Source organism: Kitasatospora sp. NPDC054795 (assembly GCF_053611565.1).
The window spans coordinates 1-56919 of sequence record NZ_JBSHAP010000004.1 but is presented as its reverse complement, the minus strand read 5'-3'; the positions used below and the strand labels follow the sequence as shown (position 1 = coordinate 56919).

The 56919-nt window shown below is 72.5% G+C and carries 50 protein-coding genes, 1 tRNA gene and 1 pseudogene (1 of these 52 only partly in view); 7 read left to right on the top strand and 45 right to left on the bottom strand.

The window, feature by feature from the left end:
* Positions 1–642, top strand: the 3' portion of a protein-coding gene (locus tag ACWGJO_RS02505) for an LLM class flavin-dependent oxidoreductase (protein WP_359900024.1). 507 nt of this gene lie to the left of the window's left edge; 642 of the gene's 1149 nt are visible here — the last part of the coding sequence; its start codon lies beyond the left edge, outside the window; its stop codon occupies positions 640–642.
* Positions 643–780: 138 nt separating this feature from the next.
* On the opposite strand, the gene ACWGJO_RS02500 is transcribed toward ACWGJO_RS02505, so the two are convergent.
* Positions 781–1173 carry an SCO5389 family protein gene (locus ACWGJO_RS02500; RefSeq protein ID WP_359828614.1) on the bottom strand — a complete coding sequence of 131 codons (393 nt, stop codon included), beginning with the start codon at positions 1171–1173 and terminating at the stop codon, positions 781–783.
* A gap of 481 nt (positions 1174–1654) precedes the next feature.
* On the opposite strand from ACWGJO_RS02500, the gene nucS reads away from it, so the two are divergent.
* Complete coding sequence (gene nucS, locus ACWGJO_RS02495) at positions 1655–2314, top strand: endonuclease NucS (RefSeq protein WP_452181773.1); 660 nt, start codon at positions 1655–1657, stop codon at positions 2312–2314.
* A gap of 4 nt (positions 2315–2318) precedes the next feature.
* Here nucS and ACWGJO_RS02490 read toward each other — a convergent pair whose 3' ends face one another.
* The 5 genes from ACWGJO_RS02490 to ACWGJO_RS02470 form a co-directional block, all read right to left on the bottom strand.
* Positions 2319–4589 carry an ATP-binding protein gene (locus tag ACWGJO_RS02490; protein WP_452181772.1) on the bottom strand — a complete coding sequence of 757 codons (2271 nt, stop codon included), beginning with the start codon at positions 4587–4589 and terminating at the stop codon, positions 2319–2321.
* Between the two features lie 264 nt (positions 4590–4853).
* Positions 4854–5174, bottom strand: a complete 321-nt coding sequence (locus tag ACWGJO_RS02485; RefSeq protein WP_452181771.1) for an STAS domain-containing protein — start codon at positions 5172–5174, stop codon at positions 4854–4856.
* Between the two features lie 354 nt (positions 5175–5528).
* Positions 5529–6398, bottom strand: a complete 870-nt coding sequence (locus tag ACWGJO_RS02480) for a 3-hydroxyacyl-CoA dehydrogenase family protein (RefSeq protein WP_452181770.1) — start codon at positions 6396–6398, stop codon at positions 5529–5531.
* Between the two features lie 170 nt (positions 6399–6568).
* On the bottom strand, positions 6569–7219 hold the full coding sequence (locus ACWGJO_RS02475) for a response regulator (RefSeq protein ID WP_380538219.1): 651 nt from the start codon (positions 7217–7219) through the stop codon (positions 6569–6571).
* Positions 7216–8424, bottom strand: a complete 1209-nt coding sequence (locus tag ACWGJO_RS02470) for a sensor histidine kinase (protein ID WP_452181769.1) — start codon at positions 8422–8424, stop codon at positions 7216–7218. The genes ACWGJO_RS02475 and ACWGJO_RS02470 overlap by 4 nt, the downstream gene beginning before the upstream one ends.
* Before the next feature lie 157 nt (positions 8425–8581).
* On the opposite strand from ACWGJO_RS02470, the gene ACWGJO_RS02465 reads away from it, so the two are divergent.
* Entirely contained in the window at positions 8582–9202 is a 621-nt protein-coding gene (locus ACWGJO_RS02465; protein WP_380630924.1) for a hypothetical protein, read from the top strand.
* A 66-nt stretch (positions 9203–9268) separates the two neighbouring features.
* On the opposite strand, the gene ACWGJO_RS02460 is transcribed toward ACWGJO_RS02465, so the two are convergent.
* The 26 genes from ACWGJO_RS02460 to ACWGJO_RS02335 all read right to left on the bottom strand — a co-directional run bounded on the left by ACWGJO_RS02460 (position 9269) and on the right by ACWGJO_RS02335 (position 37372).
* Positions 9269–9841, bottom strand: coding sequence for a cob(I)yrinic acid a,c-diamide adenosyltransferase (locus tag ACWGJO_RS02460; RefSeq protein ID WP_452181768.1), 573 nt, complete (start codon positions 9839–9841; stop codon positions 9269–9271).
* Positions 9842–9977: 136 nt separating this feature from the next.
* Entirely contained in the window at positions 9978–10478 is a 501-nt protein-coding gene (locus ACWGJO_RS02455) for a DUF2550 domain-containing protein (RefSeq protein ID WP_030057523.1), read from the bottom strand.
* Positions 10479–10626: 148 nt separating this feature from the next.
* The gene (locus tag ACWGJO_RS02450) at positions 10627–11010 is read right to left on the bottom strand and encodes a F0F1 ATP synthase subunit epsilon (protein ID WP_401048964.1); all 384 of its coding nucleotides are present in this window, start codon (positions 11008–11010) and stop codon (positions 10627–10629) included.
* A gap of 186 nt (positions 11011–11196) precedes the next feature.
* Positions 11197–12642 (bottom strand): F0F1 ATP synthase subunit beta, encoded by a 1446-nt coding sequence (atpD, locus tag ACWGJO_RS02445; RefSeq protein WP_359899952.1) that lies wholly within the window; start codon positions 12640–12642, stop codon positions 11197–11199.
* A 2-nt stretch (positions 12643–12644) separates the two neighbouring features.
* A complete protein-coding gene (locus tag ACWGJO_RS02440) occupies positions 12645–13559 on the bottom strand; it encodes a F0F1 ATP synthase subunit gamma (protein ID WP_359899954.1) in 915 nt (304 codons plus the stop codon).
* A 32-nt stretch (positions 13560–13591) separates the two neighbouring features.
* Entirely contained in the window at positions 13592–15166 is a 1575-nt protein-coding gene (gene atpA, locus ACWGJO_RS02435) for a F0F1 ATP synthase subunit alpha (RefSeq protein WP_359899956.1), read from the bottom strand.
* Between the two features lie 156 nt (positions 15167–15322).
* Positions 15323–16138, bottom strand: coding sequence for a F0F1 ATP synthase subunit delta (locus tag ACWGJO_RS02430; protein ID WP_359899958.1), 816 nt, complete (start codon positions 16136–16138; stop codon positions 15323–15325).
* Positions 16135–16695: a F0F1 ATP synthase subunit B gene (locus ACWGJO_RS02425; RefSeq protein WP_387729979.1), complete on the bottom strand. Its 561-nt coding sequence runs from the start codon at positions 16693–16695 to the stop codon at positions 16135–16137. Before ACWGJO_RS02425 ends, ACWGJO_RS02430 begins: the two co-directional genes overlap by 4 nt.
* Before the next feature lie 35 nt (positions 16696–16730).
* A complete protein-coding gene (gene atpE, locus ACWGJO_RS02420; RefSeq protein ID WP_030282059.1) occupies positions 16731–16967 on the bottom strand; it encodes an ATP synthase F0 subunit C in 237 nt (78 codons plus the stop codon).
* 92 nt (positions 16968–17059) lie between these two features.
* A complete protein-coding gene (gene atpB, locus ACWGJO_RS02415) occupies positions 17060–17872 on the bottom strand; it encodes a F0F1 ATP synthase subunit A (protein ID WP_452181767.1) in 813 nt (270 codons plus the stop codon).
* A gap of 285 nt (positions 17873–18157) precedes the next feature.
* On the bottom strand, positions 18158–18601 hold the full coding sequence (locus tag ACWGJO_RS02410) for a hypothetical protein (protein WP_359899964.1): 444 nt from the start codon (positions 18599–18601) through the stop codon (positions 18158–18160).
* 297 nt (positions 18602–18898) lie between these two features.
* Positions 18899–20191 carry an MraY family glycosyltransferase gene (locus tag ACWGJO_RS02405; RefSeq protein ID WP_452181766.1) on the bottom strand — a complete coding sequence of 431 codons (1293 nt, stop codon included), beginning with the start codon at positions 20189–20191 and terminating at the stop codon, positions 18899–18901.
* Positions 20192–20363: 172 nt separating this feature from the next.
* Positions 20364–21644, bottom strand: a complete 1281-nt coding sequence (locus ACWGJO_RS02400) for a serine hydroxymethyltransferase (protein WP_452181765.1) — start codon at positions 21642–21644, stop codon at positions 20364–20366.
* A 138-nt stretch (positions 21645–21782) separates the two neighbouring features.
* Positions 21783–22424 (bottom strand): arsenate reductase/protein-tyrosine-phosphatase family protein, encoded by a 642-nt coding sequence (locus tag ACWGJO_RS02395; protein WP_355252781.1) that lies wholly within the window; start codon positions 22422–22424, stop codon positions 21783–21785.
* A gap of 32 nt (positions 22425–22456) precedes the next feature.
* Positions 22457–23104, bottom strand: coding sequence for an L-threonylcarbamoyladenylate synthase (locus tag ACWGJO_RS02390; protein ID WP_359899969.1), 648 nt, complete (start codon positions 23102–23104; stop codon positions 22457–22459).
* A gap of 221 nt (positions 23105–23325) precedes the next feature.
* The gene (gene prmC, locus ACWGJO_RS02385; protein WP_359899971.1) at positions 23326–24192 is read right to left on the bottom strand and encodes a peptide chain release factor N(5)-glutamine methyltransferase; all 867 of its coding nucleotides are present in this window, start codon (positions 24190–24192) and stop codon (positions 23326–23328) included.
* Positions 24193–24250: 58 nt separating this feature from the next.
* On the bottom strand, positions 24251–25327 hold the full coding sequence (gene prfA, locus ACWGJO_RS02380; RefSeq protein WP_452181764.1) for a peptide chain release factor 1: 1077 nt from the start codon (positions 25325–25327) through the stop codon (positions 24251–24253).
* Positions 25328–25459: 132 nt separating this feature from the next.
* Complete coding sequence (gene rpmE, locus ACWGJO_RS02375; protein ID WP_030057539.1) at positions 25460–25681, bottom strand: 50S ribosomal protein L31; 222 nt, start codon at positions 25679–25681, stop codon at positions 25460–25462.
* A gap of 137 nt (positions 25682–25818) precedes the next feature.
* Positions 25819–26967, bottom strand: a complete 1149-nt coding sequence (locus tag ACWGJO_RS02370) for an LCP family protein (protein WP_452181763.1) — start codon at positions 26965–26967, stop codon at positions 25819–25821.
* Between the two features lie 140 nt (positions 26968–27107).
* A complete protein-coding gene (gene rho, locus ACWGJO_RS02365) occupies positions 27108–29222 on the bottom strand; it encodes a transcription termination factor Rho (RefSeq protein WP_452181762.1) in 2115 nt (704 codons plus the stop codon).
* A gap of 603 nt (positions 29223–29825) precedes the next feature.
* On the bottom strand, positions 29826–30764 hold the full coding sequence (thrB, locus tag ACWGJO_RS02360; RefSeq protein WP_452181761.1) for a homoserine kinase: 939 nt from the start codon (positions 30762–30764) through the stop codon (positions 29826–29828).
* A gap of 363 nt (positions 30765–31127) precedes the next feature.
* Positions 31128–32228, bottom strand: a complete 1101-nt coding sequence (gene thrC / locus ACWGJO_RS02355; RefSeq protein WP_049655889.1) for a threonine synthase — start codon at positions 32226–32228, stop codon at positions 31128–31130.
* 10 nt (positions 32229–32238) lie between these two features.
* Positions 32239–33531 carry a homoserine dehydrogenase gene (locus ACWGJO_RS02350; RefSeq protein WP_452181760.1) on the bottom strand — a complete coding sequence of 431 codons (1293 nt, stop codon included), beginning with the start codon at positions 33529–33531 and terminating at the stop codon, positions 32239–32241.
* A gap of 138 nt (positions 33532–33669) precedes the next feature.
* Entirely contained in the window at positions 33670–35061 is a 1392-nt protein-coding gene (gene lysA / locus ACWGJO_RS02345) for a diaminopimelate decarboxylase (RefSeq protein ID WP_452181759.1), read from the bottom strand.
* Between the two features lie 89 nt (positions 35062–35150).
* Complete coding sequence (argS, locus tag ACWGJO_RS02340; protein ID WP_401051481.1) at positions 35151–36812, bottom strand: arginine--tRNA ligase; 1662 nt, start codon at positions 36810–36812, stop codon at positions 35151–35153.
* Between the two features lie 83 nt (positions 36813–36895).
* Complete coding sequence (locus ACWGJO_RS02335) at positions 36896–37372, bottom strand: response regulator (protein WP_452181758.1); 477 nt, start codon at positions 37370–37372, stop codon at positions 36896–36898.
* A 170-nt stretch (positions 37373–37542) separates the two neighbouring features.
* Here ACWGJO_RS02335 and ACWGJO_RS02330 point away from each other — a divergent pair.
* Positions 37543–37614: transfer RNA gene (locus ACWGJO_RS02330), tRNA-Arg, on the top strand.
* A gap of 134 nt (positions 37615–37748) precedes the next feature.
* Here ACWGJO_RS02330 and ACWGJO_RS02325 read toward each other — a convergent pair.
* From ACWGJO_RS02325 to ACWGJO_RS02310, 4 genes are all read right to left on the bottom strand, one after another.
* Entirely contained in the window at positions 37749–38732 is a 984-nt protein-coding gene (locus ACWGJO_RS02325) for a trypsin-like serine peptidase (RefSeq protein ID WP_452181757.1), read from the bottom strand.
* Between the two features lie 130 nt (positions 38733–38862).
* A complete protein-coding gene (locus ACWGJO_RS02320; RefSeq protein WP_452181756.1) occupies positions 38863–39813 on the bottom strand; it encodes a carbohydrate kinase family protein in 951 nt (316 codons plus the stop codon).
* Positions 39814–39894: 81 nt separating this feature from the next.
* The gene (locus tag ACWGJO_RS02315; RefSeq protein WP_452181755.1) at positions 39895–41535 is read right to left on the bottom strand and encodes an MFS transporter; all 1641 of its coding nucleotides are present in this window, start codon (positions 41533–41535) and stop codon (positions 39895–39897) included.
* Positions 41536–41757: 222 nt separating this feature from the next.
* The gene (locus tag ACWGJO_RS02310; protein ID WP_452181754.1) at positions 41758–43482 is read right to left on the bottom strand and encodes a DUF885 domain-containing protein; all 1725 of its coding nucleotides are present in this window, start codon (positions 43480–43482) and stop codon (positions 41758–41760) included.
* Positions 43483–43601: 119 nt separating this feature from the next.
* Here ACWGJO_RS02310 and ACWGJO_RS02305 point away from each other — a divergent pair, with 119 nt between their 5' ends.
* On the top strand, positions 43602–44357 hold the full coding sequence (locus ACWGJO_RS02305; RefSeq protein WP_452181753.1) for a TetR/AcrR family transcriptional regulator: 756 nt from the start codon (positions 43602–43604) through the stop codon (positions 44355–44357).
* A 128-nt stretch (positions 44358–44485) separates the two neighbouring features.
* Here ACWGJO_RS02305 and ACWGJO_RS02300 read toward each other — a convergent pair whose 3' ends face one another.
* The 8 genes from ACWGJO_RS02300 to ACWGJO_RS02265 all read right to left on the bottom strand — a co-directional run bounded on the left by ACWGJO_RS02300 (position 44486) and on the right by ACWGJO_RS02265 (position 52441).
* Positions 44486–45337, bottom strand: coding sequence for a fumarylacetoacetate hydrolase family protein (locus ACWGJO_RS02300; protein WP_359899997.1), 852 nt, complete (start codon positions 45335–45337; stop codon positions 44486–44488).
* 270 nt (positions 45338–45607) lie between these two features.
* Entirely contained in the window at positions 45608–46873 is a 1266-nt protein-coding gene (locus tag ACWGJO_RS02295) for a protein kinase domain-containing protein (RefSeq protein ID WP_452181752.1), read from the bottom strand.
* A 45-nt stretch (positions 46874–46918) separates the two neighbouring features.
* The gene (locus ACWGJO_RS02290; RefSeq protein ID WP_452181751.1) at positions 46919–47908 is read right to left on the bottom strand and encodes an ABC transporter substrate-binding protein; all 990 of its coding nucleotides are present in this window, start codon (positions 47906–47908) and stop codon (positions 46919–46921) included.
* Between the two features lie 44 nt (positions 47909–47952).
* Complete coding sequence (locus ACWGJO_RS02285; RefSeq protein WP_359900028.1) at positions 47953–48705, bottom strand: amino acid ABC transporter ATP-binding protein; 753 nt, start codon at positions 48703–48705, stop codon at positions 47953–47955.
* A gap of 53 nt (positions 48706–48758) precedes the next feature.
* Positions 48759–49766 carry an amino acid ABC transporter permease gene (locus ACWGJO_RS02280; protein ID WP_452181750.1) on the bottom strand — a complete coding sequence of 336 codons (1008 nt, stop codon included), beginning with the start codon at positions 49764–49766 and terminating at the stop codon, positions 48759–48761.
* Positions 49767–49791: 25 nt separating this feature from the next.
* A complete protein-coding gene (locus tag ACWGJO_RS02275; RefSeq protein ID WP_359900004.1) occupies positions 49792–50736 on the bottom strand; it encodes an ABC transporter substrate-binding protein in 945 nt (314 codons plus the stop codon).
* 11 nt (positions 50737–50747) lie between these two features.
* On the bottom strand, positions 50748–51257 hold the full coding sequence (locus tag ACWGJO_RS02270; RefSeq protein ID WP_452181749.1) for a GNAT family N-acetyltransferase: 510 nt from the start codon (positions 51255–51257) through the stop codon (positions 50748–50750).
* A complete protein-coding gene (locus ACWGJO_RS02265) occupies positions 51254–52441 on the bottom strand; it encodes an LLM class flavin-dependent oxidoreductase (protein WP_452181748.1) in 1188 nt (395 codons plus the stop codon). The genes ACWGJO_RS02270 and ACWGJO_RS02265 overlap by 4 nt, the downstream gene beginning before the upstream one ends.
* Before the next feature lie 675 nt (positions 52442–53116).
* Here ACWGJO_RS02265 and ACWGJO_RS02260 point away from each other — a divergent pair.
* Both ACWGJO_RS02260 and ACWGJO_RS02255 read left to right on the top strand, forming a co-directional pair.
* Positions 53117–54070: an amino acid ABC transporter permease gene (locus ACWGJO_RS02260; RefSeq protein WP_452181747.1), complete on the top strand. Its 954-nt coding sequence runs from the start codon at positions 53117–53119 to the stop codon at positions 54068–54070.
* Positions 54067–55992, top strand: coding sequence for an FAD/NAD(P)-binding protein (locus ACWGJO_RS02255; RefSeq protein ID WP_452181746.1), 1926 nt, complete (start codon positions 54067–54069; stop codon positions 55990–55992). Before ACWGJO_RS02260 ends, ACWGJO_RS02255 begins: the two co-directional genes overlap by 4 nt.
* Positions 55993–56010: 18 nt before the next feature.
* On the opposite strand, the pseudogene ACWGJO_RS02250 reads toward ACWGJO_RS02255, so the two are convergent.
* A pseudogene (locus ACWGJO_RS02250) lies at positions 56011–56919 on the bottom strand (hypothetical protein); the annotation flags it as partial.

Below are 56919 nucleotides of genomic sequence, written 5' to 3'. Positions count from 1 at the left end.
GGCCTGAGCAGCTGGCTGGGCCTCGGCGGGCGGACCGGCCCGGTGCGCTTCCCGCGCCAGCGCCGGGACGACGAGGGCCTCGGCGAGGAGCTCACCGCCTCCGGACGGCCGGTGGCCGGGCCGCCCGTGGTGGTCGCCTGCACCTCGCCGGGCGGGGTGCGGCTGGCCGCCGAGCGCGGCCTGCCGATGCTGCTCGGCATGCACTCCGGGGACGACGACAAGCTGCGGATGCTGGAGCTGTACCGGACCGCCTGGCTGGCCGCCGGGCGCGGCGAGGAGCAGCTGCGCCGGATCGGCCGACAGCACGTCGCGGCCGGGGTGGCCCAGGTCGACGACCGCGCCGCGGCGGCCCGGTCCACGCTGCTGAACGCGATGCCCGGCTGGTTCGAGTACGGGCTCGGCGCCCACCGCACCGTGGACGGCCGCGAGCGCAAGATGCGCGATCCGCGCCAGTACACCGAGCTGCTCTGCGACCTGCACGCGGTGGGCACCCCGCGGCAGTGCGCCGACCGGCTGCTGGCCACCGCCGAACGCACCGGCATCCGGCGCTTCGCCCTGCTCGCCGAGGGCAGCGGCGACCAGGAGGCGACCCTGCACAACATCGCCCGGCTCGGCTCGGAGGTGCTGCCGCAGCTGGGCTAGCCGCCGGCGGGGGGACAGGACCAGCGGGGGGCGTACCGGACGGGAAGACGTACCGGGCGGGGGACGGGCCCGGGCCGCCGCCCCTCCCCCCGCACCGGGGGACGGGGGCGGCCGGCGCCGCAGCGGGCCGCGGCGGGGTCAGCAGTCCCGCAGTTCCTCGGACTGGTTGAGCAGCTGCTCCCGGACCGAGGTGAAGCGGTCGTACCGCGCCTCGTTGGCGTCCGACGGCAGGAACACCGCGACCCGGTGACAGTTCTGGAAGGCCAGCCGAACCCCGAAGTGGCGCTGGAGAGCGCCCCGGATGGCGTCGCTGGCGAGCGCGCGCAGCAGCTGGCCGCGGGCCTGCTCGCTGGGCGGCGGCACCTGGTTGTCGGCGAAGTCGGTGCCGTCGACCTTCGCCTGGGCGACCAGCGAGCTGATCAGGTCCCAGGCGTAGGGCAAAGAGACGCGGACGCAGTCGACGAATTCCCGCTCGTCGACCTCGCCCCGCTCGGCCTTCTCCAGCAGGGCCGGTGAGACGTCGAGCGACATGGATTCTCCTCTCGCGGTCCACCCGCGCGGCGCCCGGGTGGTCGTGCGTAGGTCAAGCTCACAGTGAGGGTGGCGGATTCGCATGGGGTGTCCGGAACACCGAGGGACAGGGGTTTCCGGCACCTTCGCGACAGCGGCGGCACCACGGGACGTGACGTCCTGGACACCGAACGCGCTCAGCACAGCGTGGCAGTCAACGGCGCGGCAGGCCGGTCATTCCTGCGGATTGCTTCGGAAATATGTTGCGGTGCACCGGATTGGCCGGATCCCGTTGGATCGTTCATCTGAAGTCTCCATCCCCGTTGACAGCGATCCCGCGAGCGTGCCGTCACACACCGTAGCGACTTGAGGGTGGGGGCGCCAGACCTCGACGGGGCGGTGGCGGGACCGCCGGACCTCCATGTTGGCCGGGTTCGCGCTTTCTTCACCCAGCCGTCGCGGAATCGCATCAACTGGCCCCGGTGGGCTAGCGTGGTCGACCGTGCGTCTCGTAATTGCCCGCTGCTCAGTCGACTATGCCGGTCGGCTCTCCGCCCATCTGCCCTCCGCCACCAGGCTGATCCTGGTCAAGGCCGACGGCAGCGTCAGCATCCACGCCGACGACCGCGCCTACAAGCCGCTCAACTGGATGTCCCCGCCGTGCGCCGTCAAGGAGGCCGACGGGGTCTGGACGGTGGAGAACAAGGCCGGCGAGAAGCTCATCATCACGCTGGAGGAGGTGCTGCACGACTCGTCCCACGAGCTCGGGGTCGACCCCGGCCTGATCAAGGACGGCGTGGAGGCACACCTCCAGGAGCTGCTCGCGGACCGGATGGAGGTGCTCGGTGCCGGCTGGTCGCTGATCCGCCGGGAGTACCCCACCGCGATCGGCCCGGTCGACATCCTCTGCCGCGACGCCGACGGCGCCACGGTGGCCGTCGAGATCAAGCGCCGCGGTGAGATCGACGGCGTCGAACAGCTCACCCGCTACCTCGAACTCCTCAACCGGGACCCGCTGCTGGCCCCGGTCAAGGGCGTCTTCGCCGCGCAGGAGATCAAGCCGCAGGCCCGCGTCCTGGCCACCGACCGCGGGATCGGCTGCGTGGTGCTGGACTACGACGAGCTGCGCGGCATCGACGACGACAAGCTCAAGCTGTTCTGACCGCTCAGGACGGGCCCGGATTGGTCGGGCTGGGCGTGCTGCCCGGAGCCGTCGGCGACCCGGACGTGGTCGTCGGCGAGGCCGGGGTCGTCGCCGGGGACGACGGGCCGTGGCTCGTCACCGGCGACGGCGGCTGCCCGGTCTGCTGAGGCGGCTGCGGCTGACCCGGCTGCGGCCCCGGCGGCTGCTGGCCCGGTACGGGCGGCTGCTGCGGGGCCTGCGACCCGCCCGCCCCCGGCGAGGAGCTCGGCCTCCTCGTCGGCGAGGCGCTCGGCGAGTGCGAGGCACTGGCGCTCGCGGACGGCGCCGGGCTGTTCCCCTGCGTCGGCGCACCGGCCGGTCCGGCACCGGCCGTCGTCGGCCCGGCACTGCCGGACTGCTGCGGGAACGGCGGGTCCTGGGTGCCGCCGCCGTCCAGCCGACCGTTGTTGTGCGGGTCCTTCCCCCTGACCTCCTCCGGCCCGCTGAAGCTCATCGCCACCGCCGCGCCGAGGACCCCCAGGGTCAGCACCGCGGTGGAGACCACGGCCGCCCGCCGGCGCCTGCTGGACTTCAGGCGGGCCGGCACCCGGGCCGCGATCTTGCGGATCACCGGGGCGCGGCCGGGCGCCGCGGCGGGCGCGGCGGCCGGCAGCTGCCGGCCCTCGGCGCGCAGCAGGTCGAGCATCCGGCCTGCCGCGGCCACCCCGCGCTGCTCGCCCGCGGTGGCCCGCAGGGTGAGCGCGGTCTCCAGTTCGGCGACGGCCCGGGAGGGCTGCCGGACGCAGATCGCGTGCACGCCCGCCTCGTGGTGGAACCAGGCCTGGTCGACCGCCGAACCGGTGCGGCGGGCCGCCTCCAGACCGAGCTGGAGCACCCGCTCCCAGGCGCCCCAGCGCAGCGACAGCGCCAGCGCGGGCGCCGCCGCCCGGGCGAGCCGGACCACCGCGTCGTGCCGTCCGGCGGTGCGGTCGGCGAGCAGCACGCCGACCATCACCTCGGCCTCGGCGGCGACCTGTTCCAGCGTCACCGAGCTGTGCCCCACCCACCAGGCGAAGTGCTGGGCGGCCCCGTCGACGGAGCCCCGGGCGGGCCAGTGCGGGACGAGCAGGTCGAGCGCGCCGGCGGTCAGCCGGTGGTGCCCGCCGATGGACACCGCCAGTCCGGCGTCGGCGAGTTCGGCGAGGGCGGCCTCGCCCTGCCCGACGTCGATCAGCGCCGGCAGGTGCGGCGCGGTGGGGCACTCGCCGCCGAGCGCGACGGCGAGCCGCAGCACGGCCTGCGCGGGCTCGCTCAGCCCCTCGGCGAGCCGGACCGCGGGCGAGGCGGTCTCCGCCACCGAGGGCAGCGGGACGGTGAGCCGCAGCGCGTTCTCCCGGATCGCCGGGTCCTCGTCGTGGACGGGCTCGTCGACGGCCCCGAAGACGTCCATCCGGTCGTCCTCGGCGGCCACCAGCGCGTCCACCGAGACGTCCCGCTGGCGCAGCAGCGCGGCGGCCTGGACGAAGCGCAGCGGCAGGCCCTCGGACTCGAACCAGAGGTCCACCGCCCAGGCCTTCTCGGTGACGTCCAGCGGCCGCCCGGCCAGCCGGGCGGTGAGGGCCAGGCACGCGGAGCGGGAGAGCCCGGCCACCAGGTGGTCCTGGAGCCGGGAGCCGGGCGGCAGCGGCGGGCCGTCCGGGGCGGCGGAGATCAGGAAGGCGCAGCCGGGGGCGGCGGCGAGCAGCTCCTCCAGCTCGGCGCCGGAGGGCTCGGCGGCGTCGATCACCACGATCGCGCCGACCTCGGCGAGGTGGACGGCCAACTGCCCGGGGTCGGGGCGGTATCCGGGGGCGTGGTGGGTGGCCGCGAAGAGGTCCTGGAGCAGGTCGGCGCCGGTCCGGCGGTGGCCGCAGAGCTGCACCACGCCGCCGGGCGCGAGGTCGGCGGCGGCCTCGGCGACGGCCGACAGCAGCGCGCTGCGGCCCGAGCCGGCCTGGCCGACCAGGCGTATCGAGCGGCCCTCGGCGAGCAGGGCGAGCAGTTCGGCGGTGTCGGTCTCGCGGTCGAGCATCGGCAGATCGGCGGGCCCGGCACCGAGCGCGAGCGGGCCGACCGCGCGGCCGACGCCGCCGACCGGACCACGGGCGGGCTCGCTGCGTCCGGTCCGGCGCGGACGGGGCCGCCACTCCTCGGGACAGGTCCTGGCCTCGGAGCCGTCCGGGGCGCCGACGCCCACCAGCAGGGCGCCGGAGACCAGTTCGCCGCCGCGGGTGCGAACGGCCTCCTGCCGGAACTCCCCGGATGGCTGTGCCACGTTCTGCTCCGCATCGTGCTCGGCCGTCGGCGCCCCGCGCCGCCCGGCTGACGTCCCGGTGGCGGCCGCGGCCGGGCTGGAGGCAGCCCCGGCGGCCGTCTTCTGACGGGCAGACTCTTGCACATCCGGCCCCGGCCGTGCAGAGCGGTCCGTGGCCGACGGCCGGTCCGCGGCGCTGACCAGGGGCGTTACGCGGACGGACCGGGGGTGCGCAGGCGCACGGTCCCGGCGCGCGGCGCGGTGGGGGCCGTGGGTCCGCGGGAGTTAGAGAGTGACCCCGTGCGCCTCGGCGGCGCCGTCGACGGCCAGGATGCGGTGCAGCTTGGTGGCCACCAGCAGCCGCTGCAGCTGGGCCGGGACGGAGCGCAGCACCAGTCGGCGGCCGATCCGGCCGGCCCTCCGGTGGGTGCCCATGATCACGCCGAGCCCGGTGGCGTCCCAGAACTCCAGCCGGCCGAGGTCGAGTACGAGGTCGCCGAGGCCGCCGTCCACGGCCTGGTGCAGCCGGGACCGCGCGTCGGCGGCGGTGCGCACGTCGAGGCGGCCTTCGATGGCCAGCGCCGTGTGGTCGCCGGTGATGCGCATGCTCTCCTCCTTCGCCTGGACGGCCTGGTGCGGGGCGGGTCCGCCCCGGCCGTGCCGGGAGCGGGAGTGGGGGGTGCATACGGGCGGGCCGAAGCCCCACACCCGGACCCGGGCGGAATGCCGGGTTCCCTCATCTGACGGTGAACCGGCTCCGCAGGTTGCTGGTTTTGGCCAGATCTGAAGCAACTTCACCCGTCCGAGGGAATATACGCAGGTCGGCCCCACACCTACGCTCGATTACCGCCCAAATCACCCGTCTGCGGCACCCGGGGTGAGGAAACTCACCCGGCCCTGCGGGGCGGGCCGTACGATGCTCCGATCGCACGGCCCGGCCGGTCGATCAGCCCTGCCGGCTCACTTGCCCTCGTACGGGTAGAAGCCGCGGCCGCTCTTGCGGCCCAGGTCACCGGCGGTGACCATGCGGGCCATGATCTCCGGCGCGGCGAACTTCTCGTCCTGGGTCTCGGTGTAGATGTTGCGGGCGGCGTCCAGCAGGATGTCCACGCCGGTCAGGTCGGCGGTCTGGAGCGGGCCCATCGCGTGGCCGAAACCGAGCCGGCAGGCGGTGTCGATGTCCTCGGCGGTGGCCACGCCCGACTCGTACAGACTGGCGGCCTCGACGACCAGCGCGGTGATCAGGCGGGTGGTCACGAAGCCGGCCACGTCGCGGTTGACCACCACGACCTCCTTGCCGACGCCCTCGGCGTAGGCGCGGGCGGTGGCCAGCGTCTCGTCGCTGGTCTTGTAGCCGCGGACCAGCTCGACCAGCTTCATCATCGGGACGGGCGAGAAGAAGTGGACGCCGACGACCGACTCCGGGCGCCCGGTGGCGGCGGCGATCCGGGTGATCGGGATGGCGGAGGTGTTGGAGGCCAGGACGGCGCCGTCCTTGGCGAGCTTGTCGAGCTCGCGGAAGACGCTCTCCTTGACCTCCAGCTTCTCGAACACGGCCTCGACCACGATGTCGGCCTCGGCGACGGCGCCCAGGTCGGTGGTGGTGGTGATCCGGCCCAGCGCGGCCTCGGCGTCCTCGGCGCTCAGCCTGCCCTTCGCGACGAACTTCTCGTAGGAGGCGCGGATGCCGGCCAGGCCCCGCTGGAGCGCCTCCTCGGTGACGTCCCGCAGCACCACCGGGTGACCGGCCTGCGCGGACACCTGGGCGATGCCGGCGCCCATCAGGCCGGCACCGATCACGGCGATCTGCTTGCTGGACGCATTGCTCATGGCTGGGTCTCCCGATGCCGTCGCCGCCCCGCGGGCGGGCCCTGAAGGCGGCTCAGGGCAGGGGTCGCCGCCAGAGAGCCGCATCGCTCGTTTTTCCGGGACTCTAATGCCCAAATCCCCCGTGCAATAGCAATCGGGAGTGTGATCTGCAACCGACCTAAAACAGGTGATCAGACGGTCAGTCCGAGGTCCTGCGCCAGGATCGCCGCCTGTACCCGGCTGCGCAGCCGCAGCTTCGCCAGGATCCGGCTGACGTGCGTCTTGGTGGTCGCCTCCGCCATCTCCAGCCGGGCCGCGATCTCCCCGTTGGACATCCCGGCCCCGATGCAGGCCAGCACCTCCCGCTCGCGGCCGGTCAGCGTCCCCACCGCGGCCCGGGCCTCCGGTCCGACCGGCCGCTCGGGGCGGGCGAAGGCCCCGATCAGCCGTCTGGTCACCGAGGGCGCCAGCATCCCGTCCCCGCGCGCCACCGTGCGGATGCCCTCGATCAGGGTGTCCGCCTCCAGGTCCTTGAGCAGGAACCCGGACGCGCCGGCCCGCAGCGCACCGTAGACGTACTCGTCCAGGTCGAAGGTGGTCAGCACGAGCACCTGGCCGGCCCCGGCGGCGACCACCTCGCGGGTCGCCGAGACGCCGTCCAGCCGGGGCATCTGCACGTCCATCAGCACCACGTCCGGCCGCAGCTCCAGGGCCAGCCGGACAGCCTCCTCGCCGTCCGCGGCCTGCCCGACCACCTCGAACTCCGGCTCGGCGCGCAGGATCATCACCAGCGCCGCCCGTACCGCCGCCTGGTCCTCCGCCACCAGCACCCGGATCGTCATGCCCGCCCCTCGTTCCCCTGGGCGCGCGGCAGCACCGCGCGCACACTCCAGTACCCGCCCTTCGGCCCGGCCTCGAAGCTGCCGCCGAGCAGCCCGGCCCGTTCCGCCATGCCCACCAACCCGGCCCGGGCACCGGGCAGTTCACGGCCCGGACCGCCCCGGTACGGGCTGTCGACCGAGATCCGCAGTTCCTCCGGCGCGAACTCCAGCCGCAGGCTGACCAGTCCTGGCCCGGCGTGCTTGAGGGCGTTGGTCAGGGACTCCTGGACGATCCGGTACGCGGCCAGCCCGACCGGCACCGGCACCTCCCCGCGCTCGCCGCGCTCGTCCAGCGCGAAGTCCAGCCCGACGTCCCGGCCGGCCGCCCTGGCCTTGGCCAGCAGGGCGTCCACCGCGGCCAGGTCGGGGGCCGCGTACGACTCGTCCACCTCTCCCCCGCCGCTGTCCCGGAGCAGTCCGATCATGCGACGCATTTCGGCCAATCCCTGGACGCTGTTCTCCCGGATCACCGCCAGCACCTCCACCAGGGGATCGTCCTGGGGCAGGTTCCGGCGCCGGGCCACCGACTGCGCACCGGTGGCGTGGATCGCGATCGCCGACAGGTGGTTGGCCACCACGTCGTGCAACTCCCTTGCCATCCTGGCCCGTTCGGCGCCGATTGCCTCCCGCCGGTCCATCTCCGAGAGCAGCGCGGTCTGTTCCGCCCGTAGCCGCTCGGCCTCCGCCTCCTGCCGGTGCTTGCGCACCACGTCGCCGCTCCACACCGGGCCCAGGAAGACCAGTGTGCTGACCACCACGATCAGCAGCGCCAACGAGGTGCCGCCGTAGACCGCCGCCAGGGTGGACAGCGCCAGCACCGTGGCCCCGCCGGACAGGTGCAGCACCCGGGACATCCGCGGGGTGCCGTAGACCACCGCCGCGTACAGCAGGTCGGTGTACATGATCAGCGTGGCCACCAGGTTGCCGGCGAACACGCTCGCCGCGAAGGCCAGCCCGCCGAGCGACACCGCGAGCACCGGCCTGGTCCGCCGGACCAGCTCCAGCCCGGCCATCACCAGCAGCGTCGGCACCACCGCCCACGGCGGCACCCGGTCGGCCCGGTCGTACACCCCGAAGGCGATCAGCACCGCACCGCCGAGCAGCCCGGCGAGGGCGATCAGCTGGTCCTGTCGGCGCGGGGGGAGCGCGGGGAACGGGAGGGGCACGTCCCCATCCCATCATCCCCGGCGGCCGGCCCGGCTCCGGTCCACGAAGGAGCCCGCTACATCGAAAGGTGCAGGCCGGTACGGCACCGCGCGACGACGACACCGGCACGCCCCCGCACGAGGCTGGAAGCACCACCGAAACGTCCGGGAGCAGAACGTGATCGTCACCCTCATCGTCGCGGCCGAGATCTCCTTCTGGATCCTGCTCGGCCTCGGACTGACCGCCCGCTACCTGCTCCGGTGGCGCCGCACCAGCACCGCGCTGCTGGTCGGCCTGCCGGTGGTGGACCTCACCCTGTACGCCCTCACCGTCCTCGACCTGCGCGGCGGCGCCACCGCGAGCTGGACGCACGCCCTGGCCGCGAGCTACGCGGGCTTCTCGATCGGCTACGGCCCCTCGCTGGTCCGCTGGGCCGACCGGCACTTCCTGCACCGTTTCGCCGGCGGCCCCAAGCCGCTGCCCTCACCCAAGTACGGGCCGGAGCGGACCAGGTACGAGTGGCAGATCGCCGGCCGGACCGTCGTGTCCGCCGCGGTCACGCTGAGCCTGATCACCCTGCTCGTCCCGCTCTCCGCGGGCTCCGCCCACTTCGGCACCTTCCTCCAGTGGTACCTCAAGCTGGGCATCGCCGCCGTGGTCAACGTGATCGTGGCCGGCTGCTACTCGCTCTGGCCCAAGCAGCCGCCGGCCGGCGTGGTGGTCGAGGACGGCCGGGTGGTCACCGGGAAGACCCTCGCCGGCAGCGCCCCCGACCGCACCCCGGCCGACCGGCCCTGAACCGTCGAGGGCCCGTCCTCGGACTCCCGCGGGGGAGCAGTCCGAGGACGGGCCCTCGGCATGTTCCTAGCGGTTCTCGCCCGGGACCCAGAGCACGTCCCCGCGCTCCTTGTTGGCCACCCGGGCCAGGATGAACAGCAGGTCGGACAGCCGGTTGAGGTACTTCGCGGTCAGCGGGTTGACGCTGTCGCCGTGCTCCTCGATCGCCGACCAGGTCGAGCGCTCGGCCCGCCGCACCACCGTGCAGGCCAGATGCAGGTGGGCCGCCCCGGGCGTACCGCCGGGCAGGATGAAGCTGCGCAGCTTCTCCACCCGCGCCAGGTACTCGTCGCAGTCCGTCTCCAGCCGGTCGATGTAGGACTGCAGCACCCGCAGCGGCGGGTACTTCGGGTCCTCCACCACCGGGGTGGACAGGTCGGCGCCGACGTCGAACAGGTCGTTCTGGACCCGGACGAGCACCGCCGTCATGTCCTGCGGCAGCTCACCGACGGCCAGGGCCACGCCGATCGCGGCGTTGGCCTCGTTGGCGTCCGCGTACGCGACCAGTCTCGGATCGGTCTTGCTGGTCCGGCTCATGTCGCCGAGCGCGGTGGTGCCGTCATCGCCGGTACGGGTGTAGATGCGCGTCAGATTGACCATGCGGCCAGAGTAGCCGCCGGGTTAGGCGCCGTTAACCCCGCCTCGGAAGGTCCCCGGGCGTGTCGGCAGGCCGCTGCGCGGCATCGACCCTCCCCCAGCCTCCGGCCGGGGGCACCCCCGTCCGAGGGCCCCGTCGCTACGCGACATTGACCCTCTGGCCGGGCGGGGCGGCCTCCAGCCAGGCCAGGAAGCCGGTCAGCGCGTCCTCGCTCATCGCCAGCTCCAGCGGCGCCCCGTTGTGCAGGCACCGCAGCACCACCGAGCCGGACAGCAGCGCCAGCTCCTCCTGGCCCTCCGGGTAGCGCCGGCCGAGCACCTCGATCTCCCGGCGCGGCAGCACCTTGCGCGGCCGCGGGGCGTACGAGAAGACCCGGAACCACTCGATCGAGTCACCGCTGTACCGGCCGATACCAAAAACCCACCCCTTGCCGTCGGTCGGGGGGACCGGAGCTGAGGTGGGTTTGCCGTTCTCGTCGAGGTCGGGCTGCGTCGAGGCGTCGGCCGGCATTTTGAGCCGGTAACTGCAGTCGAAGGTGCCGCCGACCCGCTGGATCAGGCGGCGCCGGACGGCGAAGGCCATCAGCCCGATCACACCCAGGGCCACGACCGCCGCACACACCACAAGCGCGAGGACCATGCTCACCCACCTCCTCGCTACCCGCGTTCCCCGTAGCGGTCGTATCAAGCGACCGCGCTGACCTACCAACTACGACGACAGTCCCGGGGTCACGCTCACGCGTCCCCGGGACCGTCGGTCGACCCCGCCAAGCCGGGGTCCGGCGCACTCAGACGTGGGCCTTGAGGCCGCGCGCCGCGAACAGACGGACCTCGGCGCGCCGCTCGGCGTGCTCGTCCAGGCCCGACTTGGCCTTCTCCAGTGCGCGCTCGGCACGCGCGACATCGATCTCGTCCGCCAGCTCGGCGATCTCCGCGAGCAGAGACAGCTTGTTGTCGGCGAAGGAGATGAAGCCGCCGTGCACCGCGGCGATCACGGTGCCGCCGTCCACCGTGCGGATGGTGACCGGACCGGTCTCCAGCACGCTCAGCACCGGGGTGTGGCCCGGCATGATGCCGGTGTCACCGGAGGCCGTACGGGCGACGACGATGGTGGCCGCACCGGACCACACCTTGCGGTCGGCTGCGACCAGCTCGACGTGCAGCTCAGCCAACGTGGGCTCCTAGGCTCATGCAACGCCCGATTACTCGGGAGTTTCGGTAAGAATAACGGCCCCGCGCCCCCGGCATGAAACCGGCGGCACGGATTTGACCGGAATCACAGCCGATGTGCCGCGAGGGGTGGTCCCCAGGCTCGGGGGCCACCCCTCACGGTCACGCACAGCTGCTACCGGCCGCGATTACTTCTTCGCCAGCTCGGCGGCGTTCTTCTCGAGGTCCTCGATGCCACCGCACATGAAGAAGGCCTGCTCCGGGACGGAGTCGTACTTGCCGTCCGCGATCGAGTTGAAGGCCTCGATGGTCTCGGACAGCGGCACGGTCGAACCCTCGACACCGGTGAACTGCTTCGCCACGTAGGTGTTCTGCGAGAGGAAGCGCTCGATGCGGCGGGCACGGTGCACCGTGACCTTGTCCTCCTCGGACAGCTCGTCGATACCGAGGATCGCGATGATGTCCTGGAGGTCCTTGTACTTCTGCAGGATCCCCTTGATACGGATGGCCGTGTCGTAGTGGGTCTGCGCGATGTACCGCGGGTCGAGGATGCGGGACGTGGAGTCCAGCGGGTCGACGGCCGGGTAGATGCCCTTCTCCGAGATCGGGCGCGACAGAACGGTCGTCGCGTCCAGGTGGGCGAAGGTGGTGGCCGGCGCCGGGTCGGTCAGGTCGTCCGCGGGGACGTAGATCGCCTGCATCGAGGTGATCGAGTGACCGCGGGTCGAGGTGATGCGCTCCTGCAGGAGGCCCATCTCGTCGGCCAGGTTCGGCTGGTAGCCCACCGCGGAGGGCATGCGGCCGAGCAGGGTCGACACCTCGGAACCGGCCTGGGTGAACCGGAAGATGTTGTCGATGAAGAGGAGCACGTCCTGCTTCTCGACGTCACGGAAGTACTCCGCCATGGTCAGCGCGGACAGCGCGACGCGCAGACGGGTGCCCGGCGGCTCGTCCATCTGGCCGAAGACCAGCGCGGTCTTGTCCAGAACGCCCGAGTCGACCATCTCGTCGATGAGGTCGTTGCCCTCACGGGTGCGCTCGCCGACACCGGCGAACACCGACACACCACCGAAGTTCTCGGCGACGCGGTAGATCATCTCCTGGATCAGAACGGTCTTGCCGACACCGGCACCACCGAACAGACCGATCTTGCCACCCGTGACGTACGGGGTGAGCAGGTCGATGACCTTGATGCCGGTCTCGAACATCTCGGTCTTGGACTCGAGGTCCTTGAACTCCGGGGCCTTGCGGTGGATCGGCCACCGGACCTGGACCTGCGACTCGAACTCGTCCTTGTCGACGTTCAGCACGTCACCGAGGGCGTTGAACACCTTGCCCTTGGTGATCTGGCCGACCGGGACGGAGATCGCCGCACCGGTGTCGGAGACCTGCGAACCACGGACCAGGCCGTCGGTCGGCTGCATCGAGATGCCGCGGACCATGCCGTCGCCGAGGTGCTGGGCGACCTCGAGGGTCAGGGTCTTCTTGCCCGTGCCGTCGGGGTTGTCCACCTCGACGTGCAGGGCGTTGTACATGTCCGGAATCGCGTCGACGGGGAACTCCACGTCGACGACCGGGCCGATGACCCGCGCGACGCGGCCCGTCGCCGTGGTCGGCTCAACAGTGGTGGTCATACTCATTCGCTCCCGCGGCTAGCGTCGGCGAGGGCGTTGGCACCGCCGACGATCTCGCTGATTTCCTGGGTGATCTCGGCCTGACGGGCCGAGTTGGCAAGCCGCGTGAGCGACTTGATGAGCTCGCCGGCGTTGTCCGTCGCGCTCTTCATCGCGCGGCGGCGGGCGGCGTGCTCGGAAGCGGCCGACTGCAGCAGCGCGTTGTAGATCCGGCTCTCGACGTACCGCGGCAGCAGGGCGTCCAGGACGCCCTCCGCCGACGGCTCGAAGTCGTACAGCGGGAAGATCTCCGACTTGGCCGGCGTCTGGTCGCTGAGCTGGACCTCGTCCAGCTTCAGCGGCAGCAGCCGCGCCTCGACCGCGTTCTGCGTCAGCATCGACACGAACTCGGTGGAAACCAGGTGGAGTTCGTCCACACCGCCGGTCTCGGCCGTGAAGGCCTCGATCAGGTCGGCCGCCACGGTCTTCGCGTCACCGTACGTCGGCTTGTCCGAGAATCCCGTCCACGAGCCCTCGATCGCCAGACCGCGGAACGTGTAGTACGAGACGCCCTTGCGGCCGATGATGTACGCCACCACGTCCTTGCCCTCGGACCGCAGGCGCTCGGCGAGCACCAGCGAAGCCTTGATGGCGTTGGTCGAGTAGCCTCCGGCCAGGCCGCGGTCCGCCGTGATCAGCAGGACCGCCGCGCGCTTGGCGTTCGGGTTCTCGGTGGTGAGCGGGTGCTTGGCGTTGGACCGGGTGGCCACCGCCGTCACCGCCCGGGTGAGCTCATCGGCGTACGGAGTGGAGGCGGCCACCGCGCGCTGCGCCTTGACGATGCGCGACGCGGAGATCATCTCCATCGCCTTGGTGATCTTCTTCGTCGCGGTGACAGAGCGGATCCGGCGCTTGTAGACCCGAAGCTGTGCTCCCATGGGTCGTTACGTCCTTTCCCTCGCTACCGGACTCAGGCCTGCTCGGAGAGCAGCTTGCCGTCAGCGGTCTGGTACCCCTGCTTGAAGGCCTCGATCGCGCTGGTCAGCGCGTCGACGGTGCCGTCGGCCAGCAGACCGGTCTCGACGATGCCGGCGAGCAGGTCCTTGTGCTGCAGGCGCACGTGGTCCAGGAACTCGCGCTCGAAGCGGCGGATCTCGGCGACCGGGACGTCGTCCAGCTTGCCGTTGGTACCGGCCCAGATGGAGACGACCTGCTCCTCGACCGGGAACGGCTGGTACTGGCCCTGCTTCAGCAGCTCGACCATGCGCGCACCGCGCTCCAGCTGGGCCTTGGAGGCCGCGTCCAGGTCGGAACCGAAGGCGGCGAAGGCCTCCAGCTCACGGTACTGGGCGAGGTCCAGACGCAGGCGGCCGGCGACCGAGCGCATGGCCTTGATCTGGGCGGAGCCACCGACACGGGAGACCGAGATACCGACGTTCACGGCCGGGCGGATGCCGGCGTTGAACAGGTCGGACTCCAGGAAGCACTGGCCGTCGGTGATCGAGATGACGTTGGTCGGGATGTACGCCGAGACGTCGTTGGCCTTGGTCTCGATGATCGGCAGACCGGTCATCGAGCCGCCGCCCAGGGCGTCGTTCAGCTTCGCGCAGCGCTCCAGCAGGCGGGAGTGCAGGTAGAAGACGTCACCCGGGTAGGCCTCGCGGCCCGGCGGGCGGCGCAGCAGCAGGGAGACGGAACGGTAGGCCTCGGCCTGCTTCGACAGGTCGTCGAAGATGATCAGGACGTGCTTGCCGTCGTACATCCACTCCTGGCCGATGGCCGAACCGGTGTACGGGGCGAGGTACTTGAAGCCGGCCGGGTCGGAGGCGGGAGCGGCCACGATGGTGGTGTACTCCAGCGCGCCGGCCTCCTCCAGGGCGCCGCGGACGGACGCGATGGTGGAGCCCTTCTGGCCCACGGCGACGTAGATGCAGCGGACCTGCTTCTCCGGGTCGCCCGAGCGCCAGTTGTCGCGCTGGTTGATGATCGTGTCGACAGCCACCGCGGTCTTGCCGGTCTGGCGGTCACCGATGATCAGCTGGCGCTGGCCGCGGCCGATCGGGGTCATCGCGTCGATGGCCTTGATGCCGGTCTGCAGCGGCTGCTTGACCGACTTGCGGGCCATGACGCCGGGGGCCTGCAGCTCAAGGGCGCGGCGACCGGTGGCGGCGATGTCGCCCAGGCCGTCGATCGGGTTGCCCAGCGGGTCCACGACGCGGCCGAGGTAGCCGTCGCCGACCGGAACCGAGAGGACCTCGCCGGTGCGGCGCACGGTCTGGCCCTCTTCGATGCCGCCGAACTCACCGAGGACGACGACACCGATCTCGCGGGTGTCGAGGTTCAGCGCGAGGCCGAGCGTGCCGTCCTCGAACTTCAGCAGCTCGTTCGCCATGACCGAGGGCAGGCCCTCGACATGTGCGATGCCGTCCGCCGCGTCAGTGACCGTGCCGACCTCTTCCACAGAAGCGGCGTCCGGCTGGTACGACTGGACAAAGTCGGCCAGCGCGTCCCGGATCTCCTCCGGACGGATCGTAAGCTCCGCCATCAGGCTTCCCTGCTCTCCTAGTTTGCGATCCTCGGCCCGCCATTGAGGGCCGCAAGTATTCGACTCTCGGCCGGGTCTTCCGAACCGGCCGTACGATGTGCCGGCTCCTTGGGGAGCCGGTTTCCCGACCGAGGGTCGGATGTGCTGCTTCGGTGCTCAGCCTTCGAGCGACTGGCGAGCGCCTTCGAGGCGGCTCGACACGGTGCCGTTGATGATCTCGTCGCCGATCTGCACCTGGACGCCGCCGACGACCTCGGGGTCGACGTCGATGTTCAGGTGGACCTGGCGCCCGTACATCCGGCCCAGAGCACCGGACAGGCGCTCCTTCTGGGTGTCCGACAGCGGCACCGCGGTGGTGACCAGGGCCACCACGCGGCCACGGCGTGCGGCGGCGAGCTTCGAGTAGGACTCGAGGCCCTGCTCCAGGCTACGGCCACGCGGCGCGTTGACGAGGGCGGTGACCAGCCGGACGGTGCCGGCGTTGGCGCGGCCGCCGAGCAGCTTCTTGATCAGCTCGGCCTTCGCGACGGCTCCGGCCTTCGGCTCGGTCAGCGCGGCGCGCAGCTCGTGCGCGCCGCTCACCACCCGGCCGAAGCGGAAGAGCTCGTCCTCGACGTCGTCCAGGACGCCGGCCTTGTCCGCGGCGATGATCTCCGCGTACGCGGAGAGCTGCTCGGTCGCGTCCACCAGGTCGCGCGAGCCCGACCAGCGGGAGCGGACCAGGCCGGAGACCAGGTCGACGGCCTCGCCGGAGACCTGGCCGGTCAGCAGCGAGGTGACCAGCTGGGCCTTGTCCTGGCCGGACCGGGACGGGTCCGTCAGGACTCGGCGCAGCGACACCTCACGGTCCAGCACGGCCGTGACGGCGGTGAGCTCCTCGGCGAGCTTGGCCGCGTCCACCGAGGTGGAGTCGGTCAGGCTCTCCAGGTTCTGCCGGCCGGCAGCGAGGGCCTCACGGCTGGCGCCGATCACTTGGCCGCACCCTGAGCAACGGCGGCCTTGGCCTCCAGCTCGTCCAGGAAGCGGTCGATGACGCCGCTCTGCCGGGCGTGGTCCTCCAGGGACTCGCCCACGATGCGGGACGCCAGCTGGGTCGCCAGCGAGCCCACGTCCTGACGCAGGGCGGCAGTGGCCTGCTTCTTGTCCGCCTCGATCTGGGCGTGACCGGCGGCGACGATGGCCTCGCGCTGGCGCTGGCCCTCCTCGCGCATCTCGGCGAGCTGGGCGGCACCCTGCTCGCGAGCCTGCTCGACGATGCGGGCAGCCTCGTGGCGCGCCTCGGCGAGCTCGGCGCGGTACTGCTCAAGCAGGGCCTGGGCCTCCACCTGGGCGGCCTCGGCGCGCTCCATCCCGCCCTCGATCGCGTCCCGGCGCTCCGACAGCACCTTCTCGATGCTGGGGAGGAGCTTCTTGCCGAGCAGACCGAAGACGATGAAGAAGCAGAGCAGGCCGATGATGATCTCGGGCCACGCGGGGAGGAGAGGGTTCATCTTCTCCTCGGCCGCGAGCTGGACGATCGCCATGCTCATATCTGGACCTTCCTCAGAAAGGGTCTACGGCGGGATTACTTGTTGCCGAAGACGAACGGCATGACGATGCCGATGAGGGCGAGCGCCTCGGTCAGCGCGAAGCCGATGAACATGTTGGAACGGATGAGACCGGCGGCCTCGGGCTGACGGGCCATGGCCTGGACACCGTTACCGAAGATGAGACCGACGCCGATGCCGGGGCCGATGGCGGCGAGGCCGTAGCCGATGGAGGCGACGGAACCGTAGACAGTGCCCTCAGCGAGGATGCTCATTGACGTTGTCCTTTGCAGGGTGGTGAACCGGTGGTGATTGGCCACCGGGCGATCCGGGAGATTGGTTCAGGGTGGGGCCGAGGCCCCCTGGCTCAGTGCGACTCTTCGAGGGCACCGGCGATGTAGCTGCTGGCCAGCATCACGAAGATGTAGGCCTGCAGGAACTGGACCAGCAGCTCGAAGGCGGTCAGCGCGACGGCGACGACGAACGAGGCCGAGCCGTACAGCGCGCCCAGGGTCGGGCTGAGCAGGTACCAGGAGGCGATGGAGAACATCACGATCAGCAGGTGACCGGCGAACATGTTCGCGAAGGCTCGGACCGCGAGCGTGAAGGGGCGCACGAAGATGTTCGAGAAGAACTCGATCGGCACCAGGATGAACATGACCCAGCCGGGGATGCCCGAGGGCCAGCAGAGGTTCTTGAAACCGCCGACGAAGCCGTGCTTCTTGAAGGTCAGCGTCATGTAGGTGACCCACACGACCGCCGCGAGGCCGGCCGGGAACGCGATCGCCGCCGTCACGGGGAACTGGGCGAACGGGATGACCGACATGATGTTCATCAACCAGATGAAGAAGAACATCGAGACCAGCATCGGGACGTACTTCTCGCCCTTTTTGCCGATCGTCTCCAGGACGATGGAGCGCTTGACGAAGTCGTACCCGATCTCACCGACCAGCTGCAGCTTGCCGGGGACCAAGCGCGGCTTGGCGAAAGCGGCCCAGAAGAACACGACGACCAGCAGCGCGACGATGATCGACAGCAGCATCGGCTTGTTGAACTCGATGCTGCCGATCGTGAAGATCGGCTTGAACTGGAACTCGTTCAGGCCCGGGGCCGGGAAGCCGCAACCAGCGTCCCCGAAGTGGCAACTGCCTGAGGCGAGGGACGTGAGTTCAGCACTCACCACGGACTCCTTCGTCGTGACGCATGGATACGGCAACCTCGGTGTGTCGGCGTGGCCTGCGGCCACGGAGCGGCACTGGAACTTGATGGGTTTCTCGCCGACCCCGCGCGCCGGCGCACAGCACCACAGCGGGATCATCGAAGACTGCGCGGATCCGGGGGGCGATCCGTCCGCTGTCCGGACAGACCTGGCCTCTTCCCGTACTCCGTTGTTGCGACGGACGATAGCAGCCCGTCAGCGCGGCATAAACACCGCCCCCCTCGTTGGGGGGACAGTTGGGCCTCGTCACTGTTGACGCCCCTTGTCGGAGGGCTTGTCGCCCTTCTTTTCGGAGGCGTCGGGGTCGACGTAGAAGGTCTTGGCCTTGAGCGCGCCACGCACCTGGAAGCCCGTCCAGATCAGGGCGCAGCCGAGCAGGGTGAAGGCGAAGGCCTGCCGGTTGAAGAGGTCGGTGTTCTTGAAGACCGCGAGCACGATGCCGACCAGCAGGATCTGCGTGGTGTACACCAGCAGCGCCGCGGCCATCATGATCTGCGGGTTCGACCTGGTCAGCCGGTCGAGCGCGAACTGGCCGGAGGCGAAGAAGGCCATCACGAGCAGCGCGCCGAAGAGGGCACCGAGCAGGCCCTTCCCACCGGCGACGGCGAAGGAGATCGCCATGGCGATGATCCCGGCGGCCGCAGTGGGAATCGCGGCGCCTCGGAGGATCCGGGCGTCGGTGGACGGCATGTCGGCAGCTCCGGCGGCATGTCGATGTGGCGGGGGACGGGCACAGCGGTGGCGGGTGACACCGGACCGAGGCATCGCCGCGGACCGCCCATCGGAACGGCGGGCCCGGTGAGGGAGACCGACAGGGACGGAAGTCATCCACCTGTCAGGTCTTTCGGCGTGTTCTCGGTACTCGTGAACGGTATCACAAACTATTTGATGAGAGCTTTACCATGAATATGTGGCACCTGTCACACCAACGGCGCAACGGATCCGCCATTCGAGTGAACGCCATCGGATGGACCCTCAACTCCCTTGTCAGTGACGGCCGGTGGCCTTGTGGTGGGGGCCGACCGCGGTGGAGCCCACGCCGGAGCCGTCCCGGCCGGCTTCACCGAGGAGTTGCTTGTCCTTCGCCGACAGTTCGGCCATCGGACCGTTCTGCTGCCGACGGTAGCGCGGGGGGACGAAGGACTGCACCGCCCGCGGGGCGCGCGGCCGGAACCGCGGGGTGAGCAGCACCACCAGGCCGACCAGGCAGAGCCCGGCGAGCGTCAGGACGACGGTGCGGCCGGTGTTGGTCACCGAGAAGGCCACCGAACCGAAGGCGATCAGCGCGGCCCAGAAGTACATGATCAGTACGGCGCGGCTGTGCGAGTGGCCCACCTGGAGCAGTCGGTGGTGGAGGTGGCGCTTGTCCGCGGCGAACGGGGACTGGCCGGCCCAGGTACGGCGCACCACCGCGAGCAGCAAATCGGCCAGCGGCAGCGCGATGACCGTCAGCGGCAGCAGCAGCGGGATGTAGATCGGCACCAGGGCGTGCACGGCGGCGGTCTGCGAACCGGTCTCGTTGCTGATCAGGTCCGGATCGACCCGGCCGGTGATGGAGATCGCGGCGACGGCCAGCATCAGGCCCAGCATCATCGAGCCGGAGTCGCCCATGAAGATCCGCGCGGGGTGCATGTTGTGCGCCAGGAAGCCCAGGCACATGCCGATCAGCAGCACGCTGAACAGCACGGCGGGGGCCGCGTCGGTGATCGTGTAGCCGTACCAGAGCCGGTAGCTGTACAGGAAGAAGGCCATCGCGGCGATGCAGACCATGCCGCCGGCCAGGCCGTCCAGGCCGTCGATGAAGTTCACCGCGTTGACCATGACGACGACCAGGGTGACCGAGATGACCATGCCCTGGGTCGGACTGACCGCGACCGGGCCGACACCGGGCACCGGAAGGGTGATCACCGTGACGCCCTGCCAGACCATCACACCGGCGGCGATCATCTGGCCGCCGAGCTTCACCAGCGCGTCCACGCCCCACTTGTCGTCGAGGACCCCGAGCAGGAACATGATCCCGGCGCCGGACAGCAGCGCGCGGATGTCGGTGCCCTGGGAGAACACCTTGCTCAGGTTGTCGAGCTGGGAGGCAACCAGGATGCCCGCGCACAGTCCGCCGAACATCGCGATGCCGCCGAGCCGCGGCGTGGGCTCGCGGTGCACGTCGCGGGCGCGCACCGGCGGCATGGCGCCGGCCGCGATGGCGAACTTCCGGACCGGGCCGGTCAGCAGGTAGGTGACGGCGGCGGTGCAGAACAGCACCAGCAGATACTCACGCACCACTGGCCTCCTGCATCACTGTCGAACGGGGAAGTACCGAAGGTACTCCCCTGCCTTCCCGGGGTTCGAGGTGCGTCGCCACGGCACACACCCTATTGAGTCGGACGCCGGGACCGTGCATCGCGGTTCGCCCTCCCGGGTAGGAGATCCGGATACCCGCGAAGAACCTCCGTCAGGCACGGTCGGCGAAGGCCAGCGCCAGCTCCCGGACCCGCGCCGCGGCGGGGGCGACCGCGCCCCCGGCGAGCACCCGCGCGATCAGCCCGGCGATCTCCGTCAGCTCGGGCTCCCCCATCCCCTGGCTGGTCACCGTGCCCGTGCCCAGCCTGATGCCGGAGGCCTCGGCGGCCGGCGCCGGGTCGTACGGCAGCGCGCACTTGCCGAGCAGCAGCCCGGCCGCCGCGCAGCGCCGCTCGGCCTCCGCGCCGGTCACCCCGAGCGGGCTCACGTCGGCGGTCACCAGGTGGGTGTCGGTACCGCCCGTCAGCGGGCGCATCCCGGCCTCCGCGAGCCCGTCGGCGAGCGCCCGCGCCCCGGACACCGTCCGCTGCGCGTACGCCCGGTACGCGGGCCCGGAGGCCTCCGCGAAGGCCACCGCCTTGCCGGCCACCTCGTTCATCGCCGCACCGCCCTGGCTGAACGGGAACACCGCCCGGTCGATCCGCTCTGCCAGCTCCGCGGTGCACAGCAGCAGCCCGCCGCGCGGACCGCGCAGGAGCTTGTGGGTGGCCGCCACGGTGACGTCCGCGTACGGCACCGGGGAGGGCGCCACCCCGGCCGCGATCAGCCCGGTGATCTGCGCGGCAGAGGCGATCAGATAGGCGTCCACCTCGTCGGCGATCTCCCGGAACGCCGCCCAGTCCGGGTGCCGGGGGTGTGAGATCGAGCCCGCCACGATGGCCTTGGGACGGTGCTCCCGGGCCAGGTCGCGGACCTGGTCGAGGTCGATCAGCCCGTCGCTCTCGCGCACGCCGTAGCCGGTGAAGGCGAACCAGCGCCCGGAGAAGTTGGCGCGCGAGCCGCAGCTGAGGTGGCCGCCGTGCTCCAGCGACATCGCCAGCACTCCGTCGCCGGGCCGCAGCAGCGCCGCGTACGCCGCCAGCATCGCCGAAGTCGCCGACCGCGGCTGGACGTTGGCGTGCGGCGCGGCGAACAGCTCGCGGGCCCGGTCGATCGCCAGCAACTCGGCGGCGTCCGCCAGCGCGCAGCCGGTGTGGTGCCGGCGACCCGGGTAGCCCTCGGCGTACTTGTCGATCAGCGGGCCGGTGAGCGCCGCCAGGACGGCGGGGGTCGTCAGGTTCTCCCCCGCCAGCAGCTGGATCGTTTCGGCGCGCCGCTCGGCCTCCGCGGCCAGCAGGTCGGCCAGCTGCGGATCGGCCCGGTGCAGCGCCTCGGACGCCCAGGGGCGCCCAGTCGTCGTGGTGGGGTCGGTCGCGGCATCGGTGACGGTCATGGCGGGGCTCCCGGGCGCTGCGGGGACTGTGTCACCCAGCGTAGGACCGCCGACCGCGCCCGGCCCGCCGAGCCACGGCCGGACGGCCCCATTCAGCGCCTCGGCGCCCGCCCGCGGGGTCGGCGCGGCGCGGGGACGTCAGCGCGGCGCGGGGACGCCGGTGAGCGCGGTGACCACCGGGTCGACCGCATGGAATATCTCCTCGCCGCAGTTGCGGAACATGCCGATCGGCGCCCCGTACGGGTCGTCCAGCTCGTCCGACTCCGGCGTGGCGGCCAGCAGCCAGCCGCGCAGCGCGGCGGCCGCCCGGACCAGCGCGCGGGCCCGCTCGGTGACGTCGGCACCGCGCCGGGGGTCCGGCAGGGTGCCCGGGTCTATCGTCCGCACCAGGCGGGTGAACTCCTTCAGCGTGAAGGTGCGCAGCCCCGCCTCGTGACCCATCGAGATCACCTGGGCGCGGTGGTCCAGCGTCGCGGTGAGCACCAGGTCGGCCTCGACCACGTGCTCGTCCAGCAGCTCGCGGCCGGTGAAGCCCCCGCTGTCGGCGCCGTACTCGTCGAGCACGGTCGCGGCGTGGTCCTCCATCGGCGCGCCCTCGTGGCCCCAGGTGCCGGCGCTCTCGACCAGGATCCGCCCGGCCACCCGGGGGCTCAGCCGGGTGTCCAGCTCACGCCGGGTCAGCCGCTCGGCGATCGGCGAGCGGCAGATGTTCCCGGTGCAGACGAACAGGATCCGGAAGTGGTCCAGCGGCCTGGGGCCCACGCTCAGGTACGGCGCTATGCCCGGCCCGGCGTGGAGCGAGGCGGTGGGCGTCAACTGCCGGCCTCCAGGTCGGGGACGACCTCCCTCAGCTGCTCGACGCTGATCGCGCCGGCCCGCAGCAGGACCGGGACCTTGCCCGTGACGTCGACGATCGACGAGGTGGCGGAGTCCTCGGCCGCCCCGCCGTCCAGGTAGACCGAGATCGCGTCGCCGAGCTGGGCCTGGGCCTCGTCGCAGGTCAGCGGGGGCGTCCCGCCGATCCGGTTGGCGCTGGAGACGGCCAGCGGGCCGGTGGCGTTCAGCAGCTCGATGGCGACCGGGTGCAGCGGCATCCGGACCGCGACGGTGCCGCGGGTGTCGCCGAGGTCCCAGCGCAGCGAGGGCTGGTGCCGGGCGACCAGGGTGAGCCCGCCGGGCCAGAACGCGTCGACCAGCTCCCAGGCCTGCTCGGAGAAGTCGGTGACCAGGCCGTGCAGGGTGGTCGGCGAGCCGACCAGCACCGGCGAGGGCGTGTTGCGGCCGCGGCCGCGGGCGGCCATCAGCTCGGCGACGGCCTCCGGGGAGAAGGCGTCCGCACCGACCCCGTACAGGGTGTCGGTGGGCAGCACGACGAGTTCGCCGCGGCGGACGGCCGAGGCGGCCTCGCGCAGACCGGTGGCGCGGTCCCCGGCATCGGCACAGTCGTAGCGGCGGCTCATCGGTGCGGTCCCCTTCCGGAGTGGCTCATGGCAGTCACTACGGCCGCCACTGTGGTCACAGCGCGGCCTTGCGCGCTGTCGTACGGCGCTCGGTGTTCACGACCCGACCCTCCGGGCGGTCGTACTGCGCTCGGTGTTCACAACCCGACCCTCCGGGCGGTCGTACTGCGCCCGATTCTTCACGACCCGACCCTCCGGGCGGTCGTACTGCGCCCGATTCTTCACGACCCGACCCTCCGGGCGGTCGTGAAGCGCGGCCGGTTGTTCAGGTCGCGGTGGTCGGCGGTGTCCGTCCAGCCGTGTTCCTCGTTGAAGATCCACGGCACCTGGCCGCCCTGCTGGTCGGCGTGCTCGATGACCACCGCGCCGCCCGGGCGCAGCAGTCGGGCCGCGACCCGCTCGATGCCGCGGATGGTGTCCAGGCCGTCCTCGCCGGAGAACAGCGACATCTGCGGGTCGTGGTCGCGGGCCTCCGGCGCGACGTACTCCCACTCGGTGAGCGGGATGTACGGCGGGTTGGAGATGACCAGGTCGAAGCGGCCGTCCCAGGAGCGGTCGTCCTCGAAGGCCCTGGTTGCGTCACCGGCGTGCAGGGTGACCCGGGCGCGGTCCGGGCTGGCCTCGATGTTGCGCCGGGTGTACTCCAGCGCGCCCTCGTCCAGTTCGAAGGCGTGCACGGTCGAGCGCGGCAGCTCCTGGGCCAGGGCGAGGGCGATCGCGCCGGAGCCGGAGCACAGGTCCACCACCAGCGGCTCGGCCACGTCCATGTCGCGCACCGCGTCTATCGCCCACTCGACGACCGTCTCGGTCTCCGGCCGGGGCACGAACACCCCGGGGCCGACCTCCAGTTCGAGGTAGCGGAAGAACGCCCGCCCGGTGATGTGCTGGAGCGGCTCGCGCGCCTCGCGGCGGGAGACGGCCTCCCAGTAGCGGGCGTCGAAGTCGGCGTCCTTCACCGTGTGCAGCTGGCTGCGCTTGACGTTGTGGACGTAGGCGGCGAGCTCCTCCGCGTCGAAGCGCGGCGACGGCACGCCGGCCGCGGCCAACCGCTGGGTGGCCTGGGCCACCTCGGCGAGCAGCAGGTTCATCCGTACGACCTCTTGTTTCTCCGGCTCCGGGCGAAACGCGGGCTGGGGCGCGCCGGTCTCAGTTCTCTTGGGCCGCGGCGAGCTTGGCCGCCGCGTCCTTGTCGACGCAGGACTGGATCACCGCGTTCAGGTCGCCGTCCAGGACCTGGTCCAGGTTGTACGCCTTGAATCCGGTGCGGTGGTCCGAGATGCGGTTCTCGGGGTAGTTGTACGTGCGGATCCGCTCGGAGCGGTCCACGGTGCGGACCTGGCTGCGGCGCGCGTCCGAGGCCTCCCGCTCGGCCTCCTCCTGCGCGGCGGCCAGCAGCCGCGAACGCAGGATCCGCATCGCCTGCTCCTTGTTCTGGAGCTGGCTCTTCTCGTTCTGGCAGGACGCCACGATACCGGTCGGCAGGTGGGTGATCCGGACCGCGGAGTCGGTGGTGTTGACCGACTGGCCGCCGGGGCCGGAGGAGCGGTAGACGTCGATCCGCAGGTCGTTGGCGACGATCTCGACCTCGACCTCCTCCGCCTCGGGGGTGACCAGCACGCCCGCCGCGGAGGTGTGGATGCGGCCCTGCGACTCGGTGGCGGGGACGCGCTGCACGCGGTGCACGCCGCCCTCGTACTTCAGCCGGGCCCAGACGCCCTGGCCGGGCTCGGTGTTGCCCTTGGTCTTCACGGCCACCGAGACGTCCTTGTAGCCGCCGAGGTCGGACTCGTTGGAGTCGATGAGCTCGGTCTTCCAGCCGACCCGCTCCGCGAAGCGCAGGTACATCCGGAGCAGGTCGCCGGCGAACAGCGCGGACTCCTCGCCGCCCTCGCCCGCCTTGATCTCCAGGATGACGTCCTTGTCGTCACTCGGGTCGCGCGGCACCAGCAGCAGCCGCAGCTCCTCGGTGAGCTCGTCCCGGCGTGCCTCGGAGTCCTTCACCTCGGCGAGGAACTCCGGTTCCTCGGCGGCGAGTTCGCGCGCGGCCTCGATGTCCTCGCCGGCCTGCCGCCACTGCCGGTAGACCCGGGTGATCGGGGTCAGCTCGGCGTACCGCTTGGCCAGCTTGCGGGCGTTGTTCTGGTCCGCGTGGACGGACGGGTCGGCCAGCCTCGTTTCGAGGTCGGCGTGCTCGACGAGGAGCTCTTCGACTGCCTCGAACATGGGGTGGCCTTCTTCCCGGGGACTCGGAAACATGTGGGGGGTGGGGAACTCGCGGGGGGACGCGAACGGCGCCGGCCCCCAGCGCCCCCGACAACGAGTACGGGGGCACCGGGAACCGGCGCCGAGGGAGCGCTAGGCCTTCGCGCTGTGCTGCTTGCCGAAGCGGGCCTCGAAGCGGGCCACGCGGCCACCGGTGTCGAGGATCTTCTGCTTGCCGGTGTAGAACGGGTGGCACTGCGAGCAGACCTCGGCGCGGATCTCGCCACTGGTCTCGGTCGAGCGGGTGGTGAACTCGGCACCGCAGGTGCAGGTCACACGGGTGACCACGTACTCGGGGTGAACGTTGGGCTTCAAGGGGTTCTCCTAGGTTTCGGGAGGGCACCGGGTCGGCGGCTGGAGCGCCGCACGTGAACCGGGACCGACGGACCAGTCTGCCAGGACCGGCCGCATCTTCCCAAACCGGGTCGCGTTCCGGGATATTCCGGGCGCCCTCAGTGCGCCGTTCCGGCCTTCGGGGCGGCCTTCGGGGTGGCCTTCCCGGCGTCCCGTGCGGCCGTCGAGGGGGCCGTCGTGGGAGCCGCCGTGGGAGCCGCCTGGGCGGGGTTCTCCGGCTGCGCGGAGACGACCGCCGACGGGAACGCCCGGTCGGCCTTGAGCGCCCCCCAGACCTGCCCGGCCTGCGGCTGCTGCTCGACCACCCGGTTCGGGTCGCCGGGGGCCGTCTCCACCGGCAGGGTGACCATGCTCAGCTGGTCCGGGCCTATCCCCTTGAGCTCCTGGGCGAGCCCGACCAGCGAGTTCACCGAGCCGAGCGCGGAGTCGGTGGTGATGCTCCTGGTCACGGTGTCGCCGATCGACCACAGCTTGACCGGGTCGGTGAGCATCCCGTTCCCCCCGACCTGCTGCAGCAGCGACTTCACCATCTGCTTCTGGAGCTCGATCCGGCCGAGGTCGCTGCCGTCGCCGACGCCGTGCCGGGTGCGCACGAAGGCCAGTGCCTGCCGGCCGTCCAGGTGGTGCTCGCCGGGCGGCAGGTCGAGCCCGCTGTCCTTGTCGTGGATGGCCACCGCGGTGGTCACGGTGGCCCCGCCCATCGCGTCCACGACCCGGGCGAAGCCGGCGAAGTCGATCTGCAGGTAGTGGTCCATCCGCAGCCCGGTGAGCTGCTCGGTGGTCTTGACGGCGCAGACCGCGCCACCGCTCTCGAAGGCGCTGTTGTACATCGCGCGCTTGGCGCCGGGCACGGTCCGGCCGCTCGGGTCGGTGCAGTCGGGGCGGGCGACCAGGGTGTCGCGCGGGACCGAGACGACCTGGGCGCGGGAGTGGTCCTGGTTGATGTGCACCACCATCGCGGTGTCCGAGCGGGCGGTGTCGCCGGTGTCCCCGCCCGCGATCGAGCCGTTGTCGCCGCCGCGCGAGTCGGAGCCGAGCACCAGGATGTTGAAGGAGCCGTCGGTGGCGGCCGGCGGCCGGGCGTCGCCGAGCCGGGCGTCGATGTCGACGCTCTTGATGTTGCCGTTGAGCCTGAACCAGACGAAGAGGGCCGCGCCGGCGCCGAGGACGACGAGCGCGACGAACGCGCAGGCGGCCGTCCGCAGGACTCTGCGGCGGCGCCCTGGAACCCTCTTGTGTTCGGCCATACGGTCCAGAGTAAATCGGACAACATGATCCAAACGCCCTCAAGTTGTCCCGACTCTGGAACAAACCGGGCCGGACGCACGGAACCCCGGACCGCTCGCGCGATCCGGGGTTCCGTGCTCGGACAACCGTCCGGCTACGGTCAGTCGTTGGAGCCGGGGGTGGTCTTGGCGATCTGCATCAGGAACTCGGCGTTGCTCTTGGTCTGCTTCATCTTGTCCAGGAGCAGCTCGATCGCCTGCTGCGAGTCGAGCGCGTGCAGCACCCGGCGCAGCTTCCAGACGATGGCCAACTCCTCGCTGCCGAGCAGGATCTCCTCCTTGCGGGTGCTGGAGGCATCCACGTCGACGGCCGGGAAGATGCGCTTGTCCGAGAGCTTCCGGTCGAGCTTGAGCTCCATGTTGCCGGTGCCCTTGAACTCCTCGAAGATCACCTCGTCCATGCGCGAGCCGGTCTCGACCAGCGCGGTGGCCAGGATGGTCAGCGAGCCGCCGTTCTCGATGTTGCGCGCGGCACCGAAGAACTTCTTCGGCGGGTACAGCGCGGTCGAGTCGACACCACCGGACAGGATGCGGCCGGAGGCCGGCGCGGCCAGGTTGTAGGCGCGGCCGAGACGGGTGATCGAGTCCAGCAGGATGACCACGTCGTGGCCCAGCTCCACCAGGCGCTTGGCGCGCTCGATGGCCAGCTCGGCGACGGTGGTGTGGTCCTCGGCCGGGCGGTCGAAGGTCGAGGAGATGACCTCGCCCTTCACCGACCGCTGCATGTCGGTGACCTCTTCCGGACGCTCGTCGACCAGGACGACCATCAGGTGGCACTCGGGGTTGTTGTGGGTGATCGCGTTGGCGACCGCCTGGAGCACCATGGTCTTGCCGGTCTTCGGCGGCGCGACGATCAGACCGCGCTGGCCCTTGCCGATCGGCGACACCAGGTCGATGATCCGGGTGGTCAGCACGCCCGGGTCGGTCTCCAGGCGCAGCCGGTCCTGCGGGTAGAGCGGGGTGAGCTTGTTGAACTCGGGACGGCCACGGCCGCTCTCCGGGTCCATGCCGTTGACGGAGTCCAGCCGCACCATGGCGTTGAACTTCTCGCGGCGCTCGCCGTCCTTGGGCTGGCGCACCGCGCCGGTGATGGCGTCACCCTTGCGCAGGCCGTTCTTGCGGACCTGGGCGAGCGAGACGTAGACGTCGTTCTGGCCCGGCAGGTAGCCGGAGGTGCGCACGAACGCGTAGTTGTCGAGGATGTCGAGGATGCCCGCGACCGGGATCAGGACGTCGTCCTCGCCGACCTGCGGCTCGGCCACGCCGACCTCGAAGCCGTCGCGGCCGCGACGGCCACGGCGGTCGCGGTAGCGCCCGCGCCGGCCACGGCGGCCGTCGCCGAACTCGTCGTCCTCGTAGCCGCCCTGCTGGACCTGCGGCTGCTGGGCCTGCTGGGTCTGGCGGCCCTGCTGGTCGGCCTGGCCGCCCTGCTGCTGGCCGCCGCCCTGCTGGGACTGGCGGTCGGTGCGGTCGGTGCGCTCGCGGCGGTTGCGGCGGTCGCGGCGCGACTCGCGGCCATCGGCGTCCTGGGCCTCGCCGGTCTCCTGACGCTCGGTGCGCTCCGTACGCTCGGTGCGCTCGCCGCCCTCGCGACGGTCGCGCCGCTCACGGCGGTCGCGACGGCTCTCGCGGCCGTCCTCGCGGCCCTCGAAGCCGCGGGTCTCGGCCGGGCGGGCCTCGGCCTGCTTCGGCTCGGCGACCGCGACGGTGGCGGCCTCGGCCGGGGCCTCCGCGACCGGGGCGGTGGGCGCGCCGGCGGCCGAGGTGGCCCGGCGGCGGGTGCGCTCGGTACGGGCGGGCGCGGCGGTCTCGGCGGCGGCCTGGACCGGGATCTCGATCTGGGCCTGCGGCTCGGCGGCGGCCGGAGCCTCGGCCGCCTTGGCGGCGGCCTTGGTGCGGCGGGCCGGCTTCTCGGCCGGGGCCTCGGCGTCCGCCTTGGCGGCGGTGCGCTTGGCGGCCGGGGCGGTGCCACCGGCGGCGAGCAGCGGGTCCCCGCCGCTCTTCTCCTTGATGGTCTCGATCAGCTGGCTCTTGCGCATGCGTCCGGTACCGGTGATGCCAAGGTCCGCGGCGAGCTTCTGCAGCTCGGCCAGGACCATGCCGTCCAGGCCCGCGGCGGCGCTGCGGCGGCGCCGGGCCGGGGCAGCGGGGGCGGCGGCTGCGTCCGACGCCTCGGCGTCCGGGCGCGCGCCCATCAGATCGGTGGAGTCGCTCACTAAGGGTCCTTCCCTGGAGCGGACGTCGGCCTGTCTGGCTCGGCGACCGGTTGTGCTGTCCTGACCAACGCTCGACTGCGTCGGTCCGAGGCGGTGATCCCTCGAATGGCGGGAGCCCGTCGAGGGAGAGCTACGTACGAGGTGCGGTGCTTGAAGCACGGTGGTGCTGAGTGGCGCGTGGGCCGGTCGTGTGTCGACCTCCCCTGAGGGCGTAACCCCCACGCTCCCTGCGAATCCCGGGCCCCCGTCGCGTGACGGTGGCCCGCGCTCCGCCCGTCCTGGCCTCAAGGTGGGAGGCCGCGGGTGGGAGTCAGGTGCCGTCACGGCTTCGGGATGCGGCCGCGTGTCGCGCAGGCAGGCTGCGTACGCGCTGCGGTGGGCTCCCGGAGAATCGTCGCCCCGTGCATCGCCGGGACTCCACTGCCGTGGAGTGCTGGGATCGGGACGCGGCGCACCTAGCCCCGGAGGGCACCTGGTGCAGCAATGAGGTTAACACTACCGACCCCCTCAGACATTCCCCAGCCTTGCGCTTGCCAATCGTGTCCGCCGGACCCGGCTCGGCAGGGTGCCGGCGCCGGGTCCCGAGCGGCCCGTTCGGGCTGCTCAGACGTCCAGCGGGAGCACGACGGCCCCGGTGCGGTCGACGTCCAGCCGGTGCGCGGCGAACGCCGGGTCGCCGCCGTGGCCGTGGTGCCCGGCGAAGGAGAGCACCTTGTCGGCGCCCGCCTCGTCGGTCAGCGCCAGGACGGTCGGGCCGGCCCCGGAGATGACCGCGGGGACGCCCTCGGCACGCAGCGCGCCGACCAGGGCGGCGCTGTCCGGCATCGCGGAGGCGCGGTAGTCCTGGTGCAGCCGGTCCTCGGTGGCGGCGAGGAGCAGCTCGGGGCGCCTGGTCAGCGCCTCCACCAGCAGTGCGGAGCGGCCGGCGTTGACGGCCGCGTCGGCCAGCGGGACGGTCCTCGGCAGCAGCCCGCGCGCGGTCTCTGTGAGCACTTCGCCGGCCGGCACGAACACCACCGGGACGACCTGATCGGACGGCTCCAGCGCGACCGCCTTGGCCGACTCCTCGTCGGTCCAGGCGATGGTGAAGTTGCCGCGCAGGCAGGCCGCGACGTTGTCCGGGTGGCCCTCCAGCTCGGAGGCGAGGGCCAGCAGCGCGTCGTCGTCCAGCGCGGACGGGCCGCCGATGGTCACCGCGCGGGCGGCGACGATGCCGGCGCAGATGGCGGCCGAGGAGGAGCCGAGGCCGCGGCCGTGCGGTATCCGGTTGGCGCAGACCACTTCGAGGCCCCGCGGCTGGCCGCCGAGCCGGTCGAAGGCGGCGCGCATCGAGCGGACCAGCAGGTGGCGCTCGTCGCGCGGCAACGTGTCGGAGCCCTCGCCGGCGATGTCGACGGAGAGGCCGGAGTCGGCGACCCGGACGACGACGTCGTCGTACAGACCCAGCGCGAGCCCGAAGGCGTCGAAGCCCGGGCCGAGGTTGGCGCTGGTCGCGGGAACCCTGACCCGGACGGCGGCGGCACGGAACGCAGGACCGGCCATGCGGTGGACTCTCCTGGGGAAATCGGGCGGCGCGGAGCGCGTCGTCGGTGCGAGGGTGGGGAACGGACCGCGGCCCCTCGGGGGCGGGCGGTCGCGACGGTCGGCGCGGCCCGGACCCGCCGGGCCCGGGGCATCTGCCACACGGCCGAGGCCAGAGTATCGAAGAGAGGTTCCCCAGCGGTACACCCCGTGGGCCTTCGATCTGGTGTGTTGCCGGTTCTGGCCGGAATGCACACCCCCCTCCGTCAAAGGGAGGGGTGGAAACGGATCGCAATGCGCAGCCCAATTGACACAAAAGTGTCAGTCGGGAACTCCGACGGGCCGACCCCCGAAAGGGTCGGCCCGTCGACGTGCCGGCGCCCGTTACCGGTCGAGCAGTCCGAGGCTGCGGGCGGCCGCCTCCGGGTCGATCGGGACGATCTGCGGCTGCGGCGCTCCGGCCACCGCCCAGTCCGGGTCCTTCAGGCCGTTGCCGGTCACGGTGCAGACGATCCGCTGGCCCGGGTCGACCAGGCCGGCCTCCGCCTTGGCCAGCAGACCGGCCACCGAGGCGGCCGAGGCCGGCTCCACGAAGACGCCCTCCTGCGAGGCCAACAGCCGGTAGGCGGACAGGATCTGACGGTCCGTCACCTTGTCGATGAGGCCGCCGGACTCGTCCCGCGCGGCGAGCGCGAAGTCCCAGGAGGCCGGGTTGCCGATCCGGATGGCGGTGGCGATGGTCTGCGGCTTGAGCACCGGCGCGCCGTCCACGATCGGGGCCGAGCCGGAGGCCTGGAAGCCCCACATCCGCGGGGTGCGGGTGGCGAGGCCGTCCGCGGCGTACTCGCGGTAGCCCTTCCAGTACGCGGTGATGTTGCCCGCGTTGCCGACCGGCAGGACGTGGATGTCCGGGGCGTCGCCGAGCATGTCGACGATCTCGAAGGCCGCGGTCTTCTGGCCCTCGATCCGCACCGGGTTGACCGAGTTGACCAGCGCCACCGGGTACTTCTCGGACAGTTCGCGCGCGAGGGTGAGGCAGTCGTCGAAGTTCCCGTCGACCTGCAGGATCCTGGCGCCGTGCACCAGCGCCTGGCCCATCTTGCCGAGGGCGATCTTGCCCTGCGGGACGAGCACCGCGGAGACCATCCCGGCCCGCACCGCGTACGCGGCGGCGGAGGCCGAGGTGTTGCCGGTGGACGCGCAGATGACCGCCTGCGCGCCCTCCTCCTTGGCCTTGGAGATGGCCATCGTCATCCCGCGGTCCTTGAAGGAACCGGTCGGGTTGGCGCCCTCGACCTTGAGGTAGACCTCGCAGCCCGTGCGCTCGGAGAGCACCTGGGCGGGGACCAGGGGCGTGCCGCCCTCCAGCAGGGTGACCACCGGGGTGGCCGCGGTGACCGGCAGGCGGTCCCGGTACTCCTCGATCAGGCCGCGCCACTGGTGGGTGTGCGCGCCTCGGACGACGTTCTCGGCAACGGCGTTCATGGCTGGTTCCTTATTCCCCTTCGACCCTCATGATGCTGGCCACGTCCCGCACGCTGTCCAGCGCGCGGAGCTTGTCGACCGTCGCCGACAGCGCGGCGTCGGTGGCACGGTGGGTGACCACGACGAGCGAGGCGTCGCCGTCGCGGCCCTGCTGGCGCACGGTGTCGATGGACACGCCGTGCTCGGCGAAGACGGACGCGACCTGCGCGAGCACGCCCGCGCGGTCGTCCACGTCCAGGCTGACGTGGTAGCGGGTGACCACCTCGTCCATCGGCTTGGCCGGCAGCCGGGTGTACACCGAGTCACCGGGACCGGTGGCGCCGGTCAGCTTGTTGCGACAGACCGCGACCAGGTCGCCGAGCACCGCGGAGGCGGTCGGCGAACCGCCCGCGCCCGGGCCGTAGAACATCAGCCGGCCGGCCGCCTCGGCCTCGACGAACACCGCGTTGTACGCCTCGCGGACGGAGGCCAGCGGGTGCGACAGCGGGATCATCGCCGGGTGGACCCGCGCGGTGACGGACTCGCCGTCCGCGGCCCGCTCGCAGATCGCGAGCAGCTTGACCACGCAGCCCATCTCCTTGGCGGAGGCGATGTCGGCCGCGGTCACCTCGGTGATGCCCTCGCGGTAGACGTCCGCCGCGGTGACCTTGGTGTGGAAGGCGATGCCGGCCAGGATCGCGGCCTTGGCGGCGGCGTCGAAGCCCTCGACGTCGGCCGTCGGGTCGGCCTCGGCGTAGCCCAGCGCGGTGGCCTCCTCCAACGCCTCCGAGTAACCGGCGCCGGTGGTGTCCATCTTGTCGAGGATGAAGTTGGTGGTGCCGTTGACGATGCCCAGCACCCGGTTGACCTTGTCGCCCGCGAGGGACTCGCGCAGCGGACGCAGCAGCGGGATCGCGCCCGCCACCGCGGCCTCGTAGTACAGGTCCACCCCGGCCCCGGCGGCCGCGGCGTGCAGCTCGGTGCCGTCCTTGGCGAGCAGCGCCTTGTTGGCGCTGACCACCGAGGCGCCCTGCCCGAAGGCGGACAGGATCAGCGATTTGGACGGCTCGATGCCGCCCACCACCTCGACCACCACGTCGATGTCGCCCCGGTTGACCAGGGCCTCGGCGTCGGTGGTGATCAGGTGCTCGGGGACGCCCGGGCGGGTCCGCCCGGCGCGGCGGACCGCGATCCCGGCCAGCTCGACCGGAGCACCGATGCGAGCGGCGAGGTCGTCGGCCGTCGTCGTCATGATGCGCGCCACCTCGGAGCCCACCACACCACAACCCAGCAACGCCACCTTCAGCGGGCGCGTACGCATCATCCGACTCCGCTCTGCATTCATCAGCTTCGGTAATTTCCGGCGGGTTTTCCTGGACCGCCGGAAACTTCGGTCCGTACCAGTCTCCGGGACTTTCCGTACGGATCTACGGTCGTTCCATGATCTGAGACAAGGATTTCGTCATCCGATATCCAGACGCAGGAGATCCTCCTCCGTCTCGCGCCGGACGATCACCCGCGCCGCACCGTCCTTGACGGCGAGCACGGGGGGCTTGAGGGCGTGGTTGTAATTGCTCGCCATCGAACGGCAGTAGGCGCCGGTGGCGGGGACCGCGATCAGGTCGCCGGCGGCCAGGTCGGCCGGCAGGAAGGCGTCCCGGACGACGATGTCGCCGGACTCGCAGTGCTTGCCGACCACCCGCACCAGCATCGGCTCGGCGTCGCTGGTGCGCGACACCAGGGCCACCGAGTACTCGGCGTCGTACAGCGCGGTGCGGATGTTGTCGGACATCCCGCCGTCCACGCTGACGTAGGTGCGCAGGCCCTCCAGCGGCTTGACGGTGCCGACCTCGTACAGCGTGAACGCCGTCGGGCCCACGATCGCCCGGCCCGGCTCCACGCTCAGCCGGGGGGTGTCCAGGTTCGCGGCGGCGCACTCGCGGCGGACGATGTCGGCCAGCGCGGCCGCGATCTCGGCCGGCTCGCGCGGGTCGTCCTCGCTGGTGTACGCGATGCCGAGGCCGCCGCCGAGGTCGATCTCGGGCAGCTCGACACCGTGCTCGTCGCGGATCCCGGCCAGCAGGCCGACCACCCGGCGGGCGGCCACCTCGAAGCCGGCCATGTCGAAGATCTGCGAGCCGATGTGCGAGTGGATGCCGCGCAGCTCCAGGCTGTCGTGGCCGAGCACCCGGCGCACCGCCTCGGCGGCCGCGCCCCCGGTGAGGGACAGGCCGAACTTCTGGTCCTCGTGCGCGGTGGCGATGAACTCGTGGGTGTGCGCCTCGACGCCGACGGTGATCCGGATCAGCACCTGCTGGCGCACGCCCTGGCGGGCGGCGATCGCGGCCAGGCGCTCGATCTCGTCGTAGGAGTCGACCACGATGTGCCCGACGCCGGTCTTCACCGCGTGCTCGAGCTCGTCCGCCGACTTGTTGTTGCCGTGCAGCGCGATCCGCCGCGGCGGCATCCCGGCGGCCAGCGCGACCGCCAGCTCGCCCGCGCTGCACACGTCGAGGTTGAGGCCCTCCTCGTGCAGCCAGCGCACGACGGCCTTGGAGAGGAACGCCTTGCCGGCGTAGTAGACGTCCGCCTCGGTGCCGAAGGCGTCCCGCCAGGCGCGCGCCCGGGAGCGGAAGTCCTCCTCGTCCAGCACGTAGGCGGGGGTGCCGAACTCGGCCGCCAGCCGCTTGACGTCGACGCCGCCGACGGTGGCCACGCCCTCGGCGTCGCGGGCGACGGTGCGCGACCAGACCTTGGGGTCGAGCGCGTTCAGGTCGGCGGGCGGGGCCTGGTAGTGGCCCTCGGGCAGGACGTCGCCGTGGCGGGGGCCTGCCGGGTGTGCGGAGCGGCTCATCTTCGTAGATCCTTCGAGACCTATGGCGAGGGGCGGCGACGGTCCCCGTTGACCGTCAGCCGCCCCCGCTGTGCGCTTGGGGGTGGTGCCTACATCCGCTCGGGCGCCGTCACGCCCAGGAGCGTGAGGCCGTTGGCGAGCACGGTGCGCGTCGCCTCGACCAGCCAGAGGCGGGCGCGGTGCGTGTCGTTGAGCTCCTCGTCGCCCTTGGGCAGGAACATGCAGTTCTCGTACAGGCGGTGGTATTTGCCCGCGAGCTTCTCCAGGTACACGGCGACCCGGTGCGGCTCGCGCAGCTCGCCGGCCGTGGCCAGCACCCGCGGGAACTCCGCGAGGTGGCCGAGCACGTCGGACTCCCACTCGGTGGCGAGCAGCTCGGGCTTGAACTGCTCGACCGTGCCCTTGTCCACGCCCAGCTCGGCGGCCTTGCGCGCCACGCCGCACATCCGGGTGTGCGCGTACTGGACGTAGAAGACCGGGTTCTCGTTGGTCTGGCTCGTCAGCAGGTTGATGTCCAGCGTGATCGTCGAGTCCGTGGAGGAGCGCGCCAGGGTGTAGCGGGCGGCGTCCACGCCGATCCACTCGACCACGTCGTCGATCGTGATGATGTTGCCGGCCCGCTTGGACATGCGGACCTCTTCGCCGTCGCGAAGCATCTTCACGAACTGGCCGATCTTCACCTCGATGTTGTGGTTCATGTCGTCGCCCGCGCAGGCCGAGATGGCCTTGAGGCGGTTGACGTAGCCGTGGTGGTCGGCGCCCAGCATGTAGAGCGCGACCTCGGCGCCGCGGTCCCGCTTGGACAGGTAGTACGCGGCGTCGGCGGCGAAGTAGGTCTTGTCGCCGTCGGCCTTGATCAGGACGCGGTCCTTGTCGTCTCCGAAGTCGGTGGTGCGCAGGAAGACCGCGCCGTCCTGCTCGAAGACGTGGCCCTGCTCGCGCAGCCGGTCGATGGCCTTCTCGACCGCGCCGGAGTCGTGCAGCGTCTTCTCCGAGAACCACACGTCGAAGTGGGTGCCGAACTCGTCCATCGAGCGCTGGATCTCGGACACCATGAGCTTGAGGCCCTCGGTGCGGAAGACCTGCAGCTGCTCGTCCTCGGGCAGGTCGAGCACGCCCGGGACCGCGTCGGTGAGCGCCTTGGCGATGTCGACGATGTACTCGCCGACGTACCCGCCCTCGGGCACCTCGCGGCCGTTCGCGGCGGCCTGCAGCGAGGCGGCGAACTTGGTGATCTGCACACCGGCGTCGTTGAGGTAGTACTCGGTGGTGACGTCGGCGCCGGAGGCCCGCAGCACGCGCGCCAGCGAGTCGCCGACGGCGGCCCAGCGGACGCCGCCGATGTGGATCGGGCCGGTCGGGTTGGCGGAGACGAACTCCAGGTTGATCTTCAGGCCGCCGAGGGCGTCGTTGCGGCCGTAGGCCTCGCCCGCCTCGACGATGGTGCGCGCCAACGCACCGGCGGTGGCGGTGTCCAGGGTGATGTTCAGGAAGCCCGGACCGGCGATGTCGACCTTGGCGACGCCGGTGATCCCTCGCAGTCGCTCGACCAGCAGCTCGGCAACGGCTCGCGGCGGCTTGCCGGCCGCCTTGGCGAGCTGGAGGGCCACGTTCGTCGCGTAGTCGCCGTGGTCCCGGTTCTTGGGCCGGTCGACCGTCACGTGCTCGGGCACGGCGACGGCCAGCTCGCCCGCCTCGACGGCGGAGCTCACTGCGGCCTGGATTGCCTGGGAAAGGTCTGCGGGGGTCACGACGCCAAGCGTAGGCGAGACGGGGTGCCCGCCCGCCACTCGGTTTACCGGTTGAGACGCCGGGGTGCCGTCGTTACGGGGTCTCAACCGCGATCGGTGCGCTCTGTTCGCTCAGGGCGAACTGCGACGGCCCCTTCGCCGGCCTGCTCGCCGGCCTCTTCGCCGGGCGGCCCGCCGGGGTGCCCGGTGAGCCGCATCAGGCGTCGCACCAGGGCCACCAGGTCGGCCGGGTCGAAGGGCTTGCCGAGGTAGCCGTCCACCCCGACCGTCTCCCCCAGGTCGAGGTCCGCCGGGGTGCAGGCGCTCACGATCGCGATCGGCAGCCGGCTGGTGTCCGGGGTCGCGCGCAGCCGGGCCGCCGTCCGCAGGCCGTCCAGCCGCGGCATCACCACGTCCAGCGTCACCACGTCCGGCTGCACCCGGCGGATGACCTCCAGGCACTCGGCGCCGTCGGCGGCGGTCACCACCTCGAAGCCTTCGAGCTCCAGGTTGATCCTGATCAGCTGGCGGATCACCTCGCTGTCGTCCACCACGAGGACCCGCCCGGACACTCCCGACACCTCACCGAGGGTATCGGCGGCCCCGCCGCCCCGTCCGGCCTTTGGGCACTTCCGCTCCCCCGCCCGCCGGGGCCGCCGCGACGATCTTCGGGGAAACCCGTGCACGGGCCGCGTCCGAAGCCTGGTAGTGTTCTCCACGTCGGAAGCGCGAGCGACCGACAGGCCAACAGGCCCCCGTAGCTCAGGGGATAGAGCACCGCCCTCCGGAGGCGGGTGCGTAGGTTCGAATCCTACCGGGGGCACTCACGCAGTGATTGCGAGAGTGTAATCAGGGCCCAGATCAGTGGAGTTGATCCACGATCTGGGCCTTTGTCGTGTTCCGGGCCCGGTGCGGCCGGACCGGACCGGGCCCGGCACGGAACCGGGCCCGACGGGTTCAGAAGGCCGCCGCCTCCGCCTGGGCGTACAGGTCCGCGACGGCGTGGTCGAAGGAGGCGCTGTAGGAGACGTCGTCGGTGTCGCCGCCCTGCTGGTAGCCGCCGATCACGCCGATCACGTCGCCGGTGGCGGTGTTGACCCAGGGGCCGCCGCTGGTGCCGGACGGGTAGGCCGGGCAGTGCACCACGCGCTGGTAGGCGCTCTGCTGTCCGGTGGTGTTGGTGCACAGCAGGGGCGTCTCGGAGTCGGCGGGGTAGCCGTAGAGCCGGACGGTGGCGTCGAACGGCTCGTCGGCGCCCAGCCGGTTGCCGCCGACCACGTCCTCGACGTTGCGGCCGTTGCTGGGGGCCGTCTCCAGGATCGCGAAGTCCTCGTCCACGTCGCCCTTCTGGGCCCAGCCGGCGGTGGTGTGGATCGCGGTCACCTGCCAGGTGCCGTACGGGGCGGAGCCGTCGCGGTAGCCGGGGGCGAAGGTGACGCCGTCGGTGCCGCCGAGGCAGTGCGCGGCGGTCAGCAGCAGGTTGGCGGTGGCGCTGTGCAGCACGCTGGCGGTGCAGAAGTGGTTGCCGGCCGCCAACGCGCCGCCGAACAGCGCGCCGACGGTCCCGGCTTCACGGTCGCCGGCCGGGGCCGGGCCGGTGGTGCCGAGGGCGACGTCGGAGGCGGCGGGAGCGGCGGCGTGGGCGGGGGCGGCCGCGGTGGACGGGTCGACCGGCGGCGGGGCGGCGGTCGGAGTCGCGGGCGCGGGCGCGGAGGACGCGGGGGCCGCGACCTGGGTGGCCGCCGCCGGATCGGTGGCCGGGGCGGGCACGGCGGCGGCACGGGTGCTGCGGGCCGCCTTCCCGGCGGCCGTCGCGTCCGACAGGTCCAGCCCGTGCGTCCCGCTCAGCAGGGCGGCGACCGCCACCGCGGACAGCACGGTGAACAGGGACGGGGCCAGGAGTCTGCGGCGGCGCGACCTCTGGCGGCTGTGCTTGCCCATGCCTGTTTCTCCTGCCGGGGCGATCGGGGGCGGCGTTCGGTCAACGACTATGCCGCCTCAGCCTGGTAGGGGCGTGACCGGCTCCTTGGAGCTCGATGAGAAACCCGCCACCCGGCCGCACCCCCGGGCGTCACCGGCCGGCGAGCACCGCATCCAGTTCGGCGGCTCCGACGAAGGCGGTGTGCGTCCCGGCGGCGGTGCAGGCGAAGGCCCCGGCCACCGTACCGGCCCGGGCGCAGTCCAGCGGCGAACGGCCCTGGAACCAGGCGTACAGGAAGCCCGACACGAAGGCGTCCCCGGCGCCGTTGCTGTCCACCACCGGGCGGCCCGGGTCGACGGCCGGCAGGTGGCGCGGCGCGGGGTCGTCCCGGGTGAGCAGGTGGCAGCCCTCGGCACCGGCGGTGGCGACGACCACCCGTGCGCGCCCCTCGGCGAGGATCGCGCGCATCACCTCCTCGTGCCGGCCGGGGCAGCCGGCCGCGGAGAGGAAGACCAGGTCGGAGCCGAGCGCGTACGCACGGTGGTACGGGTCGACGCCGTCCCAGTCGTGCAGGTCGGTGGAGGTGGTGCGGCCGAGGCGGTGGAGGTCGCCGTACATGTCCCGGTTGACGCCGGTGATGGACAGGTGGACGTGCCGGCTGCGCTCGGCGTACGGCAGGTAGAGGTCGCGCGGCAGCCGCAGGTCGGCGGGGTGGCGGGCGTCGAAGAAGGAGAACCGGCGGCCGGCCGCGTCCACCAGGTTGATCCCGCGCGGGGTGCCGTGCGGGCTCACCAGGTGCGCGAAGTGCAGGCCGTGGCGCGCGTAGTGGGCGCGGATCAGGTCGCCCTGGGCGTCGTCGCCGAGGAAGTCGATGAACGCGGTGCGCAGGCCGAGGTGGTGGGCGCCGAGGGCGACGCCGTTGCCGGTGTGGCCGACGTAGTCCCGCACCGGTTCGACGAGCTGCGAGTCGCCGGGCGGAACTTCCAGCCGCTCGACCCGGACGATGGTGTCCACGCCGGCGCCGCCGACGACGAGCAGGTCGAACTCGGGCTGCGCGGCCCCGGACGGCACGTTCTCGGGCGGCACGTTCTCGGACAGCACGGCGGCGCCTCCTTGATCCCTGGACGGTGGCCAGGAGTCAAGCAGGCGCCGGAGGTTGACTGCAAGACTTTGCTGCAACTTTCAGTCGCTCGACGGCCGCTCCGCTCCGGTCTCCGCCCCGGCCTCCGCCCGCTCCTCGCTCGCGGGGCGGACGTTGGCCCCGACATCGGCCGCGGCCGCCGCCCGCAGGTCCGTCGGACGGCCGTCCACGGCCGGTACGGCCGCAGCCTGCGCCCGCGCCGCGGAGGCGCCGCCCTCGACGGTGGTGGCCTCACCGGGCGCCGGCCGGTGGTTGATCATCAGCACCGCGACCAGCGCGGCCGCCAGCAGGACGCCCATCGCCACCCAGGTCGCGATCACGTAGCCGTGCACCGCGCCCTCGGCCCGCACCGCCGGGCCGGAGGCGATCCGGGTGGCCAGGAAGCTCGCGGTGGCACTCGCGGCGATCGTGTTCAGCAGCGCCGTGCCGACCGAGCCGCCCACCTGCTGGGCCGAGTTGATGGTGGCCGAGGCCGCGCCGGTCTCGTTCGGGGCGACCCCGAGGGTGGCCAGGCTCATCGCCGGCATGAACACCAGGCCCATGCCGAAGCCGAGCAGCAGCTCGGCGGGCAGCACCATGCCGGCCCACGGGCTGTCCACCCGCATCTGGGTCAGCCAGGCCATCCCGGCCGCGGCGAGCAGCAGCCCCGGGCCGATCAGGTTCCGGGACGGCACCCTGGTCATCATCCGGGCCGCGACGCCCGTCGAACTCAGCACGATGGCGGCCGTCATGGGCAGGAAGGACAGGCCGGACATGATCGGCGAGAAGTGCTTGATGGCCTGCAGGTAGTAGGTCAGGAACAGGAACAGGCCGAACATGCCGACCATCGCCAGGCCCACCGAGAGCGCGCCGCCACCGCGGTTGCGGTCCGCGACGATGTGCAGCGGCAGCAGCGGGTGCGCGGTACGCCGTTCGACCAGCACGAACGCCGCGAGCAGCGCCACGCCCAGGACCAGCGAGCCGGTCACCAGGCCGTCGCCCCAGCCGCGGCTCACGGCCTCGGAGGTGCCGTAGACGATCGCCAGCAGGCCGCCGCAGCCGAGCAGCGCCCCGGGCAGGTCCAGCGGCGTCCGGCGGCCCTTCCCGACGTGGTCGCGCTTCAGCACGTTGAACGCCGCGATGGCGGTGACGACGGCGATCGGCACGTTGACGAACAGGCACCAGCGCCAGTTCAGGTACTCGGTCAGCAGCCCGCCGGCGATGAAGCCGATCGCGGAGCCGCCGGCGGCGATCGCACCGAAGATGCCGAAGGCCGTACTGCGTTCCCGCGGATCGGAGAAGGTGGTGGAGAGCAGCCCCAGCGCGGAGGGCGCGAGCAGGGCGCCGAACGCCCCCTGGAGGGCACGGGCGCCGAAGAGCATGGCCGGGCCGACCGCCGCACCGCCGAGGGCGGAGGCGAGGGCGAAGCCCAGCAGGCCGACGGTGAAGACGCGCTTGCGGCCGAAGAGGTCGCCCAGCCGGCCGCCGAGCAGCAGCAGACCGCCGAAGGCGAGCGTGTAGGCGGTGATCACCCACTGCCGGTCGGCGTCCGAGATGCCCAGGTCCCGCTGGGCGGACGGCAGTGCGATGTTCACGATGGTGATGTCGAGCACGATCATGAGCTGGGCCGTGGCGATGACGGCCAGCGCCCACCAGCGGCGGCGGTCCGCGTCCTCATGACCGGTGACGGTTTGCGCAGTCACTGATCGAGCCTTCCGGAGTGGGGCGGAGAGGTCACGCAGTCGCCTTCCAGCCAAACTCCGCTCCGGACGAATGGCAAGGAAAAACCTCACCAAATCGGACTCAGGGGACAAAAGGACCAGGCCCCCGGGACTCCGGACCGAGTCCCGGGGGCCTGGTTCCCGGCCCCGCGGCCACCGCCGGCGCCGCGCCGTGCCCGACGCGCGCTCGACGGAACACGGCCGTCAGAGCGCCGAGAGCTCCTCGACCAGGTCGTCCAGACCCAGCGAGCCCTGCGAGAGCGCCGCCATGTGCCAGGCCTTGAGGTCGAACTCCTCGCCGCGCGCCTCGTGCGCCGCCTTCGCCGCCGCCCGTCCGCGCAGCCAGGCGCGCTCGCCGAGCTTGTAGCCGATCGCCTGGCCGGGCAGGCCCAGGTAGCGGACCAGCTCGCTGTCCAGGAACTCGGCGGACAGGCCGCAGTACAGGCCGAAGAACTCCCGGGCGTCCTCCGGGGCGACCGGCTCGCCCGGCTTGTACGGGGAGTCCGCCGGGAAGTCCAGGCCCACGTGCATGCCGATGTCGACGATCACCCGCAGCGCGCGCATCATCTGCGCGTTGAGGTAGCCCAGGCGGTGGCCCGGGTCGGTGAGGTAGCCGAGCTCGTCCATCAGGCGCTCGGCGTACAGCGCCCAGCCCTCCAGGTTGGCGCTCACCCCGCCGAGGCTCACCTGGTAGGTGGAGAGCCGGTCGGCGACGTAGTTCCACTGCGCGAGCTGGAGGTGGTGGCCCGGCACGCCCTCGTGGTACCAGGTGGAGACCAGGTCCCAGACCGGGAAGCGGTCCCGGCCGACCAGCGGCAGCCAGGTCCGCCCGGGGCGGCTGAAGTCCAGCGAGGGCGCGGTGTAGTACGGCGCGGCGGCGCTGCCGGCCGGGGCGATCCTCGACTCGACCCGGGTGACCGGCTCGGCCAGGTCGAAGTGGGTGCCCTGGAGGTCCCGGACGGCCTGGTCCATCAGGCCCTGGAGGTACTCCCGGGTGGTCTCGGCGCCCTCGATGGCCGGGCCGTCGGACTCCAGCCACTGCATCGCCGCCAGCGGGCCCGCGCCCGGCAGGACCTTCTCGGCCTCGACCTCCATCTGCGCCAGCAGGTCGTGGAACTCGCTCCACGCCCAGGCGTAGGCCTCGTCCAGGTCCAGGTCGGCACCGGTCCAGTAGCGCACCCAGCGGACGTAGCGCTCCCGGCCCGCGGTGTCCGGAGCACCGGCGGCGGCCGGGCCGTACACGTCGCGCAGCCAGTCGCGCAGCTCGGCCAGCGCCTCGGCGGCGGCCACCGCGTGCTTCGACAGCTCGGGGTGCAGGGCCTCCGGCGCCCCCTGGACGAACTGTCCGAACCAGGCACCGGGCACCCGCTCGTCCGCGGGCGTGTCCTCGCCCAGCCACTCGGCGAACTGCCCGAGCACCGTGGTCACCTGGCGCGGGCCGGACAGCAGGCCGCGCTCGACGCCCTCGGCCAGCGTCCGCCGGTACTGCTCGAACGCCACCGGGATCCTCGCCATGCGGCGGCCGACCACCTGCCACTCGGCCTCGGTGTCGGTCCCCATCAGGGTGAAGGACTCCCGCAGGTCGTGCACCGGGGAGCCGAGGTTGCGCAGCGAGCGGAAACCCTCCCCGGCCTCGTGGACGGCGAGTTCGGCGGACAGCCGCTCGCGCAGCAGCCGGGCGCAGCGGCGCTCGGCCTCGTCCTCGGCCGCGCCGGCCCGCTCGGCCTCGTCGAGCTTCGCCAGGGTGCGGCGGGCGAGGTCGGCCAGGGCCTCGGGGCCGGCCGGGGAGAGGTCGGGCAGCCGGTCGTCATCGAGGTTGAGGCCGAGGTACACCGCGGTCAGCGGGTCGAGCTCGGCCAGTTCGCGGACGTGGTCGTCGGCGATGCGGCGAGGGGTGGCGCCGTCGGCGGTGATCAGTTCTTCACGCATTCCGACATCATTTCGTGGCGCGGCCGCTTTGCAACCCCTTTGCGAGTGGGGTTCGCCTGCGAAAGTCCGTTCGGCGCGACAGGACCGGATCGGCCCGGCGCCCATTACGCTTGGCCGCCATGGAAGCCAGCCCCACCTCCGCAGGTCAGGCGCCCGTCCCGGCCGCGTCCGAGCCGCGTCCGCGCCGCACCGGCTACCGACGGCTGCCGGTCCAGCAGCGGCGCGAGCAGCTGATCACGGTCGCCCTGGAGCTGTTCGCCTCCCGGCCGCCCGAGGAGGTGAGCCTGGACGACGTCGCCGAGGCCGCCGGGGCCTCCCGCCCGCTGGTGTACCGCTACTTCGCGGGCGGCAAGCAGCAGTTGTACGAGGCCGCGCTGCGCACCGCGGCGGACGAGCTGACCAGCCGCTTCGCCGTACCGGTCCGCGGGACGCCGTCCGAGCAGCTGTCGGCGGTGCTGGACGGCTACTTCGCCTTCGTGGCCGAGCACGACGCGGGCTACTCGGCGCTGCTGCGCGGCGGTTCGGTGGTGGAGACGGCCCGCACCTCGGCCATCGTGGACGACGTCCGGCGGGCGGCGCTGCGGCGCACGCTGCGGCACCTGGGCGTGCGGGAGGCCGGGCCGCGGCTGAAGCTGCTGGTGCGCTCGTGGATCGCGGTGGTCGAGGGCGCGTCGCTGAGCTGGCTGGACGAGGGGCGCGCGCTGCCGGTGACGGAGCTGCGCGACTGGCTGGTGGACCAGTTCACCGCGATGGCCGCGGCGACGGCGCTGCACGACCCGCAGACGGCCGAGGTGCTGGCGGGGGTGCTCGCGCTGGAGGGGCCGCGGCCGCAGCGGGCGGAGCGGCTGCGGGCGGTCCTGGGCGGCGCTTCGTAGCTCGCGATTCCGGGGCCGGCCGCCCGCTCCGCTCCGGGGCCGCACGGCTTCAGGGCCGCACGACTTCGCGGCCGCGGGTCGTGGCGGCCCTCCCGACCCCCGTGCCAAGGGTCGGGCGGCCTCGGCTGTTACGCCTTGCCGAGCACCTGGCGCTGGCGGCCGAGCCCGTCGATCTCGATCTCGACCACGTCGCCCGGGGCGAGGAACGGCGTGCCGGGTCGGCCCAGGGTGACCCCGGCCGGGGTGCCGGTGATGATCACGTCGCCGGGCTCCAGCACCATGAACCGGCTCGCGTAGCGGACCAGTTCGAGCACCGGGAAGACCATCTCCGCGGTGCTGCCGTGCTGCCGCTGCTCGCCGTTGACCCAGAGCCGCAGGGTCAGCGCCTGCGGGTCGGCCACCTCGTCGGCGGTGACCAGCCAGGGCCCGAGCGGGGTGAAGGTCTCCGCCGACTTGCCCTTGTCCCACTGGCCGCCGCGCTCGAACTGGAAGGCCCGCTCGGTGACATCGTTGGCGATCGTGTAGCCGGCGATCACCCCGGCCGCCTCGGCGTGCGAGTCCAGGTAGCGGGCGGTGCGGCCGATCACGACGGCCAGTTCGGCCTCGTAGTCGGTCTTCTCGCCGCCGCGCGGCACCAGCACCTCGTCGTACGGGCCGACCACGGTGGAGCTCGGCTTGAGGAAGATCACCGGCTCGGCCGGGATCGCGGCCCCGGCCTCGGCCGCGTGGTCGCGGTAGTTGAGCCCGATGCCGACCACCTTGCCCGGCCGGGCCACCGGTGCGCCCACCCGCAGACCGTCGAGGTCCACCACCGGCAGGAGGCCGGAGGCCGCCTCCCGGGCCAGCGCGGCCGGGTCCAGCCCGGCCAGGAAGGCCCCGTCGAGGTCGCGGGCCCGCCCCGAGAGGTCGTACGCGGTGCCGTCCTCGCCCAGGACGACCGGGCGCTCGGCGCCCGCGGGTCCGACGCGCAGGAGCTTCATCGATCCGTCACCAGCCTTTCGTCGCAGCTCACCGGGGCGGCGCGGACGCCGCTCCCGTGTCCGGCAACGAGGTATACCAACGCGTCCGGGTCGCGGACCAGACCGTCCCGATGGGCGAAATCCTCCCGGTTCCCGCCCGGGCCGCGGGCCGGGCTCGGCGGCCCGCACGGTTGACACCCGACGGGCGTCAGGCCCACGGGCCGGCGGTGCGGGCCGGCGGAGCGGGCGGGCAGTGCGGGCCGACGGTGACTCCGGGCCGCGCGGGACGCCTCAGTCGCCCTGCGCGCCGCCGAGCAGCACCCCCAGGCTCAGCGCCCGCGCCCGGCCCGCGCCGAGCCGGACGGCCTCCCGCTGCCAGTGCGCGAGGTCGCGCCGCGCGTCCGCCCGGGCCTCCGGGGTGGCGCCGGGCACCTGGGCCAGCTCGTCCAGCAGCGCGACGGCGGCACCCGGGCTGCCGTCCCGGGCCAGCCAGAGGGCCAGGTCGTGGCAGGTGCGCAGGGTGCGCGGGTCGTCCGGTCCGCAGATCCGGGCGAAGTCGGGCACGAGCGCGGTGAGGATCTCGACCGCCTCCGCCGACTCGCCGGCCTCGCCGTGCCGCCAGGCCCGGTCGGCCCGCCGGCGCAGCTGCTCCGGGCTGGGGTCGTCCGGGCGCAGCATCCCGGGCCGGACGACGCGCAGCCGCTCCAGCACCTCGGCGGCTCCGGCGGGCCGCTGCTCGGGCCGCTTGGCGAGCAGTTCGGCGATCAGCGCGCCCAGCGCGGGGTCCTTGCTGCGGACCCGGAACGGGACCTCCTCCAGGTGCCGGTACATGTACTCGGCGGCCGAGGCGGCGCGGAACGGGCGCGCGCCGGTGCAGACCTCGTACAGCATGATGCCGAGCGCGTAGAGGTCGGCCCGGCCGTCCACCACGCCGCCGGACCAGCACTCGGGCGCCAGGTACGGGACGGTGCCGACCACGTTGCCGGTGGAGGTGAGCCGGACGGTCTGGGTGACCAGTCGGGCGATGCCGAAGTCCAGGACCTTGGCCCGCTCCCCGTCCTGCGCGATCATCACGTTCTCGGGCTTGATGTCCCGGTGGACGATCCCCGAGCGGTGCGCGGCGTCCAGCGCCTTGCACACGTGCCGCATCCAGCGCAGCGCCTGCTTGTGGTCCGGCCGGCCGTCCTTGAGCACCTCGGACAGCGCCCGGCCTCGGACCAGCTCCATCACCAGGTACGGGATCTTCCCGGAGCCGGTCTCCGTCCACCCGTAGTCGTACACGGTCACGATGTGCGGATTGTTGAGGCCGCCGGCCGTCCGGGCCTCGCGGACGAACCGGCTGACCGCCTCCCGGTCGGTGGCGTGCTCGGCGAGCAGCACCTTGACCGCGACCTCCCGGTCGATAGTCGTGTCGGTGGCCCGCCAGACCACGCCGAACCCGCCCCTGCCCAGCTTCTGCTCCAGCCGGAAGCGACCGCCGAGCACCTCGCCCTTCTCCATGCCCTCCCCCAACTCGACCGCGCCCGCCCGGCATTCGCCGTCGGGAGGGGTCACCATAGCGGCGGGCGGGAACGAACGGGTGAACGTCCCCGGGCCGCCCTCCTACGGCTTGGGCCGGGGCAGCCCGGGCGGGTTGATCTCCGAGTTCGGCACGGCCTCGTTGTCCAGGCCCCAGCGCTTGAGCACCTGCCCGTACGTGCCGTTGCGGATCAGTTCGTCGATCGCCCCGTTCAGCGCCTTGACCAGCCCGTTGTCCTTCCGGGTGGTCGCCGCGATCTTGCCGAGGACGTCCGCGCCGCCGCCCGAGTAGGTGCCGACGACCTCGGTCTCGCCGGTCCGCACGGCGTGGAAGGCCAGGCTGGGGTTGGGGCCGGTGTAGACCTCGATCCGGCCGGAGGCGAGCGCCAGGTAGTACTCGGTGCCCTGGAAGTACTTGATGTCGATCGGCTTGAGCCCGTTCCTGACGTTCTCCTCGCTCCAGGAGACCAGCAGCTTCTCCTGGTTGGTGCCGGTGGCGACGCCGACCGCCCTGCCCGCGAGGTCCTTGGGGCCGGTGACCTTGAGGCCGCCGCCCTTCTTCGCCTCGAAGCCCAGGACGTCCAGCCGGTAGGTGGCGAAGTCGTACTTCTCCTTGCGCGCCTCGGTGACGGTGATGTTGGAGACGCCGACGTCGTACTTGCCGCTGTCCAGACCGACGAAGATGTTCTCCCAGGAGACCGGGTTGAACTCGACCTTGAGGCCCAGCACGTTGCCGATCAGGGAGGCGAGGTCCGGCTCGACGCCGATGATCGTCCTGTCGTCGTCGGCGTAGAAGTCCAGCGGCGGGGTGGTGCCGATCGAGTCGACGACGGTCAGCGTCCCCTTCTTCCTGATCTCCTCCGGGACCAGCGCGGCGATCGCGTCGACTTTGGGCGTGGTGACCCGGTTCTGGTCCGGCGAGAGGTTCACCACCGTGCCGTCCGGCGCGGTGCTGCCCCTGGCCGGGGCGAGTTCCGCCGACGCGCCCGTGGCGGAGCCGCCGCAGCCGGCCAGGGCGAGGGCGGCGGCGAGCGCGCCGGCGGCGGTCACGAGGGCGCGACGGGGTAGGGACATGGCGGAACTCCTGCTCGGTGAAGGGGGGTGGAGGGTATGGAGGGTCAGAGGACCTTGGCCAGGAAGGCCCGGGTGCGCTCGTGCCGCGGCCGGTCCAGGACCTCGGCGGGCGGGCCCTGCTCGACCACCACGCCGCCGTCCATGAAGACCACGGTGTCGGCGACCTCGCGGGCGAAGCCGATCTCGTGGGTGACCACGATCATCGTGGTGCCGCTGCGGGCGAGGTCCTTGATGACGTCCAGCACCTCGCCGACCAGCTCCGGGTCCAGCGCCGAGGTGGGCTCGTCGAACAGCAGCACCTTGGGCTCCAGCGCCAGCGCCCGGGCGATCGCCACCCGCTGCTGCTGCCCGCCGGACAGCTGCCGGGGGTAGGCGGCGGCCTTGTCGGCCAGCCCGACCCGCTCCAGCAGCGCCAGCGCCGCCGCCCTGGCCCCGGCCTTCGGGCGGCGCAGCGCGGCGACCGGCGCCTCGACCAGGTTCTCCAGCACGGTGAGGTGCGGGAACAGGTTGAAGTTCTGGAACACGAAGCCGATGCCGGTGCGCTGGCGCAGCACCTCGCGCTCCTTGAGCTCGTACAGCCGGTCGCCGGAGCGGCGGTAGCCGATCAGCTCGCCGTCGATGGCGACGTGGCCGCGGTCCAGCTTCTCCAGGTGGTTGATCGCCCGCAGCAGGGTGGACTTGCCGGAGCCGGACGGGCCGAGCACCACGGTCACCGAGCCGGCCGGGACGTCCAGGTCGACCCCGCGCAGCACCTCCAGCCGGCCGAAGCTCTTGTGCAGGCCGCGGACCCGCACCATCGGGGCGGCCGGGGCCGGGCCGGGAGGGTTCGGATCGGGCTTCGTCAGCGTGGTCACGACTGTCCTCCGGGGATAGGGGCGGCGGGCCGGGTGCGGTCCGGCAGGCTCCGGGCGAGGGCCCGGACGCGCTGCCACGGGGTGGGCGGCGGGGTGCGCTCGGCGCCGCGGGCGAAGTGGCGCTCGACGTAGTACTGGCCGATCGAGAGGGCGGTGGTCAGCAGCACGTACCAGACGGTGGCGACCATCAGCAGCGGCACCACCCGGCCGGTTCGGCCGTAGACCACCTGGGCCTGGTAGAAGAGTTCGCCGATCGCCATCACGTAGACCACCGAGGTGCCCTTGAGCAGGGAGATCACCTCGTTGGCGGCGGCCGGGAGGATGCCGCGCATCGCCTGCGGCAGCACGATCCGCCAACCCTGCCGCCAGCGCGGGATGCCGAGCGCGGCGGCGGCCTCCCGCTGGCCGGCGTCCACCGCGATGATGCCGCCGCGGATGATCTCGGCGGCGAACGCGGCCTGGTGCAGCCCCAGGCCGAGCACCGCCGCGCCGAGCGCGCCGAGCACCCCGACCGTCTCGACCTCGCCGAAGGTCGGGCCGAACGGGATGCCGATCCCGAACCGCTTGTACAGGTAGGAGAGGTTGAACCAGAACACCAATTGGACGATCAGCGGGATCGAGCGGAACACCCACACGTAGGCCCAGGCGATGGAGCGCAGGATCGCGCTGCGGGACAGCCGCATCGCGGCCACCGCGGTGCCCAGCACGAAGCCCAGCACCGTGCCGTAGGCGGTGAGTTCGAGGGTCCGTCCGATCGCCCGGAGGATGGTGTCGGCGGTGAAGTAGAGCCGGAACGTGGCCCAGTCCCAGCCGGGGTTGGTGGCCAGGCCGTGGGCGAACTGGGCGAGCACGACCAGCGCGGCGATCCCGGCGGCCCAGCGCCAGGGGTGGCGGGCGGGCACGGTCCGCAGGCCGGCCAGTGCGTCGAGGTCGAGGTCGGGGGCGGCCGGGGGCGGGGCCGGCCGGGTCCCGGTGGTGACGGTGGTGACGGTGGTGACGGTCATCGGAGGTCTCCTCGGTGGCCGGCGCTCAGGCGTGCTCGGGCGGGCTGATCCGCGATTCCTCGATCGCCGACTCGGCGACCCCCCACTTGCGCAGGATCCGCTCGTACGTCCCGTCCTTGATCAGCTGGTTGACCGCCGCCTGGAGGGCCGGGGCGAGCTTCGAACCCTTCTTCAGGGCGAAGCCGACGTCGAGGCGGTGGAACTCGTTGAGGAAGCGGGTCCCGGAGGCCTCCTGCGCGGCCTGGTGGCGCAGGCCGTTGATGGTGGACATCTCGATGTCCACCCGGCCCTGCTGGAGGCTGGTCAGCAGGGCTCCGCTCTCGCCGAACGCCTTGACCTCGTACGGCTTCTTCCCGGCGTCGGCGCAGACGTTCTTCCGGCTGTTGAGGGTGGTCTCGAAGGTGGTGCCGGCGCCGGTGCCGATGGTCAGTCCGCACAGCTGGACCAGGTCGGTGACCGGCTGGACCGCGGTGTTGTCCTTCTTCACCGCGAAGCCCTGGCCGTCGTCGATGTAGGTGACGAAGTCGATGGTCCTCAGCCGGGCCGCGGTGACCCCGAAGTTGCCGGTGCCGACGTCGTACTTCCCGCTGTCCAGGGCGGGCAGGATGGTCTCGAAGGCGGCCTGCTCGCGCTGCACGGTCAGGCCGAGCAGCCTGGCCACCGCGTCGGTGAAGTCCACGTCGATCCCGGCCGGCTTCCTGTCGGCCTGGTCGGTGTAGAACGCGCTGGGCGGCGCGCCGAAGGCCGAGCCGAACTTCAGCGTGCCGGCCCTGCGGACCTCCTCGGGCAGCAGCGCGGCGGCGGACTCCGAGGTCCTGAGGCCGGAGACGAGGTCCTCGGTGGCGGTGGCGGCCGGACCGCCCGCCGCCGCGCCCGCGATCTTCGGGTCCGAGCCGCAGGCGGCCAGGGCCAGGACCGGCAGCAGGACGGCGGTCGCGAGCAGGCGGCGGCGGACGGTGGTGGTTCTCACGAGGCGGCCTTTCAGGAGGTCGTGGTCAGAACGGGCAGGTGCTTCTCGAAGGGAAGCGGCCCGATGGTCATGGGGTCGGCGCAGACGTCGAACAGCGGGGTGTAGCCGGCCGCCAGGTAGAGGTTCCTGGCCTCGGGCTGGCGCGGGCCGGTGGTGAGGTGGAAGCGGGTGTAGCCGGCCGCGGCCGCCGTCCGCTCCAGCTCGGCCAGCACCCGGCGGGCCAGGCCCCGGCGCCGGTGCGCGGAGTGCGTCCACATCCGCTTCACCTCGGCGGTGCGGTCGTCGTAGCGCTTGTACGCGCCGCCGGCCACCGGTTCGCCGTCCTCCAGCAGGAGCAGCAGCACGCCGTGCGGCTCGGCGAAGTCCCCGGCCGGGTAGCGGGCCATCTCCTGGTGCGCCTCGGGGCCGTACCGGGTGACGTACTCGTGGGTGAGCTCGCGCAGCAGCGGCTCGACCAGCGGATCGTCGATCACGGCCCTGCGGAACTCCCACCCGTCGGCCGGGCCCGCGCCCGCGCTCACGCCTGCACCGCGATCAGCTGGTGACGGTCGCGCTCGGCCCGCTCGGCCCGCTCGGCCTTGGCGGCCCTGGCGGCGTCCCGCTTGGCGACCTCCTCGCGGACGATCGGGATGACGTACCGGCCGAAGTCGATCGCGTCGTCCAGCAGGTGGTAGCCGCGCGCGGAGAGGATGTCCACGCCGAGGTCGTAGTAGTCGAGCAGCGCCTGGGCGACCGTCTCCGGGGTGCCGACCAGCGCGTTGGAGTTGCCCGCCCCGCCGGTGGCCGCGGCGGTCGGGGTCCACAGGGCGCGGTCGTAGCGCTCGCCGGCCTCGGCGATCTCGATCAGCCGCTGGGAGCCGACGTTCTCGGGTGCCGCGATCTCGCGCGTCCCGGCCTCGCGCGTCCCGGTCGCCGGGTTCGTCCCCGCCCGGTCGGTTCCCCGACGGTCCCGGATCGCGGCCACCGTCCGGTGCGCCTTCTCCCAGGCCAGCTCCTCGGTCGGCGCGATGATCGGCCGGAACGCCACCTGGATCCGCGGCACGTCGGTGCGCCCGGCGGCCCGGGCCGCCTCCTTCACCCGCTCGATCTGCTCGGCGGTGCGGGCCAGCGGCTCGCCCCAGAGGCAGTAGACGTCCGCCTCGGCGCCGCCGGCCGCGTAGGCCGCGTCGGAGGAGCCGCCGAAGGAGACCCCCGGGCGCGGCTGCTGCACGGGGAAGACGTCCGAGACGAAGTCGTCGAAGCGGTAGTACGGGCCCTCGTGGTCGAAGGGCTCCCGGCTGGTCCAGGCCTTCTTGACGATGCCGATGTACTCCCGGGTGCGCTCGTAGCGCTGGTCCTTGGTCAGGAAGTCGCCCTCGCGCTGCTGCTCGTGGTCGTTGCCGCCGGTGATGAAGTGCACGGTCAGCCGGCCGTCGCTGATCCGGTCGAGGGTCGCGAAGGTCTTGGCCGCGAAGGTCGGGTAGGAGACGTTCGGCCGGTGCGCCAGCAGGATCTGGAGGCGCTCCAGGTGCGAGGCGAGGAAGGCCGCCGCGGCCGACGGCTCCGGGGCGCCGGCCCCGTAGGCGAAGAGCACCCGGTCCCAGCCGTGGTCCTCGTGCGCCCGGGCCAGCCGCAGGGTGTAGTCGCGGTCGAAGGCGGCGGTGGTGCGGGCGGTGGTCTCCGAACCGTCGCCGGTGGCGGCGATACCGAGGAATTCGACGGGCATGGCGGAACCTTTCGGGTGGGCGGGACTCCGGTGGGCTGCGGGTGGGCAGGGGGTGCCACCCGGCCGGAGGCGGGGGGCGCCGGAGGCGGCCGCGGCGGGGCGGCCGTCGAACACGTGACGGTGGACGTGGCGGTGGAAACGGCGACGGGAGGGGACTGCCGGAGTGCGGGAGGACCGGAGTGCGGAAGGGCCGGAGCGCAGTGCGAAGTCGACGGCGGCAGCGAAGGCCTGACGCGTCGCCGGTCACCGACGACGGATCCGGGCCGCGACGGGGCGAACCGAGGGAGGGCTCCCCGCCGGGAGATCAGGCCGGACGGACGGCCCGCTGCCGGGTCAGCCGCGACACGCCGCGGACCACACCCGACCGAAGTCGATGTGGTCGCGGCTGACCAGGGGCTGCTCGGCGTACATGGCCTCAAGTTGAGCAGTCGGCCGATCGGTACGTCAACCATCCATCATTGCCGCACTGTTGCGATCTCCTGTCGCTTTTCCGACGCGCCCCGGCCGGGCCCTCCGCCGTCCCGATCACCCTTGACAGCCGTCGATCGCGCATGCGTACGATCGGCGCGGAGTGCAGTGCCATGCGCCGGCCGTGTTGAGGGACACGGGCCGCGCCCCCGTACGTGACCACCGCCGTACATCTCCCCGCCCGCACTCCGCCCAGGAGCCGCCGCCATGGCCACCCCGCAGGACGTCCTGCCCGCCCCCTCCGCACTCGACCGCCCCGCCGCGCCGCCCGCCGCCGAGGCCCGGATCGTCGCCCGCCGCAAGCCCGGCCAGTGGGCCGCCGCCGCCGTCGCCCTGCTGCTGGCCGCGATGGCGGTCAACTCGGTGATCCGCAACAAGGCCTTCCAGTGGAACGTGGTCGCCGACTGGTTCACCGCCCGGTCGGTGCTCGACGGACTCGCCCTGACCCTCTGGCTGACGGCCGTCACCCTCGCCCTCGGCTTCGTGCTCGGCACCCTCCTCGCCACCATGCGGCTGTCCGCCAACCCGGTGCTGCGCACGCTGAGCTGGGTCTACATCTGGGTGTTCCGCTCCACCCCGCCGCTGGTGCAGCTGCTGTTCTTCTTCAACATCGGCGCGCTCTACCCCACCCTCGGCCTCGGCGTCCCGTTCGGCCCCGAGTTCGTCACGGTCAGGACCGTCAACCTGATGGGCCCCACCCTGACCGCCGTCATCGGCCTCACCCTGCTGGAGACCGCGTACGCCGCCGAGGTGATCCGCGGCGGCATCCTGTCCGTCGACCGCGGCCAGCTGGAGGCGGCGTCCGCGCTCGGGCTCGGCCGGTGGCGGGTGCTGCGCCGGATCGTGGTGCCGCAGGCGATGCGGGCGATCGTGCCGACCGCCGGGAACATGCTGATCGGCGCGCTCAAGGGCACCAGCATCGTCAGCGTGCTGGCCGTCTCCGACCTGCTCTACTCGGTGCAGCTGGTCTACCTCCAGTCGTACCGGGTCATCCCGATGCTGATGGTCGCCACCATCTGGTACCTGGTGGTCACCACCCTGCTGTCCGTCGGCCAGTACTACGTGGAACGGCACTTCGCCCGGGGCGCCACCCGCGACGGCCTGCCGCCCACCCCGCTGCAGCGGGCCCGCGCGGCCTTCGTGAAGGTGGTGCGGGCATGACGGCGCTGGTCATCGTCGGCGCCGGCCCGCGCGGCACCGGACTGCTGGAGCGGATCGCCGCCAACGCGGCCGAACTCCTGCCCGAGGAGCGCCCGTTGGCGATCCACCTGGTCGACCCGTACCCGCCGGGCGCGGGCCGGATCTGGCGCCACGACCAGTCCCCGCTGCTGCGGATGAACTCCATGGCCGAGGACGTCACCATGTTCACCGACGAGCGCTCCACCCTCGAAGGGCCGGTCCGCCCCGGCCCCTCGCTCGCCGAATGGGCCGCGCGGCAGGAGGAGTTCGCGCCCTACCGGGAGGTCGCCGACCCGGCCGTCCGGGCCGAGCTGCGCACCCTCGCGCCCGCGGACTTCCCCACCCGCCGGGCCCAGAGCGCCTACCTGGACTGGGTGTTCCGCCGCGCCGTCGCCGAACTGCCGGCGCACATCGCGGTCACCGTCCACCGCGACACCGTCCGGCGGATCGAGGGCCCGGCCGACGGCCCGCAGGCCGTCCACCTCACCGACCGGACGCTCACCGCCGACCACGTCGTGCTCACCCTCGGCCACCTCGACTCGGCCCCGCACCCGCGCTTCGCCGCCGACGCCGCCTTCGCCGCCCGGCACGGCCGCTTCCACCTCCCGCCCGCCCACTCCGCCGACGTGACCGCCGAACTGGCCGCCCTCGCCCCCGGCGAGCAGGTGGTGCTGCGCGGCCTCGGGCTCGCCTCGGTGGACCTGGTCACACTGCTCACCGAGGGCCGCGGCGGCCGCTTCGAGCCGATCGGGGACGGGCCCGCGCTGCGCTACCTGTCGTCCGGCCGCGAGCCGGTGCTCCACCTCGGCTCCCGGCGCGGCGTCCCGTACCACTCCAAGACCGGCTACCGGCTCCAGGGGCCGCCCGCCCCGCTCCCCCGGTACTTCGACGAGGCCGCCGTGAACACCGTGCTCACCACCGGCGGACAGCTCGAACTGCGGCGCGACTTCTGGCCGTTGATGGCCAAGGAGATCGCCTTCGGGCACTACCACGAGCTGTTCCACGCCCACCCCGGGCGCACCGCCCTGCCCTGGCCGGAGTTCCTCGGCCGCTACGACCGGCACCACTGGTACGGCCCCGAACTCGCCGCCCTGATCGCCGAGGCCGTCCCCGACCCGGCCGACCGGATCGACTTCGAACGGCTCGACCACCCACTGGCCGGGCTCGAACTCGGCACCGACGAGGAGCTCCAGGCACACCTGCGCGGGTACGTCACCGCCGACGCCGACCGCCGCGCCGACCCGGCACACAGCGCCGACCTCGGCGCCTTCCTCGGCCTGCTCTCGCTGTTCGGCCAGCTCCCCCGGGTGATGGCGAGCGGCCGACTCACCGCCCGTTCGATCGCCGAGGAGGTGGACGGGTGGTTCTTCGGCTACTTCGGCTTCCTCGCCTCCGGCCCGCCCGGCTTCCGGCTGCGCCAGCTGCTCGCCCTCTCCGAGGCCGGGGTGGTGCGCTTCCTCGGCGCGGACGTGCGGATCGAACGGGACGAGGCGAGCGGCACCTGGCGGGCCGGCGGCGCCACCGTGCCCGGCCACCGGGTCACCGCGACGGCGCTGGTCGAGGCGTACCTGCCCAAGCACGCACTGGCCCGCACCCTGGACCCGGTGCTGCGCGACCTGCACCGCACCGGACGGATCGTCGAGGAGGTGATCACCGACCCCGACTACACCCACCGCTCCGGCCTGGTCACCATCACCCCCGCGGACAGCCGACTGCTCGACCCGGCCCTCGGCGGCGCCCCGCACCCCCGCCGCACCGCCCTCGGCCCGCACACCAGCCTGCGCGCGGCCGCCGCCTTCGCCCGCCCGCGCACCAACGCCCCGGGCTTCCGGCAGAACGACGCCGCCGCCCGCGCCCTGCTCCACGCCCTGGCCGCCCTCCCGGCGCCGGCCCTGGCGGGCTGAGCGCCGTGGCGACGGCGCTCAGGCCCCGAAGATCTCCTCCACCAGGTCCTCGTCCGAGACGTGGTCCGGTGCGTCGAACACCACGTCCGCGACGCCCTTCAGGCCGATCCCCCGGTCCAGCGCGTCCATGCAGGCCCGGGCCTCCTCGTCGGTGGCGAAGTCCCACAGCCGCAGCCGCCGCACCAGCACCAGTGCCTCCATCGGGCTCATCCGCGGCGTGCGGCGGCGCTGCCCCGGCCCCTTGCGGCCGGCCTGGGCCAGCTGCTGCTGGTAGCCGGCCAGGTCCCGCCAGGCCTGCACGGTGCTCGGGTGGTGCTCGCCCAGCACCCGGGCGAGGTCCGGCAGCAGCCCGTGCAGCTGGAGCACCGCGCCCTGCGGGTCGCCCCGGTTGGCCCGGTGCAGCGCGAGGTCGTGCCGGGCCTTCAGGACCCGCGGGTCGTACGGGCCCCAGGCGGCGTGCAGGTCGGGCAGCAGCTCGTTCATCAGCCGGATCGCGGTGACCGGCGCACCGCTCTCGCCGACGCACCAGACCAGGTGGTAGCGGGCGCCGAGGGTGTCCGGGTCGACCGCGCCGAGCGCCGCGCGCATGTCGTCCACCAGGGCGGTCAGCAGCCGGACCGCGCCGTTCAGGTCCCCGGTCCGGCTGAGGTACCAGGCGAAGTCCCGCCAGGTGCACAGGGTGTCCCGGTCGCTCCGGCCGAGCACCGTCACGCACTCCTGGGCGAGCGTCTGCAGCAGCATCGCCGACTCGCCGGCCGTCGCCGCCCGGTACGCGGCGGACCGGCGCTCGCGCAGTGCGGCCCGGACGGACCCGGCCGGCGGCGTGGCCGTCACCGGCGGCGTGGTCAGCGGGGGCAGCACCGACGGGACGGCGGGCGGCACGGCGGGCGCGGGCAGCACGGCAGGCGCGGGCACGGGCGCGGGCAC

Bases quoted from the DNA above. Each gene is read 5' to 3' on its own strand.
- thrB (WP_452181761.1), bottom strand. From the start codon at position 30,764: ATGGCCGGTCCTGCGTTCCGTGCCGCCGCCGTCCGGGTCAGGGTTCCC.
- ACWGJO_RS02410 (WP_359899964.1), bottom strand. From the start codon at position 18,601: ATGCCGTCCACCGACGCCCGGATCCTCCGAGGCGCCGCGATTCCCACT.
- ACWGJO_RS02425 (WP_387729979.1), bottom strand. From the start codon at position 16,695: ATGAGCATGGCGATCGTCCAGCTCGCGGCCGAGGAGAAGATGAACCCT.
- prmC (WP_359899971.1), bottom strand. From the start codon at position 24,192: ATGAACCTGCTGCTCGCCGAGGTGGCCCAGGCCACCCAGCGGTTGGCC.
- ACWGJO_RS02500 (WP_359828614.1), bottom strand. From the start codon at position 1,173: ATGTCGCTCGACGTCTCACCGGCCCTGCTGGAGAAGGCCGAGCGGGGC.
- ACWGJO_RS02260 (WP_452181747.1), top strand. From the start codon at position 53,117: ATGGCCACCCCGCAGGACGTCCTGCCCGCCCCCTCCGCACTCGACCGC.
- ACWGJO_RS02455 (WP_030057523.1), bottom strand. From the start codon at position 10,478: ATGGTCCTCGCGCTTGTGGTGTGTGCGGCGGTCGTGGCCCTGGGTGTG.
- ACWGJO_RS02390 (WP_359899969.1), bottom strand. From the start codon at position 23,104: ATGAGCCGCCGCTACGACTGTGCCGATGCCGGGGACCGCGCCACCGGT.
- ACWGJO_RS02370 (WP_452181763.1), bottom strand. From the start codon at position 26,967: ATGGCCGAACACAAGAGGGTTCCAGGGCGCCGCCGCAGAGTCCTGCGG.
- lysA (WP_452181759.1), bottom strand. From the start codon at position 35,061: ATGAGCCGCTCCGCACACCCGGCAGGCCCCCGCCACGGCGACGTCCTG.
- atpE (WP_030282059.1), bottom strand. From the start codon at position 16,967: ATGAGCATCCTCGCTGAGGGCACTGTCTACGGTTCCGTCGCCTCCATC.
- ACWGJO_RS02460 (WP_452181768.1), bottom strand. From the start codon at position 9,841: ATGGTCAATCTGACGCGCATCTACACCCGTACCGGCGATGACGGCACC.
- ACWGJO_RS02305 (WP_452181753.1), top strand. From the start codon at position 43,602: ATGGAAGCCAGCCCCACCTCCGCAGGTCAGGCGCCCGTCCCGGCCGCG.
- ACWGJO_RS02350 (WP_452181760.1), bottom strand. From the start codon at position 33,531: ATGATGCGTACGCGCCCGCTGAAGGTGGCGTTGCTGGGTTGTGGTGTG.
- ACWGJO_RS02400 (WP_452181765.1), bottom strand. From the start codon at position 21,644: ATGACCGTCACCGATGCCGCGACCGACCCCACCACGACGACTGGGCGC.
- ACWGJO_RS02265 (WP_452181748.1), bottom strand. From the start codon at position 52,441: ATGCCCGTCGAATTCCTCGGTATCGCCGCCACCGGCGACGGTTCGGAG.
- atpA (WP_359899956.1), bottom strand. From the start codon at position 15,166: ATGGCGGAGCTTACGATCCGTCCGGAGGAGATCCGGGACGCGCTGGCC.
- ACWGJO_RS02300 (WP_359899997.1), bottom strand. From the start codon at position 45,337: ATGAAGCTCCTGCGCGTCGGACCCGCGGGCGCCGAGCGCCCGGTCGTC.
- ACWGJO_RS02285 (WP_359900028.1), bottom strand. From the start codon at position 48,705: ATGGTGCGGGTCCGCGGCCTGCACAAGAGCTTCGGCCGGCTGGAGGTG.
- ACWGJO_RS02440 (WP_359899954.1), bottom strand. From the start codon at position 13,559: ATGGGAGCACAGCTTCGGGTCTACAAGCGCCGGATCCGCTCTGTCACC.
- atpD (WP_359899952.1), bottom strand. From the start codon at position 12,642: ATGACCACCACTGTTGAGCCGACCACGGCGACGGGCCGCGTCGCGCGG.
- ACWGJO_RS02255 (WP_452181746.1), top strand. From the start codon at position 54,067: ATGACGGCGCTGGTCATCGTCGGCGCCGGCCCGCGCGGCACCGGACTG.
- ACWGJO_RS02280 (WP_452181750.1), bottom strand. From the start codon at position 49,766: ATGACCGTCACCACCGTCACCACCGTCACCACCGGGACCCGGCCGGCC.
- ACWGJO_RS02480 (WP_452181770.1), bottom strand. From the start codon at position 6,398: ATGAGCAATGCGTCCAGCAAGCAGATCGCCGTGATCGGTGCCGGCCTG.
- thrC (WP_049655889.1), bottom strand. From the start codon at position 32,228: ATGAACGCCGTTGCCGAGAACGTCGTCCGAGGCGCGCACACCCACCAG.
- ACWGJO_RS02475 (WP_380538219.1), bottom strand. From the start codon at position 7,219: ATGACGATCCGGGTGCTGGTGGCGGAGGACCAGGCGGCGGTACGGGCG.
- ACWGJO_RS02325 (WP_452181757.1), bottom strand. From the start codon at position 38,732: ATGGGCAAGCACAGCCGCCAGAGGTCGCGCCGCCGCAGACTCCTGGCC.
- ACWGJO_RS02290 (WP_452181751.1), bottom strand. From the start codon at position 47,908: ATGTCCCTACCCCGTCGCGCCCTCGTGACCGCCGCCGGCGCGCTCGCC.
- prfA (WP_452181764.1), bottom strand. From the start codon at position 25,327: ATGTTCGAGGCAGTCGAAGAGCTCCTCGTCGAGCACGCCGACCTCGAA.
- ACWGJO_RS02485 (WP_452181771.1), bottom strand. From the start codon at position 5,174: ATGCGCATCACCGGCGACCACACGGCGCTGGCCATCGAAGGCCGCCTC.
- ACWGJO_RS02310 (WP_452181754.1), bottom strand. From the start codon at position 43,482: ATGCGTGAAGAACTGATCACCGCCGACGGCGCCACCCCTCGCCGCATC.
- ACWGJO_RS02295 (WP_452181752.1), bottom strand. From the start codon at position 46,873: ATGGTGACCCCTCCCGACGGCGAATGCCGGGCGGGCGCGGTCGAGTTG.